This window comes from Blautia hansenii, from assembly GCF_013304445.1.
Taxonomy (GTDB): domain Bacteria; phylum Bacillota; class Clostridia; order Lachnospirales; family Lachnospiraceae; genus Blautia.
The window spans coordinates 170,761-228,431 of sequence record NZ_JAAITA010000003.1 but is presented as its reverse complement, the minus strand read 5'-3'; the positions used below and the strand labels follow the sequence as shown (position 1 = coordinate 228,431).

The window sequence follows — 57,671 nt, the reverse complement described above, 5'->3', positions numbered from 1 at the left end:
TAATTCTCCAAATGTTTTCTCTTTGTCAATGACAAACCCGTTTGATAATCTCATAAATTTTTCACTCCTTTACTTTTCTTCAACTGCTACAATATCATCAGCAAGCAACACATAATCGGTATGTCCCATATCCCCGATTGCGTAGCCTCTGCCATATAACTTCGGATTAACAAGTTTTACTTTCTGCTCATACTTGAAATGCTTTTCGCCAGCCTGCACGGGAATTTCCACTACTACATTTTCGCCTTTCTGCACGTCAGAATAAAGGTTATAGCTTCGTCTGGCTAAGACCCTGCGGTTATTTTTATCTCTTTCAAAGACTGGCTCGCTTTCGCCTGCAAATTCAAGAGTTCCAAAAGACTGTGCCATATCTGGCACGACATATTTCATTTCCATAGTGTTTTACCTCGTTTCTTTCTATACTTGATAAGTTCTTTGATTGTGATTGCTTATTCTGGCGGTTCGGGAAGTACCAGCAATCCCACCGATAGTAAAGGGTAAAATCAATGCTTACGCACCCTTGACTATCCGTGTTCTTGCAGGTTGTTAGCAGACAAGCCAGAATAAGCGGAAGTCTGCCGTTTGACAGCTTCGGCGGAGAGCGTGATTTTTCTTTCATCATACCGTTACCGCCTTATGATTTCTTCATTTTACGGCGTTTGTAGAAGAAGATACCTGCCAGCCCAGCACCAGAAGTCATAAGAAGTGCAAGCAGTCCGTAAAGGCTGGTATTATCGCCCGTTTTGGGACTGTCGCTAGGTCTGTTTGGCTTTTCTGGTGTCTGTGGTGTTTCGGGTTTCTCTGGTTCTTCTGGGACTTCTGGTTTTTCCTTAAAGGTAATCGTCTGTCCCTCGTCGTCAATGTCCTTATGCTCGGTAACTTTCTTCGGCTCGTCTGGATTGCTGAAATCGTACAATTCTTCAAAAGTTACAAGCTGTTTACCGTCAAGGGAAGTAGCGTCAAAGGTAAAGGCAACTTCCACTTTCATAGTTTCGCTGTCAGCAGTAAAGGTATAATTACTTTCCACACGCTTTCCATTGATAAGAAGTTCTGCATTTTCTTCTTTCAACATCTGCCAGCCCACAAGTTTGTACTGTGTACCGATTTCCAATCCCTCTAAGGTTACGGTATCAATGATTGTTACCTCTTTTTCTGCTTCAAGCTCTTTGTTGCCGTCCTTATCGGTAGCAGTTGTATGTATCTTGATGATACGCTCTGTGATAAGTACCGTCTGCCCGTCGTCCTCAATGTCCTTGTGTTCCGCAACTTTTACGGGTTCGTCTGGATTGCTGAAATCATACAATTCGTCAAAGGTAACAAGGTTTTTGCCACCTAAAGCAGACGCATTGAACGTATAGGAAATTTCCACTTTCATTTCTTCCTCATCAGCGACAAAGGTATAATCGTTTTCTACACGTTTCCCGTCAATGATAAGCTCGGCGTTTTCTTCCTTTAACATCTGCCAGCCTTTCAACTGATACTTTGTGCCTTTTGTAAGTCCGTCTAATTTGACAGTATCAACGATTGTTACCTCTTTTCCTGCAAGAATAGTTTTTTCGCCGTCCTTGCTGGTTGCTGTGGTATGGATAGAGATTTCTTTTTCGTATTCATCAGTCAAAGTCCCTAAATCAATCACAAGATTATTTCTTGATACCACGATTTCAAAAGGTGGGATAAGTTCAAAGCCTTTGTTGCTATCGGAGCGTAATTCTTCAATGATGTAAGTATCGTAAGGCAACGCACCTTTGCTGTCGTCTGGTTCAGAAGTTCCAAACCACACACCGTCCTCGCTGGTCTTGCCTGCGTTGGTATTGTGCTTATGTGAAGCCCAGTCAGCAGAAGTGGAGAATTGCCCGTTATCATCAGTTACCACCACATGATTTTCGTCCGTCGTCTTGCTTGTGATCCTAAAGGGAACATCAGCAAGACGCTTGTGTGTGCCTGCACCAATTTTCACGCCCTCAATATCGCCACGCTTAATCTGATTATAGATAGAATGGGCTTCGTCAGTTAAGTCCACAATTTTTCCATTTTCTGTGATTGCAAAGTCAATCGGTTTTGCACCGTCTGTCAAATATCCGTTTGGAGCTTCACTCTCAACGATACGGAATTTTCCATAAGGTAAAAGGTCAGCGGAAGTAGAAGCGACACCCTCAATATCCGTATGGATTGTTTTTACCACTTCATTTTTCTTGTATAGCTTGCCCTCAACCAATACCTCATTATCATTTAAGGAAATGATGTCAAAGGCAGTATCTTTCAAGGTGGCACTTCCTTGTGGTTTGGTATCGCCCGTTTCTAAATCTCGTTTCTGGATTTTCACACCGCCACGAATGACTTTATCTGATACAGAAAATTGGTTACTTCCAGATAGTACGGCAAGGTCGCCGTCCTCTCTAATCTGTGTTACATATAAGCCCTTAATCTGTTCAGATTTATCGCCAGCCTGCATATATGCACCATCCAGCAAGTAGCCGTTTGGAGCTTTTGTTTCTTCAACAGTGAGTGTCCCAAGTGGAAGAACCGCCTTACCGTCCTGCATATAGAAGCTGTCGCCAGATACCTTGTATGCGTCCGCTAATTTTGTGATATAGTGGGTTGTCCCGTCGCTGTCAGTTTCAGCGATTGTCTTTGTAACCCATGTACGAGTAGCTTCGGCAGGAAGATTTTCTTTATTATAGAAGCCAGCATAATACTTCCATGTAAATTCCGCACCTGCTAAAGAAGCGTTCCCCTGCGGATTGTCTTTCTGTATTTCCATATCAATCTTGAAAAGCTCAATCAAAGTGTCTGTTACTTTTGGTGTATCTGATACTTTCAAGGTTGCTGTTTCGCCAGCTTTGATTGTCAATGGATAGACTGTTTTATCCACTTTATATCCTGCTGGTGCAGATAATTCCTTGATATAAACTGTGCCAGCCGTTACCTCTGCAACATCTGTATTTCCGTTTTCATCAGTCTTAAGGGTGGCAAGCTGTTTTGTGCAGTCCTTATCAGCAAAGACACCGTATGTTGCACCAGCGATAGAGTAATTCCCGTTACCGTCTGTAATACTGGCACTACTGGAAGTCTTTTGCAGTTTCGCATTTCCGACATTTAATTTCGCCCAGAATCGCCCTAATTCCTGCCCCTCGCCAGAGTAGATATAACCGCCACATTCATAGCGTCCTTTATTTTCTTTGACAAAGACTTTTGCACCAGAGAAAACTTCGTCCTGCGTCGCCTTTGGTATTTCATCATAAGAAGCTCGCACGTTATCACATTGCCAGCCAAGATGTACGCTCAATCTCTGCCAGACAACGCATTGTTCCAACAGATAAACTTGTTTGTAGTTCAGTCCCTTGTGAGTTTCTCTATACTGTTTGACATACTCTAAGGATAACGCCACATCTGAAATCTGGTCGGCACTCATGCGTGAGCTTGCGTCAGCTCTGGTCTTGTAGCCATTCTTAAAATCTGTATTGATGTCAATACAATAGGCAGTTTCGCCCTCAACTTTCATCATGCCCTCATTGAATGTAGAACTGATAGAACCGTCATTCATCACTTTTTCAATGATACCAACACGCTCTGCACTTTCCGTCCAGTATTGTTTACTTTCTGCCTGGACGGGTGTAGTCGGTAAAACACTAACGACAGTCGCAAGAGCTAAGAAGCCCATACACAATCGTTTTAACATCTTTTTCATAAATCTAATGCTCCTTTCATTTTGGGTATAAAAATAGACGCTCATTTCTGAACGCCTTACATTGAAAAGGGATACTTTTTTAACAAGTACCCCTAAAGTTTAGTATTTAATTGTTTGTGTTCCCACACTCTATATCAACTACTACCGAAACATTGATATAGTTTTTTATCTCTTTATTTCTGATTTTATCGCCCTCGCTCGTAAAGACGATATGCTTGAAAAAGTGCCTAAAATTAAGGATTTCTACATAGTTCGTCTTTGTAGCAACACACAAGTCTCGACATGCACCCCCTGCGGAAACATATCGCACACCGCTACTCTCTTCACCTCATACTTCTCCGCGCACAGCCGCTTTAAGTCCCTGGCCAGGGTAGCAGAATCGCAGCTCACATATACAATCCTCTCCGGATTCATCTTCAGCATAGTCTCCAGCAGCGCCTCATCGCAGCCCTTTCTAGGCGGGTCTACCACAATCACATCGGCAGAAACACCTTCCTCCTCATATTTTTTCGGAAGCACATCTTCTGCCTTTCCTACATAAAATTCCGCATTTGCAATCCCGTTTCTTTCCGCATTTTTCTTGGCATCTGCAATAGCCGCAGGCACAATCTCCACACCATAGACCTGCTTGGCCTTCTGTGCCAGAAAAAGAGAAATCGTCCCGATACCGCAGTACAAATCCCACACAATTTCCTTTCCGGTAAGCCCCGCATACTCCAGGGCCGTGTTGTACAGCTTCTCCGTCTGTACCGGATTCACCTGATAAAAGGAAAGGGGAGAAATTCGATACTGTACTTCTCCAATATAGTCTGAAATGTAGTCCTGCCCCCACAGTTTCACAATTTTATCACCTAAAATCACATTATTTCTCTTCTTATTCACATTAAAGGTAATACTGGTCATGCCGGGAATCTCCTGCAGCCGCGCCGTCAGCTTCTCCGCTTTCGGCAGAGCGTCTCCGTTAAGAACCAGACAGACCATAATTTCCCCTGTCTTAAAGCCGCAGCGGATAAGGACATGGCGAACCAGTCCAGTACCGGAAACCTCATCGTAAGGCTCTATGTGATTCTCCTTCATGTAAACCAGAACTTCCTCCAGAATCTGCTCATTCACTTCTGTACCCAGATAACAGTTTTTATTGGAAATAATGGAATGGGTTCTGCCTGCATAAAAGCCGGTAATGATTTCCCCGTCTTTATTTTTGCCCACAGGAAACTGGGCTTTGTTTCTGTACCGCCAGGGTTCTTCCATACCAATCACCTGCTCAATACAGATATTTTCAAAGCCTCCGATTCTCTTCAGATTTCCCTTCACCTTATTTTTCTTAAATTCCAACTGCTTCTCATAAGAAAGGAACTGCAGCTGACAGCCCCCGCAGGCTCTGGCCGCGGGACAGCGGGGTTGCACACGGTCTTTGGAGGGTTCCAGCACTTTCATCAGACGGGCATAGCCATAGTTCTTTTTCATTTTCATAATCCTGGCTTCTACCTTATCACCAATCACGGTATCTTTCACGAAAAGCGTATAGCCATCCGCCTTTCCGATGCCCTCTCCGTCGTGTCCCATATCTTCTATATAAAGTGTTACCGTATCATTCTTCTTAAATTCCATGAACGCCGCCTTCCTGCTCACAACTGGATTTTCTGAAATTGGATTCAAAAAGACGGTTGTAACCAATCCATTCTTTTTGCTGCCCTGCTGACGCAAATATTTCAGTCAGGGTTTCCATCTTCGCGTCTGTATTGTCCGCCAGATTCAGCGCCAGGGCTTCCGGCAGTGCCGGTTTCTTTGGCGAGCCGTATTCCAACTCCCCGTGATGAGCCAGAATACAATGCTTCAGCTCACTTTCCAGTTTCTTTGGAAATCCGGGGATTTCTCCTGCCTTATCATGGATTCTTTCCGCCCCTATCATAATGTGACCCAGAAGCTGTCCGTCATCTGTATAATCATTCATGGGAAACGGACTTAATTCTTCTGTTTTTCCAATATCATGCAGCATGGCTGCGGTAAGCAGCAAATCCCGGTTCAAAATCGGATAGACCTTACAGTAATAATCACACAGGCTGACTACGCTTAATGTATGTTCCAACAGACCGCCGATAAAGCCGTGGTGCACACTTTTCGCCGCTGAATTGCCGCGAAATGCCTTTGCGAAATCCTGATCTTCCTCAAAGAAGGAAACCAGCAATCGGTGCAGATAAGGGTTTTTCACACTTGCCACATAACTTAACAGCCCTTCATACATAGAATCCACATTTTTGCTGCTCACCGGAAGATAATTGCCCGGCTCATACTCTCCCTCTGCGGCTTTGCGCACACGTTTGATACTCACCTGAAGACTGCCCTGGAAAGAATTTACATCTCCCACCACGTCAATGTAATCCAGGCTGTCAAATTCATCAATGCCCAGAGAATTCGGATCCCAGATTTTAGCGTCAATGGTACCTGTTTTATCCTGTAAAATTACGTTTTCATAAGGCTTTCCGTTCTTTGTCACTGCTGCCTGTTTGTGTTTGCATAAATAAATTCCGGAAAGTTTTTCCCCTTCGTGAAGCTCGTTAATAAATTTCATTTTCATATCCTCTCTACCTTGTTTTTAATGTTACGTTAAAGGAGACTTCTACATATCCTTCTGTTCCCTGGCGCATGGCCTTCACCTTTACGGTTTCCCCGGATTTACAGGATTTTAACTGCTGCTGATATCCTTTTACCGTTTCTACTTTTTCACCGTTCAGCTCTATAATCACATCTCCGTTCTGAATTCCCACCTGCATAGCCGGAGAATCCACCTCTACCTTTTCTACGAAAATCCCCACCGGAATTCCCTTTTTCTCGGAAATTTCCGCAGTAATGTCTTCTCCCGTGATACCCAGATACACCATCTCCTTATTTTCATCGGAAAGTGTCTGAATCAAATCCTTTATCTGGGAAATCGGCAGCCCGATAATAAGGTTTCCGTTTTCCTCCCCGCCAAAGCTCTGGGCAATTATCCCCACAATTTCCCCTTCCAGATTTAAAATCACACCGCTTCCCTGACTGCTGCCTGTAATATCTGTAGTGAGAAGTCCATACTGCGCGTCCACTCTGGACACTGTATCTGAAGTAGAAGTCACAATTCCATAACCAACAGAATCACTATACCCCATAGGACTTCCAATTGCAAGAACCGGTTCTCCCAGCTTCAGATTGTAGGACTCGCCCAGCGGTGCAACGGCAATTTTTTCCTTTAACGAACTGTCCAGACCGGATTTGTCAATTTTCAGCACTGCCAGCCCTGTATTCTGGTCTGCCTTCTGGAATCTGGCATCCGTCACGGTGCCGTCATAGAAGACCACCTGGATACGGTCCACATTCTCCACAATCCGGTATTCCGTCAGCACAAAATAATTCTGCCCGCTCTCTGCCACCAGAATCCCGGAAATCTGCTCTTCGTAAGGCGTCTGAAACCAATCCTCATCATTTTTATTTCCAATTACCGTTACCATGGCTTTTTCCGCTTCATCCGCTGTGGCAAAAATATCCCCATACAGTTTCTTGTATTCCTCCGGGGTCATGTCCTGTGCCACAGGAGCAGAGGCGTCCCCTCCGCCCTGACTTTCCGGCAGTTCCTCATTCTGCGCATCGGCTTCCCCCTCTTTCTTTTCCTCTTCCTCCTGGTCTTCTTCCTGGGGAAACGTAACCTTGCTGGCATCCTTCTTTTCCAGAATTTTACCGGTCATAGCCGGCGCTGCTACGGAAAACACAACAGCCGCCGCAAGCCCAAACACGGCTCCCGAAGCCAGAAGTTTTCCCACCTGCTTTGCCAGCTTCTTCCTGTTCCAAGGCTTCGCCTTAATCGTTTCTTTCAGAAATTCATAGGAGTTCTCTTCCTTTTTCTCCTGATTTGTTTGTCCCTCATTCTTTTTTTCGTCCATGTTCAACACTCCGCATTAGACTGTATTTTGTACTATTATACCGAATGTTTATGAACTTTTTATGAAGATTACACAAAATTTTCTCTCTCATCCCACAAAAATTCCCCCTCAGAACCTTTTCTTTCTGCCTGTTTTCATGTAAAATAGGAAGCGGAATCTTAAAAAACTGGATAAGGTGAATACTATGAATCAAAAAGCATTAAAAACTTTAGAATACAATAAAATCACAGAACTTTTAGAAGGGTTTGCCTCTTCTTCTATGGGAAAGGAACTTTGCCGGAATCTGACGCCGCTTGACAATCTGGCGGAAATCGAAGCCATGCAGCAGGAAACCGCAGACGCCCTGTCCCGTGTATACCAGAAAGGCTCTCTGTCCTTTGGCGGCGTCCGGGACATCCGGGGTTCCCTAAAGCGGCTGGAAATCGGCAGCACTCTGGGAACCGGGGAACTGCTCTCCATCTGCAGCCTTCTGGAAAATGCCAACCGGGCCAAAGCCTATTCCCGCAGAGAAACAGAGAATGATACCGGGGACTCCTTAGACCCTCTCTTTGAACTTCTGCAGCCTTTGACGCCTCTGTCACTGGAAATCCGCCGCTGTATTCTCTCAGAAGAAGAAATTGCTGACGACGCCAGTGCAGGACTGAAACAGGTGCGCAGAACCATGAAAAATACCAATGATAAAATCCACAGCCAGCTTTCTTCCTATGTAAGCGGCAGTGCCAGAACCTACCTGCAGGACGCAGTGGTTACCATGCGAAACGGTCGCTACTGTATCCCCGTAAAGGCAGAGCACAAGGGACAGATTCCCGGCATGATACATGACCAGTCCTCCACCGGTTCTACGGTATTTGTAGAGCCCATGGCTGTTGTCAAGCTGAACAACGAGCTGCGGGAACTGGAAATTCAGGAACAGACAGAAATCGAAAAGATTCTGGCAGGCCTCAGTGAAACAGCTGCGGAAAGTCTGGAAATGCTGGATGATGACTTAAAAGTCCTGACACAGCTGGATTTTATCTTTGCCAGAGCCCTTCTGGCGAAATCCCAGAATGCAACAGAACCCCTTTTCAACACAGAGGGCATTATTGACATCAAAAAGGGACGCCACCCTCTTATTGAAAAACATAAAGTAGTTCCCATTGACATCCGTCTGGGCGAAACCTTTGACCTGCTGGTAGTAACCGGCCCCAACACGGGCGGTAAAACCGTTTCTTTAAAAACCGTAGGACTTCTGACCTTAATGGGGCAGTCCGGGCTTCACATTCCTGCCTTTGACCATTCCCGTCTCAGTGTCTTTCGGGAGGTTTATGCGGACATCGGGGACGAGCAGAGCATTGAGCAGTCTCTCAGTACCTTTTCCTCCCACATGACCAATGTGGTACGTTTTCTGGAAAAAGCAGACCGGGACTCTCTGGTGCTTTTCGACGAGCTTGGCGCCGGAACAGACCCTACTGAGGGCGCAGCTCTGGCCATTGCCATTCTCTCCCATCTTCACGCACAAGGAGTCCGCACCATGGCAACCACCCATTACAGCGAACTGAAGGTCTATGCCCTTTCTACGCCGGGCGTGGAAAATGCCTCCTGCGAATTTGACGTAGAAACCCTGCGCCCCACTTACCGCCTGCTTATCGGCGTACCGGGAAAGAGTAATGCTTTTGCCATTTCCGGAAAGCTGGGACTGCCGGATTATATTATTGAAAAGGCCAAAGAACAAATCAGCCAGGAGGACGAATCTTTTGAAGATGTGCTCACCTCTCTGGAAGAAAGCCGCCGGACGATTGAAAGCGAGCAGGCCGAAATTGCCCGGTACAAAGAAGAAATCCAGACTTTGAAGGAACAGCTGGAAACCAAACAAGACAAGCTGGAACAGAGAAAAGACCGGATTCTCCAGGAAGCCAACGAAGAAGCCCACCGGATTTTACGGGAAGCCAAGGAATATGCGGACCAGACCATGAAAATTTTCAACAAAGCGGGTCAGGAATCCATGACAGCCAGAGAACTGGAGCAGAAACGTTCCGAACTGCGAAAGAAAATGGACAAAACCGCAAAGAAAATGGCTTTAAAGACGCCGGAAAAGAAAAAATCCACCCTGACAGCCAAAGACGTATCTTTAGGAGACGCTGTAAAGGTGTTAAGTCTGAATGTCAAAGGCACTATCAGTTCCAAACCGGATGCCAAGGGCATGGTATTTGTCCAGATGGGTATTCTCCGTTCCAAAGTATCTCTGTCCGATTTGCAGCTGATTGACGAACCGGTAATCACCTCGCCTTCCCTGCAGCGCACCGGCGCCGGAAAGATTAAAATGAGCAAATCCGCCTCCGTGCGCACGGAAATCAATCTGCTTGGAAAAACCGTGGACGAAGCCGTTGCCGAACTGGACAAATATCTGGACGACGCCTACCTTGCACACTTAAGCAGTGTCCGGGTAGTACACGGCAAGGGCACCGGCGCCCTCAGAAAAGGCGTACACAACTACTTAAAGCGCCTGAAATATGTACAGGATTTCCATCTTGCAGAATTTGGAGAAGGAGATGCAGGCGTGACCATTGTAGAATTTAAAAAATAGAGGGGGACTGCAGCATGGCAGTAAAACAGAAAATTCTCATCGTAGACGATGACAACAATATTGCAGAGCTTATTTCTCTGTATCTCACCAAAGAATGTTTTGACACTAAAATTGTAAATGACGGGGAAGAAGCCTTATCCGCTTTTTCCTCCTTTGCCCCAAACCTGATTCTTCTGGATTTGATGCTGCCCGGTATGGACGGCTATCAGGTCTGCCGGGAAATCCGCCAGAAATCCAATGTTCCCATTATCATGCTTTCTGCCAAAGGCGAAATTTTTGATAAGGTGCTGGGACTGGAACTGGGGGCGGACGACTATATGATTAAACCCTTTGATTCCAAAGAACTGGTGGCCAGGGTGAAAGCCGTGCTTCGACGTTATCAGCCCAATGTGGCGCCCTCCACCCAGCCTTCCGGAAAATATGTGGAATACCCGGATTTGGCTATTAACCTGACGAATTATTCTGTTATCTACTATGGAAATCAGCTGGATATGCCGCCAAAGGAACTGGAGCTTCTGTATTTTCTGGCCTCTTCACCGAATCAGGTCTTTACCAGAGAACAGCTTTTAGACCATATCTGGGGATACGAATACATTGGAGACACCCGCACCGTGGACGTGCATATCAAACGTCTCCGGGAAAAAATCAAAGACCACCCGGCCTGGTCCATTGCCACAGTCTGGGGTATCGGATATAAATTCGAGGTCAAAAACAAATGAAAAAATTTCTCTATGTAAAATATGTGCTTGCCATTGTCATTCTGGGATTGTTGGGCTTCTGCACCATTTATTTTGTGGGAAACCGTCAGGTGCAGAAACATCTGGAATCCGTGTACAGCGGGGAACTGTATCAGGAAGCTACCACCATTGCCCAGAGTCATGATGTGCAGTATTTCCAAAATGATGAGGAACGAGACAACCAGCTGTATGAAAATCTGTGCACTCTGGCCTCTTACCGCCACTGTGACGTCTGGATTATCAGCCCCAAGGGCGAAATTCTGCTGAATACCGCTTCGGAACCAAAAACAGAGGATTTCCCTATCATTACAGGCTTTAATCCCGGAACAGCCAGCGGTTCCTACTACCGGATCGGGGATTTTTTTCACCAGTTCAGCGAACCGCATTTAAGCGTCATGGTGCCTGTCACCAGAAACATGTCTGTGGAGAGCTATGTAGCCATGCACCTTCCCATGCGTGTCCTGCAGGAACAGCATGACGCTCTGATGAACATGATTTACATTCTGTTTCTCCTGTTTCTTCTCATTATGATGGCTATTATTCCGGTATTTTCTCTCATGATTTACCGCCCCCTCCGGAAAATCATACAGGGGGCGGATGCCTTTGCTGCGGGAAATCTGAAATACAACATCCCTCTGGAAAAAGAGGATGAACTGGGATATCTGGCCGGGACGCTGAACTATATGTCCGATGAACTGGACATGACGGGAAACTATCAGCGCAAATTCATTGCCAACGTCTCCCACGATTTCCGCTCCCCCCTGACCTCCATCAAGGGCTATACAGAAGCTATTTTAGACGGTACCATTCCTCCGGAAATGCAGGAGAAATACCTGAAAATCGTGGTGCATGAAACCGACCGCCTCTACAAGCTGACCCAAAGTCTCTTGACTTTGAACAATCTGGATGAAAAGGGACGGCAGCTGGATTATTCGGATTTTGACATCAACAGTATCATAAAAAGCACTGCCGAATCCTTTGAGGGCACCTGCAGGCAGAAACGGATTTCCATCGAACTTCTGCTGACCGGCCAGACCCTGTTTGTACGGGCCGATATGGGACAGATTCAGCAGGTACTCTATAACCTCATTGACAATGCCATTAAATTCAGCCCGGAGGAGTCTGTGATTAAAGTGGAATCCTCCCTGAAACACGATACGGTTTTCATTTCCGTGAAGGACAAGGGCTGCGGTATTCCCAAAGCCAGTCTGGGGAAAATCTGGGATCGGTTCTATAAAATTGATTCCTCCCGTGGCAAGGACCGCAAAGGTACCGGGCTTGGGCTTGCCATTGTAAAGGAGATCATCAATTCCCACAAGCAGAACATCAATGTCATCAGCACCGAAGACGTGGGGACCGAATTTATTTTTACCCTGCAAAAAAGCACAGAAGAGCGGTAATCCTGCTCCTCTGTGCTTTTCTTCTATTTTATTTCCATTCGTATTTCGTCAGATGTCCTTCCAGACGCATATGGTCAAAATGGTTCTGGCGCAGAGCCTCATACAGCACAATCGCCACCGAATTGCTGAGATTTAAAGAGCGAATCTCTCCTATCATAGGAATACGAATAGCTGTCTCCTGGTTTTGCAGCAGAATCTCTTCCGGAATTCCCGCGCTCTCCTTTCCAAACATAATATAGCAATCCTCCTCATACTGGACGTCCACATAAGTTTTAGGCGCTTTGGTGGTTGCCATATAGATTTTGGCACCGGGATTTTGATTCAGAAAGTCCTGATAATTTACATAAGTTTTCACATCCAAATCTTTCCAGTAATCCATGCCTGCTCTCTTAATAGCCTTTTCGTTCAGTTTAAAGCCCAAGGGTTCGATTAAATGCAGGCGGGTACCCGTTGCCACACAGGTTCTTCCGATATTTCCCGTATTAGCAGGAATCTCCGGCTCAAATAACACAATATTCAGCTTTGCCATTTCTTACTCCTCAATCCTTCTGATAGATTTTATACAATTCGTCACTCTGGGGCTTGTCCAGATACCGGGTTTCTTCTCCGTTTCGCAAAATCCGCTCTTTTCCTGCCGTAGCCTTTCCCACCACTGCCGCAAAAATTCCCGCCTGATGCAATTCTCTTACCAGGCCATGTCCATCCTGGGCTGCTATCATCATAGAACCGCTGGACATGAGAATATAGGGATTGAGCCCCAGCACCTCACAGACCTCCACCGTCTCCTGGCGAATCGGAATCTTCTTTAAGTCGATATCCAGTCCAACATCTGAGCCTGAGGCCATTTCCCACAGAGCGCCGAACACACCGCCCTCTGTAATGTCATGCATGGCAGAAACGCCCCACGCGCCGGCAATCTTTGCCTCCGGCAGCACCGAAAGATACTGGTCAAACCCTTTGGCCGTATCCACAAACAGCGGCGCAAACCGTTCCAAAAGCAGTTTTTCCTTTTCCTTGGCCGCAATAGAGGTACCTTCCAATCCAATCCATTTGGTAATCACAATGTCCTGTCCCGGCTTTATGCCTCCGGGCTCCATCATCTGTTCCTTCTTCATTCTGCCTACACCTGTAAGGGAAAGCAGCGGTTGTTTTACCACATCGGTAATCTCTGTATGGCCGCCCATAATTTCCATATTCAGTTCTCTGCAGGTAGATTCCACTCCCCGCATAATTTCTTTCAGCTCTCTCTCTTCTGTCTTAGGCGGCAGCAAAATGGTGAGCATAATGCCCACTGGCTCTGCCCCGGCAGCCGCTAAATCATTGGCAGTAATATAAACACTGTGTTTCCCCATATCCTTTGTGGTGCCGGTAATAGGGTCGGAGGAAAACACGTAAACTTCTCCTTCCCTGGGTTCCATCACCGCACAGTCACGGCCTACAGCCGGTCCTGCCAGGATTTCTTCTCTTCTGTGTCCAACTTCTCTTAAAACGGAACGAATCAGCATTGGTTCCGGCAGTTTCCCTATTTTCATGGTCTGTCCCTCCGTCTGTTCTTATAAAGCATACGCTATCATGGGAAGCACCATAGCCAGAATCATAAACACCGCCAGAATCCCTGCAACTATCTGTTTTTTCCCGGAATTTTTTTTATTCATAATCCTTTACCTCTCTATCTTTCCATAAGTGCCTAAAATCGTATCAATAAGTCTGGAAGCTTCATTCTTTGTCAGACTCTCCACCTCCACATTCAGGTCTATTCTATGATATTTTATCAAATCCTGCAAGTATCGTTTTTGTGCCGGAGTTATGGGCCCCTGCTTTTTCACCTTATAGAAAAGAGGAACCGGACAAAAAAGTTCAGGATGCTGTTCTTCATACTCCTGCCGCAGCCGCTCATAAAGTTTATAAGTAGTACGGGCATCCTCTAAAGCCCTGTGGGCATCCCCCTGTGGAATTTGGTAGTGTACCCGCAGGTTCTGCAGACTTCTGCTGGGCAAATCCGGCAGCAGAATCCTGGACAGCTTCAGCGTATCCATGCCCTCTTTCTCAAAGTCCATATCCAGATTGACTGCATTGTGCTTCACAAAGCTGTAGTCAAACATCAGGTTATGCCCCAGAAGCGGCAGATTCTCACAAAACTCCAGAAGCCCCTCCAGCGCTTCCCGTACATACGGCTTTCCCTGCACCATTTCGTCTGAAATGCCTGTAAGGGCCGTAATTCTCTCCGGTATCTCCATTCGGGGATTCACCAGTGTAGCGTACTCTCCTGTCACCATGCCGCCCTGTACCTTCACGGCGCCAATTTCAATGATTCTGTCTTTTCTCGGTTCCAGACCTGTCGTTTCCAAATCCAGTGTCACATATGCTCTCATGTTTTTTTCCTGCTTTTCTTCTGTTTTTCTTTGTATTCCCTGCAATATTCTGTAAGAAAACACTCCTCGCATTTGGGCGACCTGGCAAAGCAGATCTGCCGTCCAAAAGTAATTATCTGAATGTTATAGAGAATCCAGTGGTTCTTGGGCAAAACCTTCATCAGTTCCATTTCCACTTTTTCCGGATCCTCTTCCTTCGTCAGTCCCAGCCGCTTGGAAATCCGCTTTACATGGGTATCCACCACCACACTTGGCTCATGAAAAATATTTCCCCGGATCACATTGGCCGTCTTCCTTCCCACACCGGGCAGGCTGGTTAAATCCTCCAGACTGCGCGGAACCTCTCCGTCGTATACCTGACAGATTCTCTGGGCGCAGCCAATAATGTTCTTTGCCTTATTGTGATAGAATCCCGTAGGCTTAATATCCTGCTCCAACTCCTTTAAATCTGCTTTTGCAAAAGCCTCCATATCCGGATATTTCACAAACAAATCTTTTGTGACAATGTTGACTCTGGCATCCGTACACTGGGCGCTTAACATGGTGGCAATCAAAAGCTGTCCCGGATTTTCGTGATTCAGATAGCATTTGTATTCTCTGGTATAAACCTCATCCAGCTTCTCCAGAATTTCCTTTGTCCTCTTTGTCATACGTCCTCCTTTCTCTGCTCAAACTCCACAGCACAGACTCTTGCGTCATGGGTCAGGGGGCTGCGTTCTTTATAGTCAAATAAAACCGGATACTGCCCTTTCTCCCGTTTTTGGCTCAACACATCATAAGTAAAGACCTCCAAATGTGTCATTTTTTCCAACTGCCTTGGCTGATATCCCCCATACTGCCTCAAAAGCCGGGGTTCTTCTGCCTCTTTCCGATAAAAGTTCTGTATCTGCTCTTTGTAAAGCTTCTGTTCTCCTGCCCACACAGGCCTGGTCTTCAGATTTTCTCTTGCATACAAATCAAAAACCATCCGTTCCCGGAAATATGCCAAATCTTCCTTTCCTTGTTCTTCTAAAAATTCCAGGAGAATTTCATATCTCCGGATTCTGGTATGGGAAATGCCGAAATAGCCCTTTTTCTCATAAAAATCTGCCAGAGCTTCATACATGGCAAAGGCGTCTGAAAATTCTTTCTCCAGGGCCTCTATGGTACGGGTAAACTGTCCGCTGTTATAATACACCTCTACCATGTCTTCAATGCCTTTCAGACGGCAGATTTCTCCGTAAGACAGCCAGTTTGTGGAAAGCACCTCATAAGGCTCTCTCTGCTTGTACACACAGCCATATTCTTCCCGCTTCTCATACATATAAGAACCTTTCAGAACCTTCAGAAATCCCAGTTGGAGCTGCTGAGGCCTCAATCCGTAGACGTCATCAAACGATTTTCGGAAACTGTCATACCCTTCCAGCGGAAGCCCCGCAATCAAATCCAGATGTTGGTGCACATTCTTTCCGGCCTGCACCTGTCTTACTTTTTGGGAAATTTTTTCAAAACTGGTCTTTCTGCGAATTTCCCTTATGGTGTCCTCATTGGTAGACTGCACCCCGATTTCCAGCTGAATCAGTCCCGGACGCATGGTGTGTATCAGGGCAATTTCCTCTTCGGTCAGCAAATCTGCAGCAATTTCAAAGTGGAAATTCGTCACCTGATTGTCATGTTCCTGAATATAACGCCAGATTTCCAGTGCATGCTCCTTTTTGCAGTTAAATGTCCGGTCCACAAACTTTACCTGAGGCACCTGGTTATCCAGAAAAAACTGCAGCTCCTGTTTCACCAGCTTCGTACTCCGAAAACGCAGCTTCTTATCTATAGAAGAAAGACAGTAACTACAGGAAAAGGGACACCCTCTGCTGCTCTCATAATAAATAATCCGATGATGAAAAAGTTCCATATCCTGATAGGGAAACACCAGTGTATCCATATCCAGAATGGCCCTTGGCGCCGTTTTTTGTATCTCTTTCCCCTTTCGGAAAACAATACCGTCTATCTTTTCCAGTTCCGTCCCTTTTTCTGTGTTCCGCTCTAAATTTACATAATATTGTGTTAATTCCCGGAAGGTCTCCTCTCCTTCTCCGCACATCACGCCGAAAACCTCCGGCATTTCTTCCAGAAACTGCTCTGCGTCGTAAGACACCTCCGGGCCTCCTGCCCAAATCACCGTGTCCGGCAGGATTTTCTTCACATTACGAATCAGTTCCTTTATAAAAGAAATATTCCATATATAGCAGGAAAAGCACAAAATCTCAGGTTTTTTCCGATATAAATCTTTTAAAATCTCATCCTCCTGCTGATTGATGGTATATTCCGCCAGTTCTATGTGGTCTGCAAATGCTCTGCAGTATGCCTTCATGCTGTATACTGCAAGATTGGAATGAATATATTTGGCATTGACTGCCGCCAAAAGAAGTTTCATATTTTCTCTCCTCTATCCGAAAAGAGCCGATGCATGAAACACGCAGCAGCCCCTTTTCTCTTTCTCTATTTTTTTACATATCTGGATTTTTCCTGTTGTTCCTCTTCTTCAAATCCCTGCACCTGACGGATTAATTCCGTTTCCACAAAATCTGTGCCTTCTGCTTCTCCCTTCTTCTCTCTAAAAGTCAATTTCAGAAGAATGGGGGAAATAATGGTGGTAATCACCACTACAATAACAACCGGTCCCAGCAAATCCGGAGCCATCAGGCCAATGGCATTTCCTTTGGCAGCCACAATCAATGCCACCTCGCCTCTGGAAATCATCCCCATACCAATGCGGATACAGTCCTGGTTGCTGTAATGACACATTTTTGCGCCCAGACCGCAGCCAATGATTTTCGTCAGCACTGCCACTACCACCAGTATTACTGCAAACACCACAATCATGGCACTCATTTTCGGCAGTTCTACCTGCAGACCAATATTGGCGAAAAATACCGGAGACAGGAAAATATAAGACAAAATCCCAAATCTTCTTGCAATGTAATTGGTATGAGTTGTTTTTGTAATAATCAGCCCGGCAAAGAAAGCTCCTGTAATGTCTGCAACACCAAAAAATTCTTCTGCGCAGTAAGAAAATACAAGGCAGATAACAAACGCCAGAATGACAAAACGCTGCAAATCCCGCTCATATCCCTTTACCCATTTCTGGAACAGGACATGAATGATATATCCGCCCACACCGATAAAGACAAAAAATCCCAGAATCTTTCCGAACACCAGCCATACATTTACAGATGAATCTGCAAGACTGGTAATAACTGTAAGGGCAATGATTCCCAGAATATCATCAATAATGGCCGCCCCTAAAATGGCATTTCCCGCTCTGGTATTTAACTTGCCCATTTCCTTTAAGGTTTCCACCGAAATACTTACCGAGGTTGCCGTTAAAATAACACCAATGAAAACATTCTGCAAAATCAGACTGGTTCCGGCGGCAGATTCTAACATTCCCGGGCGGTTAAAATAAGCTGCTACTCCCAGACCGCCCAGAAGCGGCACTATCACACCCAAAAGGGCAATAATAAACGAAGCCTTTCCGCTTTTCTTCAGTTCATCGATATCCGTCTCCAGTCCTGCACAAAACATCAGAACAATCACACCGATTTCTGATACCTGATAAATAAACTCCGTCTGATGTAAGACTCCCAAACAGGCCGGCCCTAAAAGCAGCCCTGCCAGCAGCGCCCCTACTACCTGCGGCAGGCTGATGCGCCGAGTCAGAAGCCCAAACGCCTTTGTAGTCAGCAATATCAGTGCCAAATCCAGTAAATACCCATAAGAATCCATATTCTCCCTCCTCAAATCCCCACACTGTGATTTTTAAAACTGTATTTATGTTATCACAATTTGTCAGAAAATCCAAGGAAAAACCTTTACACTACACCGTATATTTCTTGCACAAAAAGAGCGCTGTTCCTGTAGAGGTGGAGAAGACTTCTGTCTCTTCTCCTCTTCTGGGACAGCGCATATATTTACATAGATTTCCGCTCTGCAATTTCCGCCATCTTAGCAGAATTCAGACGGGTATCTCCGTGTACACGGCTATAGGAAAGGTAGCCGTTCATACGATCAATTTTGGTCAGATTGGTGGAACCGCATACCGGACACACATCCATTTCCAGCTCCTCATGACCACAGTCATCACAGTAAGCCAAAGACAGGTTCACGCCCTCATAATAGCCCAAATCCATAGCTCTGCGCACCAGTGCCCGAATGGCGTCTACATTGTATCCAATGGGATAACGCACATACTGAATTTTGCCGCCATTGCAGAGTTCCCAGAATCTGCCCTCGCAATCCTGCTTCTCAATGGGAGTCATTTCCTCTGTTACATGGCAGTGGAAGCTGTTGCTCACATACGGACGATCAGAAACCCCCTCCACGATACCGTACATCTTTCTGAACTGCTCTACCTGAAGGCCGCAGAGACTCTCTGCCGGAGTACCGTAAATGGCATACAGATTGCCGTCCTCATATTTGTACTGCTCTACTTTTTTATTGATATACTGCAGTACTTCCAAGGCAAACTTGCCGTCCTCGCGAATGGATTTACCGTTGTACAACTCCTGCAGTTCATTTAATGCCGTAATACCAAAAGAAGCAGTCATCGGTTTTAAAAGCGGTTTAATCTTATCCGAAGGTTTTAAGTTGCCGCCGTAAAAACCGCCCTCACAGTAAGCCAGCGGATTTGTGGACGCCTTCATCTCACCCAGATAATCGTAAGTACGAATATGCAGGTGACGAATCATTTCCAGATAAAAATCCAGCACCTCGTAGAAATCCTTATTCTCGGCTCTGGCCTTTGCCAGAATCATGGGAAGATGGAGGCTGACTGCGCCCACGTTAAACCGTCCCACAAATACAGGAACGTCCTTATCATCTGCCGGAGTCATGCCGCCTCTTTCGTACCAGGGGCTTAAAAAGGCTCTGCAGCCCATAGGACTGATAACCTTTCCGTATCTTTTATACATACTGGAAATATAGCCCTTGCCGCTTAAAGAAAGCCAGTCCGGATACATGGTTTTGGCAGAACAGGAAATTCCTGCCTCAAACACATCCTCCCCTTCTCTGCCCTCTCCATGAAGATTCTCATCATAGAGGAACACAATCTTTGGAAACAGCACCGGTTTTTTATGACCTTCTCTTCCCTGTCCGCCCTTGTGAACCTCCAGAAGAGAAATGCTGCACATTTTCTCAAATTTCTTCATACCCAGTCCCAGAGTCACGGTAACAAAAGGATAATCTCCTCTGGAAGATCCCACCGTATTCAGCTTATACTCTATTCCCTGCCAGCCCTGGTCGAAGTCTCTCTTTACCTTATCCACAGCATACTGCTCGGCTCTCTCCTCTGCCAGTTCCCAGTCCGGGTCTACATAAGCAAGAAATTCTTCCTTATATTTTTCGTAGCTTTTTTCCGCATAAGGGGCCAGAATCTTGTCCACTTCCGGCACGGTAAAGCCGCCGTACTGCTGGGCTGCCGTACTGAGCACAATATCTCCCATAACGTCAAAAGCCGTATCCAGGGTCTTCGGCTCATTGTACCACACATTTCCCATTTCAAAGCCGCCTCTTAACACATTAGCCACGTCAAAGAGACAGCAGTTCATGGTATCCAGACGGGCAGACTGGTCGTGAATATAAATATACCCGTCCTTGCAGGCCTGCAGTTCGTTGCGGTTCATAAAGAACTTCCGATACAGTTCTTTATTCAGTTCATTGAAAATCAGGCTGCGCTTGGTAGCCACCAGGGCGCTGTCCGTATTGGCATTGCTCTTATCCCCAATGTAGCGGATGGACTGGCTCTTGGTATACACCTCATCCATCATATGAATAAAGTCATGCTTATAATTGCGATAATCTCTGTAGCTCTTTGCAACAGATGGATTGACTTCTTCCAGAGCCCCCTCCACAATATTGTGCATATCCTGAATGGAAATCTCTTCTTTATCCAGAGAATCCGCCTTTTCCTGGGCATAGCGGCAGATAAATTTCACCTCATCCTCTTTGAAATTATACATAATTCTGGATGCGGATTTGTTCACTGCCCTCACGATTTTCTGAACATCAAAATCCTCTTTCGTACCATCTTTCTTAACTACATACATCATCACTTTCACCTCATACACTTTAAAACACTATATCTGGTATAGTATAATATTTTTCACTTTTCATTTCACAACATTTTGTATTCCACAGTATATCACTTTTCACACAGGAAAGAAAGTGGGAATATTGCACAATTCTGTACTAATATTCTCCACTTTCCTCTATTATCCCCGTATTCAACATACTTCGACAAAATGTCACCTGACAAAAAAAGTTTTTCTTTTCCTGATTTTTTCCCTCTTTTCGTTTTATGGAAACCGGTTTTCGGCACAACATTATTGAAAGTGCACAATTTCATTTTTGTCAAGGGGTACTTTCTATTTTCTCCTGTAATATTTCGTTTATCTGGTAACGTTTCGCAGCCACTTATACGTTTTATAGCGGTACACCGAAAACGGTATCTTGATAATCTCATCGCTGCACAGCAGAATATAAACCCAGGGCATGGGAATCCCCAGAACAAAAGCCCCCACTGCAGAGCCCAGGATAGAGCAAAGCCACATCACGCTCACGTCCAGAATCAACCCGAACCGGGTGTCCCCTCCTGCCCGGAAAATCCCCACAATCATCGTGGTATTCACAGACTGCCCCACCACATAATAGGACATAATCAGCATCATAGCCGTCAGATAGCTTTTGGCCAGAGGGGTGAGATTCAGCAGGCTTTTAACCAGAGGCGAAATGCCCAGTATCAGAAGTCCCCCGCCGATACCGCATAAAACAGCAATCTTTACAAAGCGCCTTCCGTACTCTCTGGCCAGTTCCTCTTTCTTCTCTCCGATGGCCTTTCCAATCATAATAGCCGCTGCGCTGGAAATACCAAAGCCAATCACCATAGAAAGCTGTCTGCATACCTGCGCCACGGAGTGAGCTGCCACAGCAGAACTGCCCAGATGTCCCACAATAGCGGAAATAGCCGCCATACCCGCGCCCCATGCCAGTTCGTTTAAAAGCACCGGAAAGGCATAGGTAAAGAAATCTTTTCCCAGGGCTTTGTCTTTTACAAAGAAATCCCGCCAGCGAATTTTCACCACATCGTTCATCTTCACTGCATAAAAAACCACAATCAGCACTTCTATGGTTCTTGCAAGCAGCGTTCCCAGCGCTGCGCCTGCTGCTCCCATTGCCGGGACTCCCAAAAGTCCGAAAATAAAAATTGCATTAAAAATAATATTAGCCAGCAGAGACGTACCGTACACAACGGTAGCGATAACCACCTTCTCCACACTGCGGATAATATTCAGATACACATTGGTAAATGCAGACAGCATATAGGAAAATGCCACAATCCGCAGATAGCTGACCCCTGCCTCAATGACAGCCTGGTCTGTGGTAAAAATCCGCATTAAAAGAGCCGGAAACACCAGTGCTGCCAAAGTAAAGACTGCAACAGCCAAAAGGGAAATCCGAAAAGACATACCCATAACCTTTTCAATGGTTCTGGTATCCTTCTTTCCCCAATATTGTGCCGTCAGCACACAAGCCCCGGAAGTCAGTCCGAAAAATAAAAGGGAAAGGATAAAATACACCTGATTTGCCAGGGAAACGCCGGAAAGCGCTGTCTCCCCTACCTTTCCAAGCATAATGACATCCGTAGAGGTTACACCTACGTTAATCAGATTCTGAATCGCCATAGGCATAACCAGACGGGCTACATTGGAATAAAACCTTTTATCTTCAAGGCTCATACTTCTTTTTAAAACCATTTCTCTAATCTTTTTCTCCTGTTTTTTTATTTAAAGCCGGATTTCTCCGTCAAATACCACCTGGGCCGGGCCAGTCATATAAACCAGATTGTCCTCTCTGTCCCAGGCAATCTTCAAATCTCCCCCTAAAAGCTTTACGGTGACTGCATCTTCCGTGTAACCGTTTAAAGCGCAGGCAACGGCCACAGCGCAGGCTCCTGTTCCGCAGGCCAGAGTTTCTCCGCTGCCCCTCTCCCAAACCCGCATTTCCACCGTTTTGCGGTCCAGAACACGGACAAATTCCGTATTCACACTCTCCGGAAAGGCCTGGTGTTTTTCAAAGTCCGGTCCCACCTTTTCAATATCCAGGTTCTGCACGTCCTCCACAAACACTACAGCATGAGGATTTCCCATCGATACCGCAGTCACCTCATAAATGTTTTCTCCTACGTTTAAAGGTTTGGCAATCACCGGAGACTGGGGATACTTCATAGGAATTTTCTCTGCTTCCAGTATGGGCCTTCCCATATTCACCCTGATTTCCACTGCCTTTCCGTCTTTCACCGTCAAATCCAGATACTTGATTCCGCTTTTGGTATCCACAGAAATCTGAGTCTTTTTAGTCAGACCATAGTCATACACATATTTTGCAACACAGCGAATACCATTTCCGCACATGGCTCCCTGACTTCCGTCTGCGTTGTACATTTCCATTTCAAAATCAGCTTTTTCAGATGGTTTGATTAAAATCAATCCGTCTGAACCAATGCCAAAATGACGGTCACTGACCTTTATAGCTGTTTCAGAAGGATGTTCTACCCTTTCCTCCAGACAATTCACATACACATAATCATTTCCGATTCCCTGCATTTTCGTAAACTTCATCTTCCGTTTCCTCCAATCTCCTGTCATCTGCTTTCTGATGTTTCCTGCAATTTCAATTTAAAAAATCCGGAATAATACCCCTTTGGCTGCAGTATCTGCAGGTTTTCCTGGGTTTCCAAATCCTCAATCACATCTTTTCGGGACGGCAGAGAACTCCATGGCTCTATGCACACATAAGGCGCATCTGTATGGGGCATATGCCAGATGCCCAGATAGGGAAGCCCCTTTGTTTCCATCTCCAGTCCCACACTTCCTTTTTCTGCTTCCAGACGCAGGCGGGTGGGAACATTTCTTAAGATAATGGCGTCATGGTCAAACAAATCATGCCGCAGGTGCAGCCTCTTCTGTTCGTCAAGTGGAAAGGCTTCATCCTTTCCGGTTACAAAGCAGTCTTCTGACATGCCTACCCGCATCATATTTTCTGAGGAAGCAAACGCAATATCATAGTCCTCAAAAGAGAGTCCCTCTTCCCAGGGAAGCAAAAAGCCGGGATGTCCGCCTATACCAAAGTACATTTTCTTTCTGTCTTTGTTCTTCACACTGTAAGTCACTTTCAGTTCCTTTCCCTGCAGCTGGTATTTCAATTTCAGTTCAAAGTGAAATGGATACTGCCGGTAAGTTTCTTCACTGTCCCGTAAAGAAAATACGATTTTATCTGCTGTTTTGTCCTTTACCTTTAAAACAGAATCTTTCAGAAATCCATGAATATCCATTTCATAGGTTTTTCCCCGATATGTATATTTTCCCTGTGTCAAACGTGCAATGTACGGAAACAGGTTAATAGCGCTGTCTCCCCAGTATTTCTCATCTCTCTGCCACAAGTATTCTCTTCCTTTTGTATCCTTTATGGAACACATCTGTCCCCCCAGGTCTTCTATAGACACTTCCAGATTTTCATTTTTAATTGTGTAAATCATCCCTGTACTCCTCCTGTATAAAAATCCATTACCACTATATTAAAGCAATTTCGCCTTTTTCGCAAACAGATTTCTGCCAAAAAGCAAAAAAGAAGAAACCTCCTCTGTGGGAAATTTCTCCTTTTCCTGTTCTTTAACAGACTTTGCTGCTTGTATATGGAATTAGTCTTCCTCTACAAATTCTTCTTTTCCAAGACCACAGACTGGGCATACCCAATCTTCCGGAAGGTCTTCAAAAGCTGTTCCCGGTTCGATTCCGTTATCCGGGTCTCCTAATTCAGGGTCATATACATATCCGCATGGTTCACATACATATTTTTTCATGGTTAAATACCTCCTGTTAAAATTTATTTTTTCACATTTTCTGAAATTCATTCTTCAGTTCTTATTCAGTCTACCACAGTTTCTCAAAAGTTTCCAGACTAATTTTGTAAAGTTTTTAAAAATTTTTTCAAAATCGGGTAGGAGGTAAATAATTATTTTATTTACCGTCCTCCCACACCACCTAGCATACCGTTCGGTACTAGGCGGTTCTTTAGTTTTCACAAACTACCAGATAATAGTCAAGCATGGATGTATATCCTAGCTTGGCTATTATTTTCTTTGAAAAGATTTGATTCAAGACTTTCGCCATTCTCCAATATCCTTTTCTACTACATACAAGTTCCTTCGCTCTCCAATGTTCCATTCCCAATGCTTTCAACATTCGATACTTTGTTTTGATTTTCTTCCATTGTTTCCAATAAACTGCTCGGATTCTACGTCTTGCCCATTCATCCGTTGTTTTGAGAAGTCCTTTCATATCTGCTAGTCTAAAGTATTCCACCCATCCTCGCACATACTCTTGGTACTTCTTTTCTCGCTCTGCATTACTAATACCTTTGTTTCTATCAGTAAGTTCTCGAATTCTATTTTTCATCTTGGCTACTGACTTTTGATGTACTCTGAATCTGCATTTGCCTTTGTATCTATAAAAGGTATACCCTAGATACTTGACCTTGCTGATGTGAGCCACCTCTGTTTTCTTCCTGTTTACTTTCAGAAATAACTTTCCTTCAATAATATGTTGCTGAGCAACGGACTCAATGGTCCACCTTGTGGCATTCCGACTTCTGTTCGCTCGAATTTCCCGTTTGCCATCACTCCCGCATTCAGGTATTTTTGTATTAACGAAATCACTCTTCCATCCTTGATGGTTCGTGACAATACCTCTATTAACTTACTTTGACATACGGTATCAAAAAACTTCTCCAAGCCCATATCCACTACATATACATAGCCGTCATTTACGTTCTTTTGGCATTGTCTAAGGGCATCATGTGCTCCTCTTTTCGGTCTGAATCCAAAACTATTCTCTGAGAATTGCTCCTCAAAGATTGGTGAGAGTTCCTGTGCTATCGCCTGTTGAATCACTCTGTCAACGACAGTAGGAACTCCCAGCTTTCGAAACTCGCCTTTTGTTTCCTTGGGTATTTCTACCCTGCGAACTGGGTTAGGCTTATATCTTCCTTCCCTTACCTCTTGGATTAAGGCTTCTTGGTTTCTTCTTAGGAAGGGCAGAAGTTCATCCACCTGCATTCCATCAATTCCGCCTTTCCCTTTGTTTCTTTTGACTTGCTTATAGGCATTGTTAAGATTGTCTTTCCGCAAAATCAAATCCAAAAGATTGTTCGTCCAATAGTCTGTGATGACACCGCTCTTTTCAGTAATCTTAGAGTAGTCGAACACTTCTGCATACTCTTTCTGTTCCGCAGATACCATTTGCAGATAGTCCTCTATATGAAGTTGTCTGTTCTTAAATCCACTTTCAGTTACATTCATTGCTTGTGTCTCCTAAAGTTCAGCCCTTCGCCGACGTTTGCAACCGTCGGTTTACTATGGCTTCTGCTGACTTCTCGCCATTCGTTGTTACTCACGGATTTCATACTCTGTTTCCATCCGCTGACGAGACCTCCCTTGGTACCACACGTCACTTTCTCTCCATGTATCTGCCACATTTACTATAGTTAATTCCGGGTAGTTATAGGACTTCAGTTTGTGTCGCAACCTTATCCTTAACTATAGCCTGATGTGATTTCTGTTCGTCAGACCAGAGATTTGCCATCCGACTTCCTTCAGATTCCACCTCACGATGGACACCCTTGTCATTGGCTGTATCCTTCCCACTACTAGGGCGGATTAGGGACTTGCACCCTTTAGTGACGTGCGCCGCAAGGCGCACGACAAAAGAATCTGCTCCGCAGGCGACGGAACAGATTCTTCCTGCATGATGTAACAATAGACGATTGCTATCTATTATATATATAAGTGTAACGGGTGCCGAATCAGATTATCGAACATCCACGTCTTACTCTTATAAGAACTGAGCTGCAACGATTGCTGCAATCATCAGCGGGATATTGAAGTGTAAGAATGTCGGTACACAAGTATCCCAAATATGGTCATGCTGACCATCTGCGTTCAGACCGGAGGTTGGTCCAAGCGTGGTATCTGATGCAGGTGAACCAGCATCTCCAAGCGCTGCTGCTGCCGACATCAGAACGATTGTTGCTGCCGGTGAGAAACCAATCTCATGACATAACGGAACGTATAATACTGCCAGTACAGGAACTGTACCGAAAGAAGTACCAATACCCATGGTTACCAACAGACCAATTAAAGTAATAATCGTTGCTGCAATCCACTTATTTCCGCCCATTAAGGAAATCGCACTCTTAACAAGTTCATTTACAGCACCTGTATTCTGCAGAACAGTTGCAAAACCACCTGCTACCAACATAACAAATGCAATGAATCCCATTAATTTAATACCGCCCTGGAACTGCTCGTCAATATCTTTCGGTTTTACTGCACGGAAGATAAACATAACCAGAAGACCCCCAAGAGCTGCCACCGGAAGAGAACCGTAGATAATCTGAAGTGCAACTACAACGACGATAGCGGCCAGTGTTACCCAGTGTTCATATTTCAGTGTCAAATCTTCTGTTTCATGTACACCCTCAAGCTGAATATCTTTGTATTCACGAGGCTTTCTGTATGTAATGAATACGGCGATAGCAAGACCGATAACCATAGCTACTGCAAGAATCCAGTTTACTTTTGTGATATCCCCAACAGTAACTTTCCAGCCAAAATCTTTCGCATTATCGTTGATATTATCTCGGATAATACCCATGAAAATCAAACCAAATCCCATAGGAACTGCGATGTACGGTGCTTTATGACCAAAAGCGATAGTACATGCAACTCCACGTCTGTCCAGTTTCATCTTGTTCATCATAGCCAGTAATGGCGGAACCAGAATCGGGATGTATGCAATGTGAATCGGAATGATATTCTGGGATGCACATGCAATAACCAGTAAGATAGTCAACAGAATCCATTTATTTCCGCCTACTGCTTTTGCAATTTTTTTGGAAAGGATTTCCGTGATACCGGTATAAGCCATAGCAGAAGCAAAAGTACCAAGCAGTACGTAAGCCAATGCTGTTTCTGCATTGCCGCTGAAACCGGCCACTACAGAACTCATAATACTTGCTTCATCACCGCTGCTGACAATGGGCAGTCCGCCGATAAGTCCGGCAACAAATAATGAAATTAACATGGATAAAAGTACATTTACTTTCAACAGGCAGAGTACACAAAGAAGTAACACTGCCACAATAACAGGATTAAGTAAATTTTCCATAAATAAACCTCCCTCTTTTTTACCTTGATGCCGCCGCTAAAGGGGTCCCTCTCCAAACGCCGCGGCACCGCACCCGCAATATAAATTTTGCTTTATCTTGTTTCGATTGCCTGACCGATAGCTTCCTCAACTGCTTTAATCAGAGAACCATTTTCAATGATTTCTTCGCAGTAGTTGATATCACCGTATAATTCGCGGTCATCATCTAAGGTTGCCACCTGTTTACGAACTAAATCGTAAGCAGCCTGTGTACCTTTACCAAGGCCTTTATTTCCTCTCATATCGATACCCTGGCAGGCAACCATCAATTCCATAGCAAGAACACGTCTTACGTTCTTAGCAATCTCTCCAGCTTTTCTTGCTGCAATGGTACCCATGGATACATGGTCTTCCTGACCTGCAGAAGACGGAATACTGTCAACAGATGCAGGATGTGCAAGAACCTTGTTTTCAGATACTAATGCTGCTGCTGAGTACTGAACAATCATGAAACCGGAGCAAACTCCACCGTGCGGTGTAAGGAATGCAGGCAGATCACTGTATGCCGGGTTTACCAGACGCTCAATACGTCTTTCAGAAACGTTTGCCAGTTCAGCTACACCGATACCAAGGAAGTCAAAGCTAAGCGCCATTGGCTGACCGTGGAAGTTACCGCCTGAAATACCTGCACGGTCTTCCTTGAAGATAATCGGGTTATCTGTTACAGAATTGATTTCAATATTTACTCTATCTAATACATAGTTGATGGCGTCTTTGCTTGCGCCGTGAATCTGCGGTGAACATCTTAAGGAATAAGCGTCCTGTACGCGGATTTCGCCCTGGCGTGTAGTATTTTTGCTGCCTTCCAGCAATTTCAGAAGGTTTCTTGCAGTAGCAAGCTGTCCGGAGTGCGGACGTACATCATGTACTCTGTGGTCTAAGGCATCTACCACACCGTTCTGTGCTTCAAAGCAAAGAGCGTCAGCAATATCCGCTACTTTCAGTAAGTTCAATGCATCATAAAGTGCAAGAGAACCTGCAGAAGTCATAGCCTGTGTACCATTGTTTAAAGCCAGACCTTCTTTTGCAGATAATTCAATTGTAGGAATACCTGCACGTTTCATTGCTTCTGCGCCCGGAAGGAGTTCGCCTTCGTAATAAGCCATACCAAGTCCCAGCATTGGCAGAACCATATGAGACAATGGTGCAAGGTCACCGGAAGCGCCTAAAGAACCTTTTTCCGGAATAAATGCTGTCACGCCTTTGTTCAGCATATCAACCATGGTCTGTACAGTTTCCAGACGGATACCTGAGAATCCTTTTACCAGATTGTTGATACGAAGAAGCATAATGCCCCTTGCAATATCTTCTGAGAACGGATTTCCGGCACCTACCGCATGTGTAATAATCAGGTTTTTCTGAAGTGCTTTACACTGGTCCTGTGAAATCACCACATCACTGAACTTACCAAATCCGGTAGTGATTCCGTATACAACCTTTTCTTCCGCAACCAGGTCATCAACTACCTTTCTGGATTCGATGATGTTCTGTTTTGCTTCTTCTGCTAATTCGATTTTCGCATGACCACGACAAATAGCAGCAATCTGCTCCAGTGTCAGGTCTTTTCCCGTGATTACAATATTACTCATATCGCACCCTCTTTTCCTATATATATTATATGTGGAATTATACAGATTTAGGTGTCAAAAAAGCGTCAATAAATGTCATTTTGCATAATGTATTTTTAGACGTTTTGTAGAACGCTTGTATTTATCCACATCCCCAAAGCATGTTGCTTCGATACAAGTGTACAACTTTACTATATTAACACAATAAAATCACCCGGTAATGTAAGACTGAATCTCTTCCAAAAGCCGCATGGTTGTGGGATTTTTGATTTTATCTGACAACTCTTTGCTGTCCCGGTAATAGTCTCTGGCTTCTTCTTTTCTGTTCTCTCTCCACAGAAGCATAGCCATGTAAGCCTCTGCTCTCTCCAGTCCCCAGTAATATCCATGGCGTTTCAGACAGGAAACGGCTTTTTCCAGATATTCTTCTGCCAGCTTATCCTGCTGCTGCAAATAAAAAATCTGTCCCAAACCGGAATAAAACTGCCCCAAACCGTTGGTGATTACTTTTCCGGTTCCCATTTCCACTGCCTTTGTATAGCAGACAACGGCTGCCTCCAAATCCTCCTGCTTTCTCTTAATATCTCCCAGATATCCGTGGCAGGCAGCAATGCTCATGCGGAAATGCTCTTTTTCCTCTGCGCAGGTGCGGAAAAGTTCCATAGCCTCATTCAGCGTTTTCTCCGCCTCTTCGTATGCGCCTTTATGCAGCAGATACCACCCTTTCAGCCTGGTAAAAACGCCTTTTTCCTCTGCAGGCTGTTCTTCTTTTTCCAAAAGCTCCAGTCCTCTGTTTACAAATTCCTCCACTCGAGCCAAATCCTCCACCTGAATACCATAGAAAATCATCTGCTTGAAATTATTCAGCAGCATTTTCTTTTCTCCCAGGTTCTCTGCCAGTTCCATACTCTTTACAATACAGGAAATTCCTGTATTGTACTCTCCCACTGCAATTTTGTAACGCCCTTTGACGTAATACATTTCCATTTTCATTTCCTGTGCCTGATGAGAATTGTCCTCCAGACGAATGACCTCTTCTGCCAGAGCCAGCATTTCCCCTGCCCCTGCCGTAACGCCAAATTCATCATCGCCATATTCAATCTCCCAATGAAGTACAGGAAAATTCTCATTCACAATGGTATAGTATTCTTTCAGGTATTTTATCTTATACTCATATGTTTTCACCTGGTTATGGCATCTCTCATAGTGGTGAATAATCATTGGAAGACACTCGAAATTTTTTTTCGTCTCCGCCTGGCTTTCATAATATTCCGCCAGTATCTGGTGGTACATCCGCCGCTTGCCTACACTTTGCCGCTCATACAGATATTCTCTGAAAATCCGGTGGACAAACTTATAATAAATATTCCAGCCCACCAGTATTTCCTTAATGAGCCGCCTCTCCTGAAGCCGTTCCAGGACCTGAATCAAAGTCAGCCGGTCTAAGCCCGGAAGCAGAAGTTCCAATTCCTCGATACTGATTTTCTCCGGAAAAAGGGACAGACACTCCAAAACCTCTGTCTCCATCGGGGGAAGTTCCGCCAGCCGGGCCTTAATGACATTGGTGGCCTTAGGGGAAATTTCCAGGGTATAGCCCTTTTCTTTAATGAGATTCATGAGTTCCATAAGGAAAAAGGCATTTCCGTCTGTCATCCGGTAAATATTTTCCCTTTTTTCCTCTTCTTTGTCCAGCTGGGGCAAATACCTGTGCAGCAATTCATCGGTTTCCTTTTTTGTAAACGAATTTAAGACAATAACCTGCAGGCAATCCTTTTTCATGAGTTTTTCCAGGGATTCCATAACCTTTGTATCGCTGTCCTGACTATAGGTGCACATCAGCAGAATCCTGTCCGTGCCCATGGTGAGAAGTACACGATTCAAAAGCTGAAAACTCATCTGATCCATATACTGAATATCGTCAAAAAACAGCACTACTTTATGACGCTGCACAATTCGCCGAAACATTTCCAACACCGACTGTTCCATAATCTGATAGGTGAGTCGTCCCATTTTTTCATTTCCTTCAGAGAGAATTCCCTTCAGCACTTTTTTCAGTTTTCCTCTTTCATCATCCGTAATGTCCCGTTCCAGAAGCCCGCTTTCCATGCACTGCTCGATTTCCCAGAAAATATCATTCCAGGGACGGAGGAAAAATTCGCTTTCGTCTTTATAGCAGGCCGCATACAAAGACACCATCTGATACCCTTTTACCATCTGCCTGGTCTTTTCCAAAAGGGCGGATTTTCCCACGCCTTCTTCTCCTCCTATGGCAACACACTGGGGATGCGGCCATTTCCCTGAACCGGTAAGGCACTCGCTGATACGATAAATTTCCTCTGTCCTTCCCGTAAACGGCAAATTCCAGCTGCCATTGTCCACAGCAATATTTCCCTTCACATTGAAAATACGGTGAAACAGTTCTGTAACCTCCGGTGAAGGCTCTACTCCCAGTTCTTCCTCCAGCACTTTTTCCAAATCATAATACAGCTTAATGGCCATATTATAATTGCCCCCGGACGCATAAATATCCATAACCTCCTGATAAAGCTTTTCATTATAAGGGTCATGCTTTAACAGGATGTTGCTGTATTTCTGTATCTGAGACATATCCTTCACCGCATCGGCCTCATAAAGTCTCTGACGGACAGACTTAATAAAAGACTGGTTGTACTGCTCCTGCATGGCATCCACCCATTCCTCAAATTCATAACTGTTTTTAATATGAAAATGAGACAGGAAACCTTCTTCCTCATGTTCCAGAATATTCTCCTCTGTAATGCTGTCCCAGTCAATCTCGGGCATACATTCCGGATTCAGGGAAATGCTGGTGTGTCCCGCAGTCACCAGTATTTCCTTTCCCAACAGTTTTTTTATCTGATAGACAGCTTCCCGCAGATTTTTCCGTCCTACATTTTCATTGTCCGCTCCCCAGAGCACATAAATAATTTCTTCTCTTGTGGCAGTCTTTTTCACGCACAGATAATAGAAAAATCCTTCTGCTTTCTTGTAAGGAAAATTCACTCTTTCCCCATTTGCTTCTACATATGGTCTGCCCAAAAGATGTACTTTGATTCTATCCAAATTCTATCCCTCACATTCTATATACCCCTAAGTATACTAATCTCCATGTCCAATGTCAACATACGCAAAGCGCAAAAAATTCGTCTAAAACTTTCTTGAAATTTCTCAGAAAATCCGTTGAAAAATTTTCTCTTAAAGTATATGATTACAGTATCACATACGCATTAGGGGGACATAACATGAACCGCAAACCAACCATACTTTACTATGACAACGGGCAGGAGGACAAGCGCAGACTGCTGGAAAAATCCATAAACCGTATGGGCTTTTCCCTGATGCCTGTCACGCCGGCCCATTTTCAGCAGACCGTAGGATATCTGGCAAAAGTCAAGGGATTTCCTATGAAGAAGATTTCTCCCCTGGAAGTACTTCCCGGCATCTCTCAGGAAGTCATGGTCTTATGTTATTTTTCCGAGGAAAATCTGGATACCCTGTTGGCTGCCATGAAAAACGGCAAAATTCCCCAGGTAGCACTGAAAGCCATCCTGACTGCCCAAAACAGTTTCTGGACGTTTATCCAGCTTTTTCAGGAATTAATTGAGGAACACCAGAGACTTCATCAGGAAGAATAAACGGGTTTCTTCTATAATAATAGGGAATTGGAGAACGAAAGTAAATATGGACTGCCGGGGTCTTATGGACCCCGGTTCTTTTTCTCCCCTCTGTGTCATAAACTGTAGATAACCAATCTTCTGAAGGTGGATTTCCTTTTGTCTAAAAAACTACTCAATACCGCTGTGATACTTTCCTTTGCGGGCCTGCTTTTTCTGTGCGCTTCTGCCCTCCTTCCGGACATTGTCTCCGTAAGCAGCACTGTCGGGGGCAGGGAACTTCCGATTTACTGTGTGGAAACCGAAAAACCACAGATTTCTATCAGCTTTGACGCGGCTTGGGGCAACGAAGACACCCAAACACTTCTGGATATTCTGGCCAAACATAACGTAAAAGCCACGTTTTTCATGACTGGGGGCTGGGTAGAAAGCTATCCTGATGATGTAAAAAAAATATACGAAGCCGGGCATGATTTGGGCAATCACAGCGAAAATCACAAATACATGACGAAATTAAGTGATGAAGAAAAGACCCGGGAACTGATGACCGTACATAATAAGGTAAAAGAACTGACTGGCTACGATATGTTCCTCTTCCGTCCTCCCTACGGAGATTACAACAACGAAGTGGTCAGCAATGCCCGTAAAAATAACTATTACCCCATCCAGTGGAATATTGACTCCCTGGACTGGAAAGATTACGGTGCTGACGACATTGTCAAACGGGTTACAGAAAGCAAGAATCTCGGCAACGGCAGTATCATTCTCTGCCACAACGGCGCCAAATACACCAAAGACGCCCTGGATGCCGTTCTTACCACTCTTCAGGATAAAGGCTATGAATTTGTCCCCATTTCCCAGTTGATTTACAGGGAAAACTACCACATGAACCACGAAGGCCGGCAAATCCCGGATAAGAATTAAATTTTTCAAAAAATGATAGAAAATGCAAAAAAAGAAACGAATATATAGTATAAGACAAAATACAGAAGGGAATGATGACAGCCATGAAAGTCACGGAAGAAAATTTTATTCCGCTGCTTTGCCGGAAACATGAAAAAGCACTGGAATATTGCATGCTGCGTTACGGCGGTCTGGTAAAAGCTGTGGTGCACCGTTATCTGGGGAGTCTGCCTCAGTACGAAGAAGAATGTCAAAACGATGTCTTCTTTGCTGTATGGAACCATATTGACGCTTATGACCCGGAAAGAAATCCATTTGCCAACTGGATTGCAGGGGTTGCAAGATTAAAAGCGCTGGACTGCAAAAGAAAATATGCCTCTCGTATGCTGGAAACAAGCTGGGAGGCTATGGAAGAAACAGGACAGCCCGTGATACAGGCAGAGTTTTCTGCAGAACTTCAGGCCGTAGAGGAAGAATTTTCAGAGGAAACCCAACAGATACTTGCCTGCTTAAAACCCAAAGACCGGGAACTTTTCCTCCGACTCTACATAGAAGAGGAAAATATGGAGGAAGTCAGCCAGTCCACCGGTCTTGCTAAACCTGTGATTTACAACCGCCTTTCCAGAGGAAAGAAGCGGATTCGCAGCCTGTTTTCTGCAAACAGAGAAAGGAGCCCTCGCTTATGAATGAACAGATTTATACCCTCTTAAACGAAATCGATAATCAACCGGATTCCTATGAAATTCCTCAGGTATCTGATTTGGAAATGAAAAAATGGAAAAAACAATTTTCTTCCCGCCGTGTTTCCCGCCGCAGCCGTAAAAAATATGTGGCTGCTGCTGCGATTGTGTGTATTCTTGGAGGTTCTCTGCTTTTTCCTCCTGCACAGTTTATAGCATACGCCGGTATGAAGACTGTCACCTACAACCTTTCCCAGCTTCTGGGAATTCAGAAGGATTTGTCCCCTTACCGTACCATGGTAGGAAAATCCATAAGCAAAGACGGATATACGGTTACTCTCAATGATGTGGTATTAGATGAAAACATCCTTTACATCTCGGATACCTTTACTCTGCCCCAAAAGAATGAAAACTTTCTGGAACAGGGCGGTACACTTGCAGATGTTAATGTCTTTATTAATGGCAAAATGGTCTCCTGGGGCGCCAGCGGCGGAACGGAGCAGGCAGATGACTATAACCTGGTTTCTTCCAGGAGAATGTCTCTTGATTCTATTGATGCCTCTCAAAATCTGGATATTGAACTGCACTATTCCATGGGCGGCAAAAGTATTGGCAGCTTTTCCTTCACCGCTACAGGAAAAGACCTGATGGCTTCCACTTATACAGTTTCCCTGGATACCACCATAACTCTGCCGGATAAAACCGCCATCCGCTTCTACAAATATTCTTCCAATGCCATGGGACAGCGGATTTACTTTAAAACCTCTACACCGGATACGGTTCCCGCCTATCATATTCTCCTAAAAGGAGAGGATAACCTTGGCAATCCGGTAGAATTTTCCATACGCACCATCCATACAGGTATAGGCTGCATGGAGGTGGACACTCTGGAGAACGGCTATGTCAGTGACGATGCACAGACTCTGACACTCACTCCGTATATTGCAAAAATGCCCCAGGAGAGCGGACAAATGAGCAATGACTACCAGCCTGCAGGGGACAGCTTTACTGTTACTGTAAAATAGCGGTTTTGATTTCTCAGATATAGAAAGGCAGCGGCATGAAACAGCACTTCGAAATGCTTCCGATTTGCTCTTCATGTCACTGCCATCTTTTTAACAGTTCATATCTGCTGTTTGCCTTTGGTATTTTTCCCTCCATACTTCAAATTCTTCTACTGGAAGAGGTGCTGAATACACATATCCCTGAATGAAATCGCAGTCCATGTCTCGAAGTACCTCTACCTGTTCCATCTGCTCGATTCCCTCTGCTACCACATCCATCCCCAAACTGTGGGCAAGACGAATAATGTTTTCCACAATTTTCCGTGATTTCTCATTTTCATTAACAAAAAATTCCCTGTCCAGCTTCAAAATATCCACCTGAAAATCCTTCAGCAGAGAAAGCGACGAATAGGCAAATCCAAAATCATCCAGCGATACCGTAAATCCACAGGCACGAAAATGGTCTAATATATTCTTCACAAAAGAAAGCTGATTATCTTCCAGAAATACCGTTTCCGTAAGTTCCAACTCTATGACCCCGTCGGGGATACCGTAGCGTTCTTTTACCTCCTGATAGCTTTTCCACACATCGCTTCCCGCACTCTTCAAATGATATCGAGAAAGATTGACAGAAATCCCCGTCACAGTCCTGCCTTCCCGAATCCAGCGGCTCATCAGACCGCATACTTCTTCAAACATATATAAATCAAGCTTACATATTTTTCCATTTCTTTCAAACAGCGGAATAAAATCTGCCGGACTGATAATCCCCGCCTCCGGATGAATCCATCGAACCAGAGCCTCTGCCTTACAGGGCTGGCTGTGGGACGGTGATACTTTCGGCTGAAGATAAACCTGAAAATCGTGGTTTTTCAGCGATTCTTCAAACATATTGTTCAGCCATTTCTCCCTGTCAAATTTTCCGGATATGCTGCCGCTGAAAAAGCTGCAGACGTTTTGCTCTGTTCCCATTTTGCTGGCATAGACAGCTTTATTCATCACAGAACTGACTTCTTGAGAATTTTCCAACATGCATACCCCTACGGTGAAATCAATCCGATATCCGCTAAATTTCTGATTTACCATGCTGTTTATCTTTTCAATCTCTGTCTGGATTCTCCTGGAAATAATTTCTTCTTCCGATTCCTGTAAAAACAAGAAAAAGTGATCCATACCGCTTCTGCAAATCAATTCCTGCTCTCTCAAAATTCCCGCAAAGTTCTGATACACAAACTGCAGCGTTTTGTTTCCGTCCTCTTCACTCCAACTTTCATTGATATAGCGGAAATCCACAACATTCAGATACACAATACAGAAAGTTCCCCCTTTGCTGTCTGCCACTTTCTCCGCCTGCTCCAAAAATCCTCCTCTGTTATATCCTCCCGTCAGATTATCTATCAAAAACAGCTTTTCTTTCTTTTTATTTTCTTTCAGCAGACAAAATATCAATATCAGAAATAAAATCAGCACTAGAAAGAACAGCGCAATATAACCATCCATATAAACGCCAATTTGGGATAATAAAACATTAGAAGGAATAATCGCCGCCTGTTCCCAGTCTGTGCCTTCCACCTCACATACACTCACAAACACCGTCCCAGTATCCGGCAGTTCTTTCTGATATACACAGTTCCCCTGTACTTCCGCCTTTTTCAGCAGCTTTTTTACATCCTTATCGGTTATGGAAATAGAAGAATCACCTTCCATAATCATACGTTCCCGATTGTCCATATCCAACAGAATACTGATGCCATACCCCAGATAATCCGTCTGGTTTACCAAAGACTGTATATCCTTATAACTTTGTATTCCCAGCAGCAGCCTGACCGGTTCTCCTTCTTTTCTGACAGGTGCAGAAAAAAGAATGCTTTTATCTTTTACATAAGAAACTACCGACTCCTTCCAGGCTTCCTGGTGTTCTTCTATCCAGTCTTTCACATACGCATAATCCTCTACTGCTGGAAAAAGTGTTCCATCCTCAGACACCAGAATCAGCTTATCCAGTTCCAGCGACTCTTTCTTTCTCTCCAGCAGCCCTTCTGTCAGCAGAAATTCCGGCATTCGACTTAAGCTATCTGCAAAATCACTGATAAATTCTTCTCCTGATTTCAAGCGATAAGATATATGGGCGGCCAGCTGTTGATTATTGTCTGACACATACTCTTCTGCTATTTTGTCCAGCATTTTTCCAAACAGCACTGTATTGCACAATCCACCGCCAAAAACTACAAACACCACTGCCAGAATCCACCATGCCAAAGTCTTTCCCCGTTTTTTTTCTTTTTCCACTTCTTTGCCCCCGCTCTTTCTCCACTGTAAAAAGGGTGCCACTCAGTCATCACTCTGATGCTTGCTGCGACACCCTTGCTGTTTACTGCGGATAACAGGACTTGAACCTGCACGTCGTAGACACCAGAACCTAAATCTGGCGCGTCTGCCAATTCCGCCATATCCGCATATTCCATATTTATCTTTTGAAGAAAAAAAGTCCAAACCCAGCTTGGATTTGAACTTCCAGTGAAGCATCGGGGATTCGAACCCCGGACAACTTGATTAAAAGTCAAGTGCTCTACCGACTGAGCTAATGCTCCATATATACTACTTAACTGGGCTAGCTGGATTCGAACCAGCGAGTGCAGGAGTCAAAGTCCTGTGCCTTACCGCTTGGCGATAGCCCAAGACCGCCTTACGGCTAAAGGTGGATAAAGGGATTCGAACCCTTGGCCTCCAGAGCCACAATCTGGCGCGCTAACCAACTGCGCTATACCCACCATATTGCATTCTTATGCAAAACGTGCTTGGAGGGATTCGAACCCCCGACCCACGGCTTAGAAGGCCGTTGCTCTATCCAGCTGAGCTACAAACACATCCCATGAAATCTAAGTTTCATGAAAGCGGGTGATGGGAATCGAACCCACATATCCAGCTTGGAAGGCTGGTGTTCTACCACTGAACTACACCCGCACAAAATCATGCGTTTCTTGTCTTGAAACAATCGGGGTGACAGGATTCGAACCTGCGACCTCCTGGTCCCAAACCAGGCGCTCTAGCCAAGCTGAGCCACACCCCGAAGTGATGTTTTCTTGTCTTCCGAACTCTCTTGCCCGGCGACGAAATATAATATACCATGTCGTCCCAGAAAAGTCAACACTATTTTTAAAATTTTTTTAAAAATTTTTCATGAAATTTTGGTGATGCTTTTGACGCGCTTTTTTCAGGAATCTGGACGCCGGGAAAACGACTGTTTGCGCCTCCCCGACTCCTGGATTGACCGCCTGTAAAAAACAATTCTAAAGATAATGAATCGTATAATGTGCCTCTCCCGCTCCGTCAATTTCCATCATAAGAAAGCTGGGTCTTCTTCCTATCTGCCTCGGATAAGACAGACTTCCCGGATTCAAAACCGTTACCTGATCTTCCATATCTATCTCCGGACGATGGGTATGCCCGTACATGACAATGTCAATACCTCGCAGCATAGCCTCTTCTTTTAGGCGTTCTGTCCCCACAGAAACACCGTAATAGTGTCCATGTGTAATCAGAATATGGTATTCTCCAATCCAAAACTCTTCTTCTCTGGGTAAATCCGAGAAAAAATCATTATTTCCGGACACCATATGTACGGGGCAGCCTGCAATAACCTCTATATAATCTTCCTGCCCTTCCACATCTCCCAGATGAATAAAATGGTCCAGAGGGCCTGTCTGCTCAAGAACTTTTTCCAGATTTTCCGAATGTCCGTGGGTATCACTGACAATTAATATTTTCATACTTGCTTATCCTTCTATTTTACTTATTCTTTTTTCAAAATCACAGCAGATTTTCTTTTTCCAGAAGTTCTTTCATCTTGCTCAGAGCATTTCCTCTGTGACTGATACTGTTTTTCTCCTCAGGCGGAAGTTCTGCAGTAGTCAGTCCACGCTCGGGAAGATAGAAAATAGGGTCGTAGCCAAAGCCGTTTTCTCCCCGCTCTTCGTATCCGATGATACCTTCCACAGTTCCTCTTACCACCAGTTCTTTTCCGTCCGGGAAAACAGCCGCAATGGCGCATACGAACCGCGCTGTTCTCTTTTCGTTCGGCACCCCTTCCAGACGCTCCATAAGGTTTTTATTTTTTACACGGTAGGAAGTATTCTCTCCCATATACCGGGCAGAGTAAATCCCCGGTTCCCCGTTCAGATAATCAATTTCCAGACCGGAATCATCGGCCAGCACCATTTCACCTGCCAGACGGCAGACTTCTCTTGCCTTTATCAGCGCATTTTCCTCAAAACTTGTGCCGTTTTCCTCAATATCTGCACGGATTCCCGCCTGCTTCATAGAAAGGATTTCCAAGGGCAAATCTCCCAGAATCTCTCTTATCTCAACCATTTTGTTTTCATTTCCGGTTGCAAAAATCATTCTCTTCATCTCTCACCCATCTCCTTTGCCGCCAAATTCTCTCTCTTTCTGGGCGGTTTCGGCCCCAGAAACTGATAGTAATACGTTTTCATCATACCATTGTAAATTTTCCGATTCTTATCTGCTTTTCTTCCAATATAACGTTCTGCATCTGCATAGGCCGTAATCAGATACATGGACCAGGCATCCAGTCCGGCAAAACTCTTTCCAATCGTCTCATAAAGGGCGGGCAGATTTTCCCGTTCCTCAATTCGTTCGCCGTAAGGGGGATTTGTCACCAGAAAACCGTATTTCTTCGGATGACTTAAATCTTTTACATCTCTTTGCTGAAAATGAATCAAATGTTCCACTCCGGCTCTTTTGGCATTTTCTCTGGCCGCTTTTACAATCTCTCCGTCCAGATCATAGCCCTGAATATCAGTCTCGATATTGACATTCATCAAATCTCTGGCTTCGTCATGGACATTGTACCAGTATTTTCTGGAAATCAGATTCTTCCAGTCTTCAGATAAAAAGCTTCGATTCATTCCCGGCGCAATATTAGCCGCCATCATAGCTGCCTCAATAGGAAACGTACCGCTGCCGCAGAAAGGGTCTACTAAAATTCGTTCTTTATTCCACGGGGTCAGCTTCAAAAGAGCCGCCGCCAGAGTTTCCGTAATCGGCGCTTTACTGGTAAGCTGGCGGTATCCCCGCTTATGCAGAGAAAGCCCTGTGGTATCAATGCCAATGGTTGCCACGTCTTTCATAAAGGCCACACGCACAGGATAGGAAGGCCCGTCCTCTTCAAACCATTCCACATGATAGACAGATTTCAAACGTTCCACCATGGCTTTTTTCATAATAGACTGAATATCCGAAGGACTAAACAGCTTGCTCTTTACCGAATTGGCCTTAGCCACCCAGAATTTCCCGTTTACGGGAATATAGTCTTCCCAGGGCAGGGCTTTGGTTTTATCAAACAGTTCCTCAAAGGTTACAGCTTTTACCTTTGCCACTTTCAAAAGGATTCTCTCTGTTGTGCGCAGAAATACATTGGCCCTTACAATGGCGTCGGCATCTCCCCAGAAAGTCACCTTTCCGTCCTCCACCTCGCTGATTTCATAGCCCAAATCCTGAATTTCTCTCTTTAAAACCGCCTCCAGCCCGAAATGGCAGGGTGCAATCAATTCAAACGTTTTCATCAAAGCTTTAACTCCTTCACTACTTCTCCGTCAAATCCACGGATACTGAACAGGCCGTCCTCCAACACAGCGTAGGTAGGAATATTTCCTTCCTTAGGTATGGAAACAGAGCCCGGATTTAAAATTGTGTAATTTTCCTTTTTTTCGGCTCTCAGCACATGGGTATGTCCATGCACAAAAATGTCGCCTTTTTTCATTGGCGGAAGGTTGTCTTCATTATATACATGTCCATGGCTGGCATAAATGGTTCTTTCATTATCCATAATAATGCAGTAATCTGCCATAATGGGGAACTGCAGCACCATCTGGTCTACTTCTGCATCACAGTTGCCCCGGACAACATAAAGCTCTTCCTTCACTTCATTCAGCATGGCAATCACCTGCTTGGGAGCATAGTCCTTTGGCAAGTCATTTCTCGGTCCATGGTAAAGCAAATCTCCCAACAGCACCAGACGGTCTGCCTTTTCCTGTTTATAAGCGTCCAGCATTTTTTTGCAATAATACTGTGACCCGTGAATATCTGACGCAAACATATATTTCATATCTTTTTTCTCCTTTGTCCCGGACCGGCTAAAACCGGTCCCTGTTTATTTTTTTATTCTACTATGCTCTGTGGAAAAATACAAGTTAGAACCTTGGTAACATCGAATTCCACCTACCACGGACTTTACCCGAAATCCCATTTTCATCAGTGCTCTGGCTGCAAACAGACTGGTGCTTCCTCGTTCACAGTATACAATCAGCAGCTTTTGTCTGGGAAATTTCCTGCAGATTTCCAGTTCCTCATAGGGCACATTTACCGCTGTGCGAAAATGGCTTTTGTCATAGACGTCGCGCTCCCTTAAATCTATAATTATGGTATCGCTTCTATTTACATATATATCCAATTCCTGCGCCGCAATGGTATCAATACTAAGCATATGTTTACTTCCTTTTATTTTTACTATATCATATGTAGTAAAAAAGCATTTCGCTTATAAAAAGAGAAGAATGCCGCACCAAGGGCTGGGGAGAATATGAAAAAGTATCCATATTCCCCCTAACTGCTTTATGCGGCATTCTCGTCTCAAAAGGGGTGTTACGCTTCTTTATTTGCTTCTGTTCATATTGTCTGCAGCGTTTTTGTCAGATGCCTTATCAGAAGTATGGCAGTTCTGACTTCCGTTGTTCTGTGCATAGGTATTTTTCGTGTTGGAAGCACCTGCTTTGTTTTTATTTGTGTTGTTAGAATTCTTAGCCATTCGTTCTTACCTCCTGGTTTATTTTTTTGATTACAGTCTTAGTATCCCTGTAATCACAAAAAATATGCGGCGAATCCTTCACAATTATATTTCCTATTTTTTAACAATTTTATAAGAAAAAAATAATATTATTGCATTTTTTTTCCTTTTATATTATAATATGGGTTGTAAAAAGAATTTACCCTTCAAAAATTTTTTTTACATTATAACCCCTTATTTAATTATTTATACTCCCCTCGAAACGTCCGGCAGCTCCCCTGTCGGGCGTTTCTCTTTGTCTGAAAACGCTCTTCCCTATCTCTTTTTAAAGTATGAGAGGACAAAAAGGACTGCCGCCACAGCCAGAACTGCAGGTAAAAGAAACGTTACTACCCGCACTACCAGAATAAGCACCAGGAGAGCAATAAACACTCCGGCAAGGATACGCAGGGTATGTCTGTACCGCTCAGTGAGTTTGCCGGCATCACGATTTCCTCCTGCCGTTTCTTTTGGTTCTTCCTGATAAGTGTATTCCTGCTTCTGATAAGCATTTCCTGCAGAAGAGGTTTCCAGAATGGTCCTGGCAATCAGCCTGGGGTCTCCCAGCACATCCAGAATCTCTATTTCTGTCTTTCCCTCCCGCATTTGTTCCTCTATATAAGTCCGATAATATTCCACATGATTTTCTGTCTCCCGGGAAGACAGCTGACTCTGCAGAGTGTCTCTGAGTATTTTTAAAAATTCCTGTTTATTCATAACATCAATCCTCTTATTCGTTATACCTTTACAATATCCCTCTACAGAATCATCTTATCATAGTTTCCCTTAAAAACAATGAACTTTTCTAAAAACTTTTCTAAAATTCTTCGGCCAGCTTCCGAAAAGCAGGCATGGCGTTCACAATGGTCTCATAGGACACGCAGTAAGCAATCCGCACATAGCCCGGGCAGGCAAAGGACGCGCCCGGCACCAGCAGAATACGGTGCTTTTTCGCAGCTTCGCAGAACATCTTTTCATCTTCCACCGGAGATTTTACAAACAGGTAAAATGCCCCCTGAGGCTTAATACAGTCGAATCCCAGTTCTTTTAATCCATTGTAAAGGACTTCCCGGTTTCTGTTGTAATAAGGCACGTCTGCTCTTGCATCCAGACATCTGGCCACGGCCCGCTGCATTAAAGACGGAGCATTGACATAGCCCAGGATTCTGGTAGCTGCATTGGCGGCAGCCTGAATCTCTTTCCCGTCGGCCGCCTGATCCGGAATCACCAGATATCCAATGCGTTCTCCGGGAAGGGAGAGGGACTTACTGAAAGAATAGGCCACAATGGTATTGGCGTAATATTTCGTCAAATATGGCACATTCACACCATCATAGGCCAATTCCCGATAAGGTTCGTCTGAAATCAGATAGATGTCTGTTTTCAATTCCTTCTGCTTTCTGTCCAGAATTGCTGTCATCTGCTTGATGGTTTCCTCGGAATACACTACTCCGGTGGGATTGTTGGGGGAGTTTACAATCACAGCCTTTGTTTTCTCTGTAATCTTTTCTTCCAACTCCTTCAGATTAGGCTGAAAAGTCTCTGTATTGGGGCTTACAACCACTACTTTTCCGTCATAATTTGCCACATAAGAATTGTATTCTCCGAAATAAGGGGCAATGACCAGCACCTCGTCCCCGGGATTCAAAAGAGTTTTCAGTATGACGTTTAATCCGCCTGCTGCTCCTACGGTCATCACAATGTTATTCTGGGCAAAGGCAGTTTCAAACCGTTGGTTTAAAGAACGGGCAACCGCCTCTCTTACATCTTCGTACCCACTGTTGCTCATATATCCGTGGAGCATCAGAGAGTCTGCCTCCTCCAGTTCTTTTAAAATGGCTTCCTTTACCTGTGGCGGCGCCGGAACATTGGGATTCCCCAGGCTGAAATCATAGACATTCTCTGCACCGTATTCCTTTGCCATTTTCTTTCCTTCTTCAAACATGGCACGAATGGCGGAACTGTTCTTTACAAGTTCTCTCATTTTATCTGCTATCATGGCATTGCTTCCTTTCCCTGTGTTTTATCCTCCATTATACGCCTTTTCCTTTCCATCATCAACGTTTTAATGTGATGCAATGCACAATTTTTTGATTCTTCAGGCAAAAGACAGCTGATACAGGCTGCTGTAAATTCCCTCTTTTTTCATCAGTTCTTCATGAGTTCCTTCCTCGGCAATACCGTCCTCCGTAAGCACCAGAATTCTCTGAGCCTTGCGAATAGTGGAAAGCCGGTGGGCAATGACAAACGTGGTCCTGTCCTTTGCCAGATTTTCCAAAGACTGCTGCACAATTTTTTCACTTTCGTTATCCAGCGCAGAGGTGGCTTCATCAAAAATCAGAATAGGCGGGTTTTTCAGAAAAACTCTGGCAATGGAAAGTCTCTGTTTCTGTCCTCCGGAGAGTTTCACACCCCGCTGTCCGATATCCGTGTCATAACCCTGTTCCAGTTCTGTAATAAATTCATGGGCATTGGCTGCCTTTGCGGCGCGAATGACTTCTTCATCTGTAGCGTCCGGTTTTCCGTACCGGATATTTTCCATAACGGTTCCTGCAAACAAATACACATCCTGCTGTACAATTCCTATCTGGTTTCTCAGACTCTGCAGTTTCAGATTCCGTATATCCTCACCGTCCAGCAGCACGCTTCCCTCCGTCACATCATAAAATCTGGGAATCAAACTGCAAAGTGTAGTTTTTCCTGCGCCGGAACTTCCTACCAGGGCCACATACTCCCCTGCTTTTACCTTGAGGTTTACATGACTTAATACCTTTTCCTGCGTTCCTTCATAGGCAAAAGAGACATTTTCAAAATCAATAGCGCCTTTTACGTCATTGACCTCTTTTGCCTCCGGCGCGTCCTGAATATCCGGAGCCACTGCCATAATTTCCAGGAAACGGGAGTAACCGCTATATCCGTTCTGGAACTGCTCGGTAAAAGTAATCAGCTTTTTCACCGGGTCCGTAAAGTTACTGATATACAAAAGTACCGTTACCAAATCTTCCACCGGCATGGCTCCTTTGGTAAGATAGAAAGCCCCGGTCAGAAGCACAGAAATCGTAATCAGTGTGGTAAAAGCCCCCATACCGCTGTTGTAAGTTCCCATGTATTTGTAGCTGAGTTTCTTGGAATTAACGAACCTTTCATTTCCCTGCCGGAATTTCTTCATCTCCACCTTCTCATTTGCAAACGATTTTACCACACGGATACCGGAAAGACTATCTTCAATCTGGGTGTTAATATCTGCGATTCTGGCTCTGTTTTCCCGAAAGGCTTTTTTCATCTTTTTATTGAAATAAATAGCGTAAAGAATCAAAAATGGAACAAAGAAAAAGGCTGCCAGGGCCAGACGCACATTGATAAACACCAGAATGGCAAAGGCCCCCACAAATTTAATAATGGAAATCACCAAATCTTCGGGGCCGTGGTGGAGCAGTTCGCTGATATCGAATAAATCTGCAGTGATTCTTGATAACAGGTGGCCTACTTTCTGGTTGTCATAAAAGGCGAAAGAGAGTTTCTGATAGTGGCTGAAAATCTCATTTCTCATATCGCGCTCAATACTCGCTCCCATAATGTGACCGTAATAAGCAATATAAAAGTTACAGAACGCTTCTATCAGCACCAGCACGATCATAAAAATTCCCAGTTTTACAATCATACCTGTGGCTGTCTCTGCCGGAAGATGAACAATGGTGCTGGTGATGTAACGCACAATCAACGGAATCACCAGAGTAATTCCGGCCCCCAGAATGGCAAAGAACAGGTCGGAAAAGAAAAGTCCTTTATAGGGCTTGTAATATCCTGCCAGACGTTTTAATGTTTTTGTCATGGTTATGTCTCCTTTGTAAAAATTTTGCTGTACATTCTTTAGTATACGGCAGGTATACGGGTTTGGCAATGATGTTTCACTCTGGTCATTCCTTAACTTTCCATTCCATATGCGCTGAATTATTCGTGACAAATCCCCTCTTCTGGTTCTCTTACCGCTGCAGCACCATTCCCAAATTCGCCTGCCCATTCAAACCCTTTTTTCGCAGCAATCACGGCAATGATTTCATTGATAACAGCCGCAGCCGCAATAGTTCCCTGAATAATCTGAGCGCATTCCGGCGCAGGGCCGCTCAGCACAGAAACTGCAATTCCCGTAAACACCAGCGACACTCCGGAGTGAGGCAAAAGCGTAAATCCCAGATATTTCTTAACCGTTTGCGGCGATTTTGTAATGCTTGCACCGAAATAAGCGCCGAAATATTTACCAAGGGCTCTCGCGGCAATATAAATGGCCGTAAACATTCCCGCACCCATAATCAAATGATAATCCAGCGGCGCACCCAGATTCAGAATTACAAGAATCATTGCAATTCCCAGGAATGGATTGAAAGCCTGCATAATCTGTTCCAGTCGTTTCTCGGTAATCATATTGGAAAAGGCGGCAGAAAACGCCATACCAATCAACATAAAATTTAAAACCGGTTTCGGCATTACCACGTTGTTAAAGAAAAATCCAACGCCTGATGTAAGCAAAATATTACCTATTAAGATAACCAGGGTAGCCGAAGAACTTCTCTCTTTTTTTAACATAAGGCCGGCTAGAATTCCCGTGACTGCCCCTATCACCAAGGGAAGAATTACAACCAGCGCAATTATATAGGCCGGAAGTTGTCCTGCAGAAAGATTTCCTGCTACAATAGCAATCGTGGTAAAGAAGATCACACAGCCCACAATATCATCCAGTGCTGCCATAGGAATCAGCGTGTTGGTGACCGGACCGCTTGTCTTAAATTCCCGCATAATGGATAAGGCAGGGGCAGGGGCTGTAGCCAGGGCAATTCCGCCAAATAAAAAGGCCAGGTACAGAGGAATCTCCTGAAAATAAAATACAATTCCGAAAACAAGGGATACAAATAAAAATGTTCCAACCGACTGTGTAAATGTTGTAATCACAATCGCTTTACCGGAACGTTTGATTTTATTCCACACGAGTTCTGTACCAATCATCAGACCAACGGCACATTCTAAAATATGCACCATTGTCTGATACCACCGGGCGTCTAAAATTTGCTGATTCATCAGGGAAACCGCATGGGGTCCTAAAATCATTCCCGCTATCAGCCAGCCCAATATGGACGGCAATTTGATTTTTGATATCAGCTTTCCTGCCCAAAATGCAAGTACAACAGCTGCTAATAGTCTTATTATCAGAGATATCATCTGTCTCCTCCTCCATGTTTTTTCATAATATTATTCGCTTTTTGCGACACCATATAACATAATATCTAAAATTTTAGAAAGATTTACTTCATGGTCTTCTATCAAAGCAGGAATATCCTCTTTTTCTCCGGACTTGCTTTGAAAATATCCATTATACATTTCCAGAAAAATCATGAAATACTCCATAGCTGCTTCTATGGTTATCCCGTCACGCAGCTGCAGCTGCTGCAACAATTCCCGAAAGCAGTTTACATAAAATTCATCATATGGCTGCCGAAGTGTGTGTATTTCCTCCCGCAAATGCTTTGGAGGCTGCAAAACCGTATAAAAAAAGAGATTGCAATGATACGGATTTTCCTTAAAAAACTGCTGCCGCATTTGAAAAAGGTTATGCAGACTTTTCTGTACATGCTCTGCCTTGTATTCCTTACTCTGAAAGTATGCGGTCATTTCCTTAAAACACTCTTCCACACACTTTAAATACAGTTCGTCCTTATTTTTAAAATTATGATATACCAGTCCCTTTGAAATTCGTTTTTCATTACAGAGTGTTGTCAGGGAAGCGCTGTCATAGCTCTTCGTTCCAAATTCTTCCATTGCTGCTGACAAAATTCTCTCATAAGTAAGCTTTGTCTTTTCTTCTTTTCGCATGTCTCTGCCTCCTATTTTCCCTTCTCGATTTCCCCTGCAAATCCGCTAAGAAATCTTTTATAGACCATATAGTCTATAAATGGATGATATCAAATATTGACCACTCAGTCAATATTTGATAAAAAATTCCCCAAGACCGAAGTCCTGAAAGGTTGAAATTCTTTTCTGAAATTGTAATTCCAAAAACGTATGATTACCGTTTAGATGATTTACACCCTTGTATTTCCAAGGCAGACGGCGTAATGGAAGCTTTTTTGAGCCATCCGATTATATTTCCTTTGGTTTGGATGATAAAGAATACGAGGGAAATCTGATTTATCTGCTGAAAAGTGGCAGCGAAGATTCTGCACCTTCAGCGGTATCTGAACAGATTTTGGCTCTCTGTACAAAACCAAAATCAAAGAAAGAGCCAATAAACAGGAAAAGACGGCATAGCCCTTGAATGGGGCTCTACCGCCAAATTGAAAAATATACTTCCTTATAACCGACAAACGTTGATTTCCCGGGCCTTTTGAACCATTTTGATACGGTTTGAACAGCAGATTATCTCTTGCTGAACTGAAATTAACGTTTAGAGAGAGGGTGTTGCAAACACGTTACAAACGCAGGACTTCTCATTCTCAGAACACCTCAACGACTACATCTGTTCAATCTTCCTAGCCATCTAGAATAATTTGTGTATGTATCAATTGGTATATCACATGTGGAATCCCCAAAACATTCATTACACGACCCACAATCAATTCATCTCCGCTCATTTACCGTTTATCCGGCTCGAATAAATCTGGATATCTATCACTTCCTGCATATCCACATACACCCATTCTGGGAGAATTACAAATCGGTACCAAAAATTGCCGCTCGCAACCCTCTTCCTCTTCACCCTCATTTTCTGCACCTAAGCATTTATCACACCAAAAAGGTACACCTTCACAATACCCTTCAGGATTAACCCACTTTGCCTCATTTTGTTCACAATTGCTGCAAAGAATTTTCGGCGGATTATTTCGAGATAATATTATAATTTCTCTCTTCTTTTTCTCTCCCTCACGACAGCTATGTATGCTCAGCATCAATTCCGTTGTTGAACCAAAATCATATTCGTAAGAAATAGAATCTCCAACATTCACAACATCTTTTAATCGGTAATTCATATTTTTAGATGGCTCTCCCCAAAATCTGTCTGTAACCGGGCAGCTCTCATATTGCGTCCCATGAATTGTAAAAGCGCTGAGATGACCACAGCATTCCACCCAAATATCACGGATAAACTGATCCAGTTCCTTTAATGTAGTATTCTCACTTACTTCGACAATTAACCAATATGCTTTCGCATATTTACCAGAAATGACAATTTGAAAATATCTGCATTTTCTCTTATATGTTTCCATTGCTAGTTTACTTTTTCGTTCTTTACACGCTTCCAAATGACGTAGCATTCCGCTTCTTGTATATTCTTTTCCACAATATTTGCAAAAGCCTTTTGTTTGAGTCCCCATAACTTTCCCTCCAATCACTTATTACAGTTCTTTCCTATTCAAGAAATTCTATGATGTACGAATCTAAAAATGGATTATCTTTCAATCCTTTTATCCGATCTGTCAGAATAGGATTCTTTTATGCAAAGAGTTAGATAAAAATGTTTTTCTTCTACAGTTTTTGCTTTTGACATAATTGTCAAATGATTCGTCCAACTAATTTGTGTCAGCAATGCGGACACAAATTCATATTGTTCATTTAATGATTTTCCTGCACCCAAGAAAATCTGTTGCAATAATAACAAGCTAGAACTATATAGATTATACCACTATCTTTGTTTAAAATACATACAAAAAACCTCCCAAGACCGAAATCCTGAGAGGTTGAAATTCTTTTTGAAATTGTACATTCTGAAACGTATGATTATCGTTTGCTGAACTGAAGCGCACGACAAGCTACCTTGAGACCGTATTGCGCGAGTTTTTGAGCTGTTTTTCCTTGACATTCCGGGCTTTTCCGGCTTTCTGCTTCTCAGTTATCCGGTGTGCGAACCACCAAAATTGTTCCGATTCTTTATGAATAGCTAGGCACCTTTATTGTCAGCCTTCCGTATCTTTCCGCAGTTCACTTTCAATCTCATCAATCGAAGGCAACGAACCTTTAAAATTCTCCGGTATCAGTTTTGACAATTCATATGCTGACACGCCCAGAGGCTGACTGCTTGCTTCCAGTGCGTACTGTGCTTTTATATCATCCTTGGATTTACACACTAACAAGCCAAGCGTCGGTTCATCTTTCTCTGTTTTTAGCTGATGATTAACCGCCACTACATAGGTTCCCAGCTGGCCAGCATAGGATGATTCAAATTCCGTGACCTTTACCTCAACTACTACATAGCAATGTAGGCGAATATGGTAAAACAACATATCAATGAAGTTCTCTGTTGAACCAATTTCAATTCGATATTCCCGTCCCACAAAAGCAAATCCATTACCCAGTTCCAAAAGAAACTTCTGAATATTATCCATCAGTGCATCCTTCAGTTCCTTTTCGTTATAGCTTTGGGTCAAGGTAATGAAATCAAACTTATATGGGTCTTTTGTGATTTCCTGTGCCAAATCGCTCTGTATGGCCGGAAGTGTCAGATTAAAATTTGTGATTGCCTTTCCCTGCCGCTCATAAAGATCTGTATCTAAAAAATTCAGCAATACGGCGCGCGACCAATTATTTTGAATCACTTGATTTACAAAGAACACTGCTTTTTTCGGATTTCCATTACACTTATCAATAATAATCTTATGATGTCCCCACGGAATTGCAAAAAGCGGCTCAATTTCTTCGTTTCTGAAATCTTCCCCAAGTTGGGGAAAATTTGAAACTTCGCTATATAGTTCTGCAAATTTCTGCATATATCGTAAGTTTGTCTCCGAAAATGACTTTACATCCGGCAGTTCCCTACGCAGATCACGACTGATTGTTTTGTAAAAGCTCTGTCCATAAGAGAACGTATCTTTTCTATCATGAAGTTCTTTTCCTAACTGCCAGTAAAATCGAAGCATCTCATCATTCACTTTCACCGCAGCCTTAATCTGGCTTTGATGAAAGCGTTTACTCACTTCGGAAATCCACTCTCTATATTGAGCATCCACTTCTATTAATTTATCCATATCCATCCCTCATATCCGTACCAAGATACTGTGTGCGACAATTCCTGTTTAAAACTTGATAGGCCAAACTGGAATTTCAAATATATTATTTATCATGTATAAACGCCTGATTCACTACACCAAAAAGTTCTTCAGGTTTATTGTACTTTACCTTTGCGTAGATGTCCATAGTTGTTTTACTGTTTTCACGTCCTGCAAGGTACTGAACCGTCTTAGGGTCCACTCCTGCATAGAGAAGATTGGTGATGTAAGTGTGCCGTAGCTGATGTGGTATCACATCAAAGTCCAGAGTATATTTGATTTTGGGTTGATTCTTCTGGGTCATGCCCAGCGTTGGAGTAACCGTATATTTGATACTCTCCCCATTTACATACTTATAGTAATTCCGTGGCTTAGTGGATCGGACAACTACATACTGCCATACCCTTTGAAATTGTGAAGCAGCTAACGGTTTTCCTTTACTGTCAGCAATCACATAATCTGATATGGAGTTTTCTTTCGCTTCTCTCAGCAGGCTTTGCCCTGTGCGTACATTTTGCGATATACTCCTGGAGACCTGCCGCAGTAAAATACACACAGTCATTCTGAACATACTGCACATAAGAAATCAAGCCGTTGTTACGGGCGGCATCCAGCGTTGCGATGCTGATTCCTAAGATTTCAGCAGCTTCTTTTCGTGTAATGAGTTTTTCCATAGACCATATTCCCTCCAATCTGTCAAGGTTATCATCGTGCTTTCAAAATCACATGAATACGCTAGCGCGGTTGTCATAACTCCGCAGCGTCGTTTTACTTGTGCGCCGCAGGATTCCCCCCAAGTCTTTAGGCGGCCGTGAAGAAGTATCTTTAAGCCCCCGTGCAGTCCTCGCGCCGGATACTGTCACAGACACGGCTTGGATCTACACTCTCTGCTGCGGCGATCTCGCTCACGCGCATACCTAAGTAATACCGGGCATAGATCTGCTCCCACAGCTGCTTTTCCTCCAGAAGCATTTCCGGCGTTGCGGGCTTCAGCAAGATTGCATTTTCAATGCCATTGTCGCAATCCAGGGAGTAGTACGCCTTATAGCGATACATCCTCCGGTCATAAGCAGCTTCCGCACGCTCAGAGGCTCGGATTGTCTCCAGCACATCTTCTGTTACTTCTACAAAGTAATCGGTTTTATAAACATCGGGATATAAGTCCCTAAGATTGACTTTCTTCATTATGTACCTCCATTTCGATTCACGGGCAGTTGACGGGTGAACCAAACGAAGGCGGGGAACGGCAGCGGTAACAAACCGCTCGTCTATCTAAAAAACGGCAAGCAAAAACTCCAGCTCCCCACAAAGGGATACTGGCGCGACAAGAAAACCTATGATTATACTGGTTTACAAGGCTTGATAATGCCGATATAGCATCCTCCTAAAATGCCGCCCCTGCTGATTGCATGAGGGTCGTCGGGTTTCTGCTTTACGACGGCTTTTTTTCTTTTGCCGTCGTGCGGCAGATTAAAACATAAAACTATAATTCATTGATGGTTGCAGTAATTGGCATATTGCGAATTCTCTTTGCAGGAGCATAGACAGACACAATAGCAGCTATAAAGATAAAGGCAACGACAATTCCAAACCATAGGATAGGAAATCTCCACTCAATTCCAAAATAATGTGTAATTAGGCGATTATATAAAAATCGGCTAAGAGGAAGTCCAATGCCACATCCAACCATCAAACCAGAAATTGCATAGGTGTACGCTTCCGCAGAAATCATTCGTTTAAGCTGCCTATTATCCATACCAACAGCTCGCATTGCACCATACTGCTTAATCCGCGCAGATACACTCATAGAGATGCTATTGACGATATTAAACAGCGAGATAACTCCGATAATAGCTAAAAAACCATAACAAACAATTCGTGCAGCCCAATAGGTCGCATTATTTTGTCTATTGCCTTCACGCTGATCTGTAATGATAATATCATCGTTTTCAAGGCTTCTAATTTCTACTATCGTTTCTTCAGTTGCGTTTGAATCTAACTGAATTCCAATAAGACCATACTTTGTATCGCCCATGATACGGTCAAATGTTTCCTGCGAACAAATAATAATCAAATCATCTCCGAATAGCCCTTGTGACAGAGCGCAGGTAATCTCGACTTCTTCACCTGCAAACTGGATGGTATCACCGATGCGCAAGGAATTGTTTCTATTAAATACGGTTGCCACTTTATTACTGTCCCCGTAAACTGCATCTAATGCTCCCTGCGCAATACTACCTTTTGAGTAATCCAGAAGTGTATCATCATAAGAAACAATATTGATATGGTCTATTCCTGCCCTTGAAGATGTTGCAGGAATGTTTTCTACATAGCTACTTCCATAAGCATTTGCAACCCCATCTATTTTTTTGATTTCATCGACCAAGCTGCGCTCAATATCCATTTTATTTGCATAACTGGATAATGATATATCGGCTGATGTGACACTTAACGATGGAACAAGTTGCTTTGCAAAATCTAAAATTACAGAAAAAGAAAAAACCAATATAATAGTCAGTGCAAAGGAAGCCGTCATCAGAAACCAGTTTTTCTTTTTTTCAACCGCATGATGTATGCCAAGTGAATTATCAATTTTTCCTAGGCTAAACTTGATAGCGTGTTTAACAGAAGATTTATTACCTACATTGCCAGAAACCGCAGATATGGGTGAAACTTTAGCAGCCCGCTTTGCTGGGGATTGTGCTGCTAAAAATACTGTTACCACTCCAACAACTACGCCACTGATAAGTCCAACAGGGCTGATCTGAAAGACTGGCGTTGTAGAAAATTCTCCACCAATTCCATAATGAAGTGTGGCACAAATAATCCAACTAATTATTGTTCCAAAAACCACTCCAATAGGTACCGCGGTTTTACACCAGTTCAATGCCTCCAAACAGACAAAACGGATAATTTGTTGACGACTTGCACCAATGCAACGCAACATTCCAAAAAATTGAGTTCGTTGCGCAATGATGCTATTCATACTGCCAGAAATCATCAATATTCCTGCCAGCAACACTAAAGCAAATAGAATTGCTGCCAATCCGTACATACTCTGCATCGCTGTATTGTTGCTTTGCCCAGCCATGCCCATAACGCCGGTATTTTCAGAAATACTCCCATCGGATAATTGATACTGTGTCTGTAGTTCTGTTATTGCATTTGCCGCTTTCGCTGCACTTTCAAACTGCACATAATAGGTCAACTCATTGTTTGTTACTCCGTTTTGTGCCATAACAGAAGTAAATGCACTTTGCGTCAGATAAGAGCCTATCAAGTAAGTCTGATTGCTATAATAGCTTTCATCATCTGTACCAAAGCCGGAGATTGTAAATGTCCGATCTCCAGCAGGGGTATGCAAGGTTACGCTATCCCCAAGCTGTACTCCTAAAGCAGTTACAGAATTAGGTGTAAGCATAACTTCCTCATCGTTCGCCGGAAATGTTCCTTCTACAATTCCATTTGAAATCTGAGTAATATAGACTTCATCGGTGCCATACAAAACAGTTCGTTTTTCGTTGACTCGGTACGGTTGTTCTCCTTCAAAATTAAATTGAGAGGCTACACCAACTGCTGTAACATCTGAACGATTACTGATTTCATTCGCATTGTTCTGTGAAATATTTTTTATTGCAATGTGCCAGTTTCCGTGATTACTTATCATAAAATCGCTTTCTGTTCGTATCATCATGTCAGCAACACTGAAAATAGCTGTGACAAGAAACACCGAAATGATAATACACAAGACAGTCATACGATTTTGCCGCTTGCGTACCTTTGCAGAAATCGGAATGAGACTAAGATAGCTTTTCATTCACGGCACCTCCCAAAATCAGTCAAAGTGCCATCCGATACCTGTAATACCCGGTCTGCCGTTTGCGCAATACTGCGGTTGTGGGTAATCATAATGATGGTCTGCTCGTATCTTTTTGATGTTTCTTTGAGCAATGCTATGACCTCACTGCTGTTTTGTGAATCCAAATTTCCTGTTGGCTCATCTGCCAGAATCAGAGAAGGACGGGTAATCAATGCGCGGCCAATCGCCACTCTCTGTTGTTGACCGCCGGAAAGCTGACTGGGTAAATGATTACGACGATCTTTCAAATTCAAAACCGTCAGCAGTTCCTCCAAATCTCTCTTGTCCGGCTTTTGATAATCCAGCAACAGCGGAAAAATCATATTCTGTTCCACCGTCAGCTCCGGAATCAGATTAAACGCCTGGAAGATAAAGCCGATATTCCTGCGGCGGAATACCGTCAGTTTTCGGTCATTCATGGAAAAAATGTCCTTGCCATCAATTAGCACCTTTCCCGAAGTCGGCAGATCCAAAGCACCGATCATATTCAGCAGTGTGCTTTTACCGGAGCCGGATTCTCCAACGATTGCCACATATTCTCCTTTGGGAACAGAAAAGCTGACATCTCTCAGCGCCTTTACAGCGGTTTCACCGCTGCCATAGATCTTACAAATATTCTTGACCTCTAATAAATTCATAGTGCAAACACCTCTTTCTTATGTTCTTGCGATGCAGACAGGTAGGCTTCCTTTCCTGTCTGCGATTGAAAGAATAGCACTGAAATATTACTGTAACCCTACAATCAGCCTACAATTTTGTAGGAATCAGAAAATTTATCGTGAAACTTGTCCCTCTGCCCAACTCACTGTCTACCTCGATTGCTCCTCCATGTGCTTCAATTACTGCTTTCGCAAGTGGAAGGCCCAGACCGATACCCTGTGTATCTTTTGAAAAACGGCTGCGATAAAACCGTTTGAAAATATGGTGTATATCTTCCGGGTGGATGCCACATCCATTGTCCTTTACCACAATTTGAACACCTGATGGCAACGCCTTCCATGTAATGCCAATGACAGCACCACTTTCCGTATGGTCAAACGCATTTTTCACAATATTGTCGATTGCCTCAGACAGCCAATCACGATCACAGAAAAGAGAAAGATGATCCGAGCCAGACAGAATGATTTTCTTCTTTTCCTGTCTGGCTCTATATGCAAAATGCAGTTCAATATCCCGCATCATATCCGCCACATTCTCTGTGGTCTTTTCCAACACAATGGCACCGGCATCCAGTTTTGTAATCTTGAGCAGGTTTTGCACCAGCGTTTCAATGCGGTCAAGTTCCTGTTCGGATAAATCAGCAAATTCTTTTACCGCACTCAATTCCATATCCCCGTCCTGAAGCAGACCATTATAAATATTCAAAGCAGCCAGCGGTGTTTTCAGTTGGTGGGAAATATCCGAGATTGTATTTTTCAAAAACTCCTTTTCCCGGAGTTCGTTATCTGCGTGAGCATTTAAGACAGCCGCCAGAGAATTAACGGTATGAAACAACCGATATAGTTCGCCCTCATCATCACATTCAATACGGGCATTGTGATTGCCGTCAAGATACGCATGAATCTGTGATACTGCCTGTTCCATGACTTGATTTTGCTTTTTGAAATAAGAACAACCCACCGCCAATATCGCTCCTCCTGCCAATACGAAAACTAGCAATAGGAACAAAGAAAACCGCTGATAGAACAACCATAAGAACCCTTGTGTCAACAGAAGGGAGGCTACCCAAATAACGGATACTGCAAAAGACAATTTTTTGATTTCTTTGTTTGCAAATATTTTCATAGGCCACCTCACCGGGTCACATTCCATTTGTACCCCATTCCCCGAACTGTCAGGAGCATTTGCGGTTCACTCGGATTATCCTCGATCTTTATACGCAGCCGCCTCATATATACGGTAAGGGTACTGCTGTCAATATAATTCCCATCACAGTCCCATAGCTTATCTAAAATTTGTTCTTTGGTAAGTACCATGTTCGGGTTTCTCATAAACAGACATAGCAGCTTATATTCTGCGGCAGTCAAATCCAATAGCTTTTCATTCTTAAACACCTGCCCTTGCAGCAAAAGCACTTTCATTCCGTTGGATTCCAGCTGTGTATCTGCGGAGCTGAAATCTTTTGCCCGACGAAGCAGCGCATTTACTCTGGATACTAACACTCCCAGCTTAAACGGTTT

Annotated in this window: 50 protein-coding genes, 7 tRNA genes and 1 pseudogene (2 of these 58 only partly in view); 7 read left to right on the top strand and 51 right to left on the bottom strand. The window is 43.9% G+C overall.

Annotated elements, in window-relative coordinates:
• From G5A70_RS04600 to G5A70_RS04575, 6 genes are all read right to left on the bottom strand, one after another.
• Positions 1-54 carry the beginning of a YdcP family protein gene (locus tag G5A70_RS04600; protein WP_173748461.1) on the bottom strand. The gene continues 330 nt to the left of window position 1, outside the view, so 54 of the gene's 384 nt are visible here — the first part of the coding sequence; its start codon is at positions 52-54; the stop codon falls past the left edge of the window.
• A 15-nt stretch (positions 55-69) separates the two neighbouring features.
• Positions 70-396, bottom strand: a complete 327-nt coding sequence (locus G5A70_RS04595; RefSeq protein ID WP_008792581.1) for a YdcP family protein — start codon at positions 394-396, stop codon at positions 70-72.
• A gap of 238 nt (positions 397-634) precedes the next feature.
• The gene (locus G5A70_RS04590; protein WP_173748459.1) at positions 635-3,688 is read right to left on the bottom strand and encodes an SrtB-anchored collagen-binding adhesin; all 3,054 of its coding nucleotides are present in this window, start codon (positions 3,686-3,688) and stop codon (positions 635-637) included.
• A gap of 243 nt (positions 3,689-3,931) precedes the next feature.
• A complete protein-coding gene (rlmD, locus tag G5A70_RS04585; protein WP_173748457.1) occupies positions 3,932-5,299 on the bottom strand; it encodes a 23S rRNA (uracil(1939)-C(5))-methyltransferase RlmD in 1,368 nt (455 codons plus the stop codon).
• Positions 5,289-6,260, bottom strand: a complete 972-nt coding sequence (locus G5A70_RS04580; protein ID WP_173748455.1) for a 3'-5' exoribonuclease YhaM family protein — start codon at positions 6,258-6,260, stop codon at positions 5,289-5,291. The genes rlmD and G5A70_RS04580 overlap by 11 nt, the downstream gene beginning before the upstream one ends.
• Before the next feature lie 13 nt (positions 6,261-6,273).
• Entirely contained in the window at positions 6,274-7,602 is a 1,329-nt protein-coding gene (locus G5A70_RS04575) for a S1C family serine protease (protein ID WP_173748453.1), read from the bottom strand.
• Positions 7,603-7,786: 184 nt separating this feature from the next.
• On the opposite strand from G5A70_RS04575, the gene G5A70_RS04570 reads away from it, so the two are divergent.
• Genes G5A70_RS04570 through G5A70_RS04560 form a run of 3 tightly spaced genes read left to right on the top strand, consistent with a single transcriptional unit; the run spans position 7,787 to position 12,302 of the window.
• Positions 7,787-10,165 (top strand): endonuclease MutS2, encoded by a 2,379-nt coding sequence (locus tag G5A70_RS04570; RefSeq protein WP_173748451.1) that lies wholly within the window; start codon positions 7,787-7,789, stop codon positions 10,163-10,165.
• Between the two features lie 14 nt (positions 10,166-10,179).
• A complete protein-coding gene (locus tag G5A70_RS04565) occupies positions 10,180-10,884 on the top strand; it encodes a response regulator transcription factor (protein ID WP_173748449.1) in 705 nt (234 codons plus the stop codon).
• The gene (locus G5A70_RS04560) at positions 10,881-12,302 is read left to right on the top strand and encodes a sensor histidine kinase (protein ID WP_173748447.1); all 1,422 of its coding nucleotides are present in this window, start codon (positions 10,881-10,883) and stop codon (positions 12,300-12,302) included. Before G5A70_RS04565 ends, G5A70_RS04560 begins: the two co-directional genes overlap by 4 nt.
• A 28-nt stretch (positions 12,303-12,330) precedes the next feature.
• Here the strand turns inward: G5A70_RS04560 and G5A70_RS04555 are convergent, their stop codons facing one another.
• From G5A70_RS04555 to G5A70_RS04485, 16 genes are all read right to left on the bottom strand, one after another.
• Positions 12,331-12,831 (bottom strand): tRNA (cytidine(34)-2'-O)-methyltransferase, encoded by a 501-nt coding sequence (locus G5A70_RS04555; protein ID WP_173748445.1) that lies wholly within the window; start codon positions 12,829-12,831, stop codon positions 12,331-12,333.
• Positions 12,832-12,841: 10 nt separating this feature from the next.
• Positions 12,842-13,834 (bottom strand): AIR synthase family protein, encoded by a 993-nt coding sequence (locus G5A70_RS04550; RefSeq protein WP_173748443.1) that lies wholly within the window; start codon positions 13,832-13,834, stop codon positions 12,842-12,844.
• A gap of 129 nt (positions 13,835-13,963) precedes the next feature.
• Positions 13,964-14,674, bottom strand: coding sequence for a PolC-type DNA polymerase III (locus tag G5A70_RS04545; RefSeq protein ID WP_173748441.1), 711 nt, complete (start codon positions 14,672-14,674; stop codon positions 13,964-13,966).
• On the bottom strand, positions 14,671-15,324 hold the full coding sequence (gene nth / locus G5A70_RS04540; RefSeq protein ID WP_173748439.1) for an endonuclease III: 654 nt from the start codon (positions 15,322-15,324) through the stop codon (positions 14,671-14,673). Before nth ends, G5A70_RS04545 begins: the two co-directional genes overlap by 4 nt.
• Positions 15,321-17,084 (bottom strand): B12-binding domain-containing radical SAM protein, encoded by a 1,764-nt coding sequence (locus G5A70_RS04535; protein ID WP_173748437.1) that lies wholly within the window; start codon positions 17,082-17,084, stop codon positions 15,321-15,323. Before G5A70_RS04535 ends, nth begins: the two co-directional genes overlap by 4 nt.
• A gap of 65 nt (positions 17,085-17,149) precedes the next feature.
• Positions 17,150-18,436 carry a cation:proton antiporter gene (locus G5A70_RS04530; RefSeq protein ID WP_173748435.1) on the bottom strand — a complete coding sequence of 429 codons (1,287 nt, stop codon included), beginning with the start codon at positions 18,434-18,436 and terminating at the stop codon, positions 17,150-17,152.
• A gap of 185 nt (positions 18,437-18,621) precedes the next feature.
• Positions 18,622-20,757 carry an anaerobic ribonucleoside-triphosphate reductase gene (gene nrdD, locus G5A70_RS04525; RefSeq protein ID WP_173748433.1) on the bottom strand — a complete coding sequence of 712 codons (2,136 nt, stop codon included), beginning with the start codon at positions 20,755-20,757 and terminating at the stop codon, positions 18,622-18,624.
• 339 nt (positions 20,758-21,096) lie between these two features.
• A complete protein-coding gene (locus G5A70_RS04520) occupies positions 21,097-22,461 on the bottom strand; it encodes an MATE family efflux transporter (protein WP_173748431.1) in 1,365 nt (454 codons plus the stop codon).
• A gap of 30 nt (positions 22,462-22,491) precedes the next feature.
• Positions 22,492-23,325: a diaminopimelate epimerase gene (gene dapF, locus G5A70_RS04515; protein WP_173748429.1), complete on the bottom strand. Its 834-nt coding sequence runs from the start codon at positions 23,323-23,325 to the stop codon at positions 22,492-22,494.
• A 23-nt stretch (positions 23,326-23,348) separates the two neighbouring features.
• Positions 23,349-24,242, bottom strand: a complete 894-nt coding sequence (locus G5A70_RS04510; RefSeq protein ID WP_173748427.1) for an aldose 1-epimerase family protein — start codon at positions 24,240-24,242, stop codon at positions 23,349-23,351.
• Positions 24,243-24,404: 162 nt separating this feature from the next.
• Positions 24,405-24,566 carry a rubredoxin gene (gene rd, locus G5A70_RS04505; protein WP_173748425.1) on the bottom strand — a complete coding sequence of 54 codons (162 nt, stop codon included), beginning with the start codon at positions 24,564-24,566 and terminating at the stop codon, positions 24,405-24,407.
• Between the two features lie 211 nt (positions 24,567-24,777).
• On the bottom strand, positions 24,778-25,257 hold the full coding sequence (locus G5A70_RS15950; RefSeq protein WP_330489628.1) for a group II intron maturase-specific domain-containing protein: 480 nt from the start codon (positions 25,255-25,257) through the stop codon (positions 24,778-24,780).
• 23 nt (positions 25,258-25,280) lie between these two features.
• A complete protein-coding gene (locus G5A70_RS15945; RefSeq protein WP_330489627.1) occupies positions 25,281-26,063 on the bottom strand; it encodes a reverse transcriptase domain-containing protein in 783 nt (260 codons plus the stop codon).
• A gap of 532 nt (positions 26,064-26,595) precedes the next feature.
• Positions 26,596-27,930, bottom strand: a complete 1,335-nt coding sequence (locus G5A70_RS04495) for a Na+/H+ antiporter family protein (protein ID WP_173748424.1) — start codon at positions 27,928-27,930, stop codon at positions 26,596-26,598.
• Between the two features lie 92 nt (positions 27,931-28,022).
• Positions 28,023-29,558 carry a histidine ammonia-lyase gene (hutH, locus tag G5A70_RS04490; protein WP_173748422.1) on the bottom strand — a complete coding sequence of 512 codons (1,536 nt, stop codon included), beginning with the start codon at positions 29,556-29,558 and terminating at the stop codon, positions 28,023-28,025.
• Between the two features lie 189 nt (positions 29,559-29,747).
• On the bottom strand, positions 29,748-32,618 hold the full coding sequence (locus G5A70_RS04485) for a BTAD domain-containing putative transcriptional regulator (RefSeq protein WP_173748420.1): 2,871 nt from the start codon (positions 32,616-32,618) through the stop codon (positions 29,748-29,750).
• 179 nt (positions 32,619-32,797) lie between these two features.
• On the opposite strand from G5A70_RS04485, the gene G5A70_RS04480 reads away from it, so the two are divergent.
• From G5A70_RS04480 to G5A70_RS04465, 4 genes are all read left to right on the top strand, one after another.
• Positions 32,798-33,190 carry a DUF3783 domain-containing protein gene (locus G5A70_RS04480; protein ID WP_173748418.1) on the top strand — a complete coding sequence of 131 codons (393 nt, stop codon included), beginning with the start codon at positions 32,798-32,800 and terminating at the stop codon, positions 33,188-33,190.
• A 138-nt stretch (positions 33,191-33,328) separates the two neighbouring features.
• Entirely contained in the window at positions 33,329-34,093 is a 765-nt protein-coding gene (locus tag G5A70_RS04475) for a polysaccharide deacetylase family protein (RefSeq protein ID WP_173748415.1), read from the top strand.
• Between the two features lie 74 nt (positions 34,094-34,167).
• Positions 34,168-34,758, top strand: coding sequence for a sigma-70 family RNA polymerase sigma factor (locus tag G5A70_RS04470; RefSeq protein WP_244092023.1), 591 nt, complete (start codon positions 34,168-34,170; stop codon positions 34,756-34,758).
• Positions 34,755-35,777, top strand: a complete 1,023-nt coding sequence (locus tag G5A70_RS04465; protein ID WP_173748413.1) for a DUF4179 domain-containing protein — start codon at positions 34,755-34,757, stop codon at positions 35,775-35,777. The genes G5A70_RS04470 and G5A70_RS04465 overlap by 4 nt, the downstream gene beginning before the upstream one ends.
• A gap of 90 nt (positions 35,778-35,867) precedes the next feature.
• Here G5A70_RS04465 and G5A70_RS15940 read toward each other — a convergent pair whose 3' ends face one another.
• The 29 genes and pseudogenes from G5A70_RS15940 to G5A70_RS04320 form a co-directional block, all read right to left on the bottom strand.
• Positions 35,868-38,045, bottom strand: a complete 2,178-nt coding sequence (locus G5A70_RS15940) for a putative bifunctional diguanylate cyclase/phosphodiesterase (protein WP_173748411.1) — start codon at positions 38,043-38,045, stop codon at positions 35,868-35,870.
• Positions 38,046-38,131: 86 nt separating this feature from the next.
• Positions 38,132-38,212, bottom strand: a tRNA-Leu gene (locus G5A70_RS04455).
• A gap of 62 nt (positions 38,213-38,274) precedes the next feature.
• Positions 38,275-38,347 (bottom strand) — tRNA-Lys (locus G5A70_RS04450).
• 15 nt (positions 38,348-38,362) lie between these two features.
• Positions 38,363-38,434 (bottom strand) — tRNA-Gln (locus G5A70_RS04445).
• 19 nt (positions 38,435-38,453) lie between these two features.
• Positions 38,454-38,527 (bottom strand) — tRNA-His (locus G5A70_RS04440).
• 22 nt (positions 38,528-38,549) lie between these two features.
• Positions 38,550-38,623: transfer RNA gene (locus G5A70_RS04435), tRNA-Arg, on the bottom strand.
• A gap of 26 nt (positions 38,624-38,649) precedes the next feature.
• Positions 38,650-38,720: transfer RNA gene (locus G5A70_RS04430), tRNA-Gly, on the bottom strand.
• 31 nt (positions 38,721-38,751) lie between these two features.
• A tRNA-Pro gene (locus G5A70_RS04425) sits at positions 38,752-38,826 on the bottom strand.
• Between the two features lie 220 nt (positions 38,827-39,046).
• Positions 39,047-39,526 carry a metallophosphoesterase family protein gene (locus G5A70_RS04420; protein ID WP_173748409.1) on the bottom strand — a complete coding sequence of 160 codons (480 nt, stop codon included), beginning with the start codon at positions 39,524-39,526 and terminating at the stop codon, positions 39,047-39,049.
• A gap of 40 nt (positions 39,527-39,566) precedes the next feature.
• Positions 39,567-40,166: an XTP/dITP diphosphatase gene (locus G5A70_RS04415; protein WP_173748407.1), complete on the bottom strand. Its 600-nt coding sequence runs from the start codon at positions 40,164-40,166 to the stop codon at positions 39,567-39,569.
• Positions 40,163-41,341, bottom strand: a complete 1,179-nt coding sequence (locus G5A70_RS04410) for a THUMP domain-containing class I SAM-dependent RNA methyltransferase (RefSeq protein ID WP_173748405.1) — start codon at positions 41,339-41,341, stop codon at positions 40,163-40,165. Before G5A70_RS04410 ends, G5A70_RS04415 begins: the two co-directional genes overlap by 4 nt.
• Positions 41,341-41,883: a phosphodiesterase gene (gene yfcE, locus G5A70_RS04405; RefSeq protein ID WP_173748403.1), complete on the bottom strand. Its 543-nt coding sequence runs from the start codon at positions 41,881-41,883 to the stop codon at positions 41,341-41,343. Before yfcE ends, G5A70_RS04410 begins: the two co-directional genes overlap by 1 nt.
• A 45-nt stretch (positions 41,884-41,928) precedes the next feature.
• Positions 41,929-42,261: a rhodanese-like domain-containing protein gene (locus tag G5A70_RS04400; RefSeq protein ID WP_173748401.1), complete on the bottom strand. Its 333-nt coding sequence runs from the start codon at positions 42,259-42,261 to the stop codon at positions 41,929-41,931.
• Between the two features lie 168 nt (positions 42,262-42,429).
• The gene (locus G5A70_RS04395; protein WP_173748399.1) at positions 42,430-42,582 is read right to left on the bottom strand and encodes a hypothetical protein; all 153 of its coding nucleotides are present in this window, start codon (positions 42,580-42,582) and stop codon (positions 42,430-42,432) included.
• Between the two features lie 294 nt (positions 42,583-42,876).
• Entirely contained in the window at positions 42,877-43,317 is a 441-nt protein-coding gene (locus G5A70_RS04390; RefSeq protein WP_173748397.1) for a DUF1700 domain-containing protein, read from the bottom strand.
• 100 nt (positions 43,318-43,417) lie between these two features.
• The gene (locus tag G5A70_RS04385; protein ID WP_173748395.1) at positions 43,418-44,599 is read right to left on the bottom strand and encodes a pyridoxal phosphate-dependent aminotransferase; all 1,182 of its coding nucleotides are present in this window, start codon (positions 44,597-44,599) and stop codon (positions 43,418-43,420) included.
• 99 nt (positions 44,600-44,698) lie between these two features.
• A complete protein-coding gene (locus tag G5A70_RS04380) occupies positions 44,699-46,432 on the bottom strand; it encodes an ABC transporter ATP-binding protein (RefSeq protein ID WP_173748392.1) in 1,734 nt (577 codons plus the stop codon).
• A gap of 119 nt (positions 46,433-46,551) precedes the next feature.
• Positions 46,552-47,814 carry a cation:proton antiporter gene (locus G5A70_RS04375; protein WP_173748390.1) on the bottom strand — a complete coding sequence of 421 codons (1,263 nt, stop codon included), beginning with the start codon at positions 47,812-47,814 and terminating at the stop codon, positions 46,552-46,554.
• 30 nt (positions 47,815-47,844) lie between these two features.
• Positions 47,845-48,465, bottom strand: coding sequence for a TetR/AcrR family transcriptional regulator (locus G5A70_RS04370; protein WP_173748388.1), 621 nt, complete (start codon positions 48,463-48,465; stop codon positions 47,845-47,847).
• Between the two features lie 758 nt (positions 48,466-49,223).
• Complete coding sequence (locus G5A70_RS04365; protein ID WP_173748386.1) at positions 49,224-49,964, bottom strand: IS1096 element passenger TnpR family protein; 741 nt, start codon at positions 49,962-49,964, stop codon at positions 49,224-49,226.
• 74 nt (positions 49,965-50,038) lie between these two features.
• Positions 50,039-50,185, bottom strand: coding sequence for a DUF1016 N-terminal domain-containing protein (locus G5A70_RS16100; RefSeq protein WP_226853509.1), 147 nt, complete (start codon positions 50,183-50,185; stop codon positions 50,039-50,041).
• Between the two features lie 358 nt (positions 50,186-50,543).
• Complete coding sequence (locus tag G5A70_RS04355; protein ID WP_173748384.1) at positions 50,544-51,617, bottom strand: PDDEXK nuclease domain-containing protein; 1,074 nt, start codon at positions 51,615-51,617, stop codon at positions 50,544-50,546.
• A gap of 79 nt (positions 51,618-51,696) precedes the next feature.
• Positions 51,697-52,122: pseudogene (locus tag G5A70_RS04350) on the bottom strand (tyrosine-type recombinase/integrase); the annotation flags it as partial.
• Positions 52,076-52,306, bottom strand: coding sequence for a helix-turn-helix domain-containing protein (locus tag G5A70_RS04345; protein ID WP_173748382.1), 231 nt, complete (start codon positions 52,304-52,306; stop codon positions 52,076-52,078). The pseudogene G5A70_RS04350 and the gene G5A70_RS04345, both read right to left, overlap by 47 nt.
• Before the next feature lie 151 nt (positions 52,307-52,457).
• Positions 52,458-52,817: a sigma-70 family RNA polymerase sigma factor gene (locus G5A70_RS04340; protein ID WP_173748380.1), complete on the bottom strand. Its 360-nt coding sequence runs from the start codon at positions 52,815-52,817 to the stop codon at positions 52,458-52,460.
• Positions 52,818-53,115: 298 nt separating this feature from the next.
• Positions 53,116-55,449 (bottom strand): ABC transporter permease, encoded by a 2,334-nt coding sequence (locus G5A70_RS04335; RefSeq protein WP_173748378.1) that lies wholly within the window; start codon positions 55,447-55,449, stop codon positions 53,116-53,118.
• Positions 55,446-56,129 carry an ABC transporter ATP-binding protein gene (locus tag G5A70_RS04330; protein WP_173748376.1) on the bottom strand — a complete coding sequence of 228 codons (684 nt, stop codon included), beginning with the start codon at positions 56,127-56,129 and terminating at the stop codon, positions 55,446-55,448. Before G5A70_RS04330 ends, G5A70_RS04335 begins: the two co-directional genes overlap by 4 nt.
• Positions 56,130-56,238: 109 nt before the next feature.
• Positions 56,239-57,276: a sensor histidine kinase gene (locus G5A70_RS04325; protein WP_173748374.1), complete on the bottom strand. Its 1,038-nt coding sequence runs from the start codon at positions 57,274-57,276 to the stop codon at positions 56,239-56,241.
• Positions 57,277-57,284: 8 nt separating this feature from the next.
• Positions 57,285-57,671 carry the 3' portion of a response regulator transcription factor gene (locus G5A70_RS04320; RefSeq protein WP_173748372.1) on the bottom strand. 300 nt of this gene lie beyond the right edge of the window, so the window shows 387 of its 687 coding nt (coding positions 301-687); the start codon falls outside the window, past its right edge; the stop codon is at positions 57,285-57,287.

Excerpts from the sequence above, each read along its gene's own strand:
- G5A70_RS04595 (WP_008792581.1), bottom strand. The coding sequence starts at position 396 with ATGGAAATGAAATATGTCGTGCCAGATATGGCACAGTCTTTTGGAACT.
- G5A70_RS04590 (WP_173748459.1), bottom strand. The coding sequence starts at position 3,688 with ATGAAAAAGATGTTAAAACGATTGTGTATGGGCTTCTTAGCTCTTGCG.
- rlmD (WP_173748457.1), bottom strand. The coding sequence starts at position 5,299 with ATGGAATTTAAGAAGAATGATACGGTAACACTTTATATAGAAGATATG.
- G5A70_RS04580 (WP_173748455.1), bottom strand. The coding sequence starts at position 6,260 with ATGAAATTTATTAACGAGCTTCACGAAGGGGAAAAACTTTCCGGAATT.
- G5A70_RS04575 (WP_173748453.1), bottom strand. The coding sequence starts at position 7,602 with ATGGACGAAAAAAAGAATGAGGGACAAACAAATCAGGAGAAAAAGGAA.
- G5A70_RS04570 (WP_173748451.1), top strand. The coding sequence starts at position 7,787 with ATGAATCAAAAAGCATTAAAAACTTTAGAATACAATAAAATCACAGAA.
- G5A70_RS04565 (WP_173748449.1), top strand. The coding sequence starts at position 10,180 with ATGGCAGTAAAACAGAAAATTCTCATCGTAGACGATGACAACAATATT.
- G5A70_RS04560 (WP_173748447.1), top strand. The coding sequence starts at position 10,881 with ATGAAAAAATTTCTCTATGTAAAATATGTGCTTGCCATTGTCATTCTG.
- G5A70_RS04555 (WP_173748445.1), bottom strand. The coding sequence starts at position 12,831 with ATGGCAAAGCTGAATATTGTGTTATTTGAGCCGGAGATTCCTGCTAAT.
- G5A70_RS04550 (WP_173748443.1), bottom strand. The coding sequence starts at position 13,834 with ATGAAAATAGGGAAACTGCCGGAACCAATGCTGATTCGTTCCGTTTTA.
- G5A70_RS04545 (WP_173748441.1), bottom strand. The coding sequence starts at position 14,674 with ATGAGAGCATATGTGACACTGGATTTGGAAACGACAGGTCTGGAACCG.
- nth (WP_173748439.1), bottom strand. The coding sequence starts at position 15,324 with ATGACAAAGAGGACAAAGGAAATTCTGGAGAAGCTGGATGAGGTTTAT.
- G5A70_RS04535 (WP_173748437.1), bottom strand. The coding sequence starts at position 17,084 with ATGAAACTTCTTTTGGCGGCAGTCAATGCCAAATATATTCATTCCAAT.
- G5A70_RS04530 (WP_173748435.1), bottom strand. The coding sequence starts at position 18,436 with ATGGATTCTTATGGGTATTTACTGGATTTGGCACTGATATTGCTGACT.
- nrdD (WP_173748433.1), bottom strand. The coding sequence starts at position 20,757 with ATGATGTATGTAGTTAAGAAAGATGGTACGAAAGAGGATTTTGATGTT.
- G5A70_RS04520 (WP_173748431.1), bottom strand. The coding sequence starts at position 22,461 with ATGGTTTTAAAAAGAAGTATGAGCCTTGAAGATAAAAGGTTTTATTCC.
- dapF (WP_173748429.1), bottom strand. The coding sequence starts at position 23,325 with ATGAAGTTTACGAAAATGCAGGGAATCGGAAATGATTATGTGTATGTG.
- G5A70_RS04510 (WP_173748427.1), bottom strand. The coding sequence starts at position 24,242 with ATGATTTACACAATTAAAAATGAAAATCTGGAAGTGTCTATAGAAGAC.
- rd (WP_173748425.1), bottom strand. The coding sequence starts at position 24,566 with ATGAAAAAATATGTATGTGAACCATGCGGATATGTATATGACCCTGAA.
- G5A70_RS15945 (WP_330489627.1), bottom strand. The coding sequence starts at position 26,063 with ATGAATGTAACTGAAAGTGGATTTAAGAACAGACAACTTCATATAGAG.
- G5A70_RS04495 (WP_173748424.1), bottom strand. The coding sequence starts at position 27,930 with ATGGAAAATTTACTTAATCCTGTTATTGTGGCAGTGTTACTTCTTTGT.
- hutH (WP_173748422.1), bottom strand. The coding sequence starts at position 29,558 with ATGAGTAATATTGTAATCACGGGAAAAGACCTGACACTGGAGCAGATT.
- G5A70_RS04480 (WP_173748418.1), top strand. The coding sequence starts at position 32,798 with ATGAACCGCAAACCAACCATACTTTACTATGACAACGGGCAGGAGGAC.
- G5A70_RS04470 (WP_244092023.1), top strand. The coding sequence starts at position 34,168 with ATGACAGCCATGAAAGTCACGGAAGAAAATTTTATTCCGCTGCTTTGC.
- G5A70_RS04465 (WP_173748413.1), top strand. The coding sequence starts at position 34,755 with ATGAATGAACAGATTTATACCCTCTTAAACGAAATCGATAATCAACCG.
- G5A70_RS04420 (WP_173748409.1), bottom strand. The coding sequence starts at position 39,526 with ATGAAAATATTAATTGTCAGTGATACCCACGGACATTCGGAAAATCTG.
- G5A70_RS04415 (WP_173748407.1), bottom strand. The coding sequence starts at position 40,166 with ATGAAGAGAATGATTTTTGCAACCGGAAATGAAAACAAAATGGTTGAG.
- G5A70_RS04410 (WP_173748405.1), bottom strand. The coding sequence starts at position 41,341 with ATGAAAACGTTTGAATTGATTGCACCCTGCCATTTCGGGCTGGAGGCG.
- yfcE (WP_173748403.1), bottom strand. The coding sequence starts at position 41,883 with ATGAAATATATGTTTGCGTCAGATATTCACGGGTCACAGTATTATTGC.
- G5A70_RS04400 (WP_173748401.1), bottom strand. The coding sequence starts at position 42,261 with ATGCTTAGTATTGATACCATTGCGGCGCAGGAATTGGATATATATGTA.
- G5A70_RS04395 (WP_173748399.1), bottom strand. The coding sequence starts at position 42,582 with ATGGCTAAGAATTCTAACAACACAAATAAAAACAAAGCAGGTGCTTCC.
- G5A70_RS04390 (WP_173748397.1), bottom strand. The coding sequence starts at position 43,317 with ATGAATAAACAGGAATTTTTAAAAATACTCAGAGACACTCTGCAGAGT.
- G5A70_RS04385 (WP_173748395.1), bottom strand. The coding sequence starts at position 44,599 with ATGATAGCAGATAAAATGAGAGAACTTGTAAAGAACAGTTCCGCCATT.
- G5A70_RS04380 (WP_173748392.1), bottom strand. The coding sequence starts at position 46,432 with ATGACAAAAACATTAAAACGTCTGGCAGGATATTACAAGCCCTATAAA.
- G5A70_RS04375 (WP_173748390.1), bottom strand. The coding sequence starts at position 47,814 with ATGATATCTCTGATAATAAGACTATTAGCAGCTGTTGTACTTGCATTT.
- G5A70_RS04370 (WP_173748388.1), bottom strand. The coding sequence starts at position 48,465 with ATGCGAAAAGAAGAAAAGACAAAGCTTACTTATGAGAGAATTTTGTCA.
- G5A70_RS04365 (WP_173748386.1), bottom strand. The coding sequence starts at position 49,964 with ATGGGGACTCAAACAAAAGGCTTTTGCAAATATTGTGGAAAAGAATAT.
- G5A70_RS04355 (WP_173748384.1), bottom strand. The coding sequence starts at position 51,617 with ATGGATATGGATAAATTAATAGAAGTGGATGCTCAATATAGAGAGTGG.
- G5A70_RS04345 (WP_173748382.1), bottom strand. The coding sequence starts at position 52,306 with ATGGAAAAACTCATTACACGAAAAGAAGCTGCTGAAATCTTAGGAATC.
- G5A70_RS04340 (WP_173748380.1), bottom strand. The coding sequence starts at position 52,817 with ATGAAGAAAGTCAATCTTAGGGACTTATATCCCGATGTTTATAAAACC.
- G5A70_RS04335 (WP_173748378.1), bottom strand. The coding sequence starts at position 55,449 with ATGAAAAGCTATCTTAGTCTCATTCCGATTTCTGCAAAGGTACGCAAG.
- G5A70_RS04330 (WP_173748376.1), bottom strand. The coding sequence starts at position 56,129 with ATGAATTTATTAGAGGTCAAGAATATTTGTAAGATCTATGGCAGCGGT.
- G5A70_RS04325 (WP_173748374.1), bottom strand. The coding sequence starts at position 57,276 with ATGAAAATATTTGCAAACAAAGAAATCAAAAAATTGTCTTTTGCAGTA.